The sequence below is a fragment of the Acidimicrobiia bacterium genome, from assembly GCA_040881685.1.
GTDB lineage: Bacteria > Actinomycetota > Acidimicrobiia > IMCC26256 > PALSA-555 > SHVJ01.
The window spans coordinates 118,450-175,193 of sequence record JBBECS010000054.1 but is presented as its reverse complement, the minus strand read 5'-3'; the positions used below and the strand labels follow the sequence as shown (position 1 = coordinate 175,193).

General features: G+C 68.3%; 55 protein-coding genes (2 of these 55 only partly in view). 25 read left to right on the top strand and 30 right to left on the bottom strand.

Annotated features, from left to right (window positions below; genetic code table 11):
• The 7 genes in view from WEE69_15515 to WEE69_15485 are tightly spaced (at most 21 nt apart) and all read right to left on the bottom strand, a layout consistent with a single transcriptional unit that may run on beyond the window.
• Positions 1–991 carry the 5' portion of an ABC transporter substrate-binding protein gene (locus WEE69_15515; GenBank protein ID MEX1146711.1) on the bottom strand. The gene continues 368 nt to the left of window position 1, outside the view, so only the first 991 of its 1,359 coding nucleotides appear in the window; it begins with the start codon at positions 989–991; the stop codon falls past the left edge of the window.
• 10 nt (positions 992–1,001) lie between these two features.
• Positions 1,002–2,567: a sulfatase-like hydrolase/transferase gene (locus tag WEE69_15510; GenBank protein MEX1146710.1), complete on the bottom strand. Its 1,566-nt coding sequence runs from the start codon at positions 2,565–2,567 to the stop codon at positions 1,002–1,004.
• A 21-nt stretch (positions 2,568–2,588) separates the two neighbouring features.
• Positions 2,589–3,401 carry an enoyl-CoA hydratase/isomerase family protein gene (locus WEE69_15505; protein MEX1146709.1) on the bottom strand — a complete coding sequence of 271 codons (813 nt, stop codon included), beginning with the start codon at positions 3,399–3,401 and terminating at the stop codon, positions 2,589–2,591.
• Complete coding sequence (locus tag WEE69_15500; GenBank protein ID MEX1146708.1) at positions 3,398–4,189, bottom strand: enoyl-CoA hydratase/isomerase family protein; 792 nt, start codon at positions 4,187–4,189, stop codon at positions 3,398–3,400. The genes WEE69_15505 and WEE69_15500 overlap by 4 nt, the downstream gene beginning before the upstream one ends.
• Positions 4,186–5,448, bottom strand: coding sequence for an acyl-CoA dehydrogenase family protein (locus WEE69_15495; GenBank protein ID MEX1146707.1), 1,263 nt, complete (start codon positions 5,446–5,448; stop codon positions 4,186–4,188). The genes WEE69_15500 and WEE69_15495 overlap by 4 nt, the downstream gene beginning before the upstream one ends.
• Entirely contained in the window at positions 5,445–6,260 is an 816-nt protein-coding gene (locus WEE69_15490; GenBank protein MEX1146706.1) for an enoyl-CoA hydratase-related protein, read from the bottom strand. The genes WEE69_15495 and WEE69_15490 overlap by 4 nt, the downstream gene beginning before the upstream one ends.
• Positions 6,253–7,602, bottom strand: a complete 1,350-nt coding sequence (locus WEE69_15485; protein ID MEX1146705.1) for a MaoC family dehydratase N-terminal domain-containing protein — start codon at positions 7,600–7,602, stop codon at positions 6,253–6,255. The genes WEE69_15490 and WEE69_15485 overlap by 8 nt, the downstream gene beginning before the upstream one ends.
• A gap of 60 nt (positions 7,603–7,662) precedes the next feature.
• Here WEE69_15485 and WEE69_15480 point away from each other — a divergent pair, with 60 nt between their 5' ends.
• Complete coding sequence (locus tag WEE69_15480) at positions 7,663–8,949, top strand: amidohydrolase family protein (GenBank protein ID MEX1146704.1); 1,287 nt, start codon at positions 7,663–7,665, stop codon at positions 8,947–8,949.
• A 3-nt stretch (positions 8,950–8,952) separates the two neighbouring features.
• On the opposite strand, the gene WEE69_15475 is transcribed toward WEE69_15480, so the two are convergent.
• On the bottom strand, positions 8,953–9,846 hold the full coding sequence (locus WEE69_15475; protein ID MEX1146703.1) for a DUF6206 family protein: 894 nt from the start codon (positions 9,844–9,846) through the stop codon (positions 8,953–8,955).
• Positions 9,843–11,060, bottom strand: a complete 1,218-nt coding sequence (locus WEE69_15470) for an aminotransferase class III-fold pyridoxal phosphate-dependent enzyme (protein ID MEX1146702.1) — start codon at positions 11,058–11,060, stop codon at positions 9,843–9,845. Before WEE69_15470 ends, WEE69_15475 begins: the two co-directional genes overlap by 4 nt.
• A 50-nt stretch (positions 11,061–11,110) precedes the next feature.
• On the opposite strand from WEE69_15470, the gene WEE69_15465 reads away from it, so the two are divergent.
• Entirely contained in the window at positions 11,111–12,277 is a 1,167-nt protein-coding gene (locus WEE69_15465; GenBank protein ID MEX1146701.1) for a pyridoxal phosphate-dependent aminotransferase, read from the top strand.
• Complete coding sequence (locus tag WEE69_15460; GenBank protein MEX1146700.1) at positions 12,274–13,038, top strand: nitrilase-related carbon-nitrogen hydrolase; 765 nt, start codon at positions 12,274–12,276, stop codon at positions 13,036–13,038. Before WEE69_15465 ends, WEE69_15460 begins: the two co-directional genes overlap by 4 nt.
• Here the strand turns inward: WEE69_15460 and WEE69_15455 are convergent.
• Complete coding sequence (locus WEE69_15455; protein MEX1146699.1) at positions 13,035–13,889, bottom strand: TauD/TfdA family dioxygenase; 855 nt, start codon at positions 13,887–13,889, stop codon at positions 13,035–13,037. The two genes, WEE69_15460 and WEE69_15455, sit on opposite strands and share 4 nt — an antisense overlap.
• 36 nt (positions 13,890–13,925) lie before the next feature.
• On the opposite strand from WEE69_15455, the gene WEE69_15450 reads away from it, so the two are divergent.
• Together WEE69_15450 and WEE69_15445 are read left to right on the top strand one after the other, a co-directional pair.
• Positions 13,926–15,539, top strand: a complete 1,614-nt coding sequence (locus WEE69_15450; GenBank protein MEX1146698.1) for an acyl-CoA synthetase — start codon at positions 13,926–13,928, stop codon at positions 15,537–15,539.
• A 1-nt stretch (position 15,540) separates the two neighbouring features.
• Entirely contained in the window at positions 15,541–16,329 is a 789-nt protein-coding gene (locus WEE69_15445) for an SDR family oxidoreductase (protein ID MEX1146697.1), read from the top strand.
• A 115-nt stretch (positions 16,330–16,444) separates the two neighbouring features.
• Here the strand turns inward: WEE69_15445 and WEE69_15440 are convergent, their stop codons facing one another.
• Positions 16,445–17,764, bottom strand: a complete 1,320-nt coding sequence (locus WEE69_15440; protein MEX1146696.1) for an HD domain-containing phosphohydrolase — start codon at positions 17,762–17,764, stop codon at positions 16,445–16,447.
• 439 nt (positions 17,765–18,203) lie between these two features.
• Here WEE69_15440 and WEE69_15435 point away from each other — a divergent pair, with 439 nt between their 5' ends.
• From WEE69_15435 to WEE69_15410, 6 genes are read left to right on the top strand one after another with little or no spacing between them, the layout of a single operon-like run.
• Positions 18,204–19,601 carry a cytochrome ubiquinol oxidase subunit I gene (locus tag WEE69_15435; protein ID MEX1146695.1) on the top strand — a complete coding sequence of 466 codons (1,398 nt, stop codon included), beginning with the start codon at positions 18,204–18,206 and terminating at the stop codon, positions 19,599–19,601.
• Positions 19,598–20,635, top strand: a complete 1,038-nt coding sequence (locus WEE69_15430; protein MEX1146694.1) for a cytochrome d ubiquinol oxidase subunit II — start codon at positions 19,598–19,600, stop codon at positions 20,633–20,635. Before WEE69_15435 ends, WEE69_15430 begins: the two co-directional genes overlap by 4 nt.
• Before the next feature lie 42 nt (positions 20,636–20,677).
• Complete coding sequence (locus WEE69_15425; protein ID MEX1146693.1) at positions 20,678–21,877, top strand: amidohydrolase family protein; 1,200 nt, start codon at positions 20,678–20,680, stop codon at positions 21,875–21,877.
• Positions 21,874–22,989, top strand: a complete 1,116-nt coding sequence (locus WEE69_15420; GenBank protein ID MEX1146692.1) for a hypothetical protein — start codon at positions 21,874–21,876, stop codon at positions 22,987–22,989. The genes WEE69_15425 and WEE69_15420 overlap by 4 nt, the downstream gene beginning before the upstream one ends.
• A gap of 13 nt (positions 22,990–23,002) precedes the next feature.
• A complete protein-coding gene (locus tag WEE69_15415; protein MEX1146691.1) occupies positions 23,003–24,220 on the top strand; it encodes an aminotransferase class V-fold PLP-dependent enzyme in 1,218 nt (405 codons plus the stop codon).
• Between the two features lie 43 nt (positions 24,221–24,263).
• Positions 24,264–25,106 carry an alpha/beta hydrolase gene (locus WEE69_15410; protein MEX1146690.1) on the top strand — a complete coding sequence of 281 codons (843 nt, stop codon included), beginning with the start codon at positions 24,264–24,266 and terminating at the stop codon, positions 25,104–25,106.
• Here WEE69_15410 and WEE69_15405 read toward each other — a convergent pair.
• On the bottom strand, positions 25,096–25,662 hold the full coding sequence (locus WEE69_15405; protein ID MEX1146689.1) for a hypothetical protein: 567 nt from the start codon (positions 25,660–25,662) through the stop codon (positions 25,096–25,098). The genes WEE69_15410 and WEE69_15405 overlap by 11 nt on opposite strands.
• Positions 25,663–25,722: 60 nt before the next feature.
• Here WEE69_15405 and WEE69_15400 point away from each other — a divergent pair, with 60 nt between their 5' ends.
• The 5 genes from WEE69_15400 to WEE69_15380 all read left to right on the top strand — a co-directional run bounded on the left by WEE69_15400 (position 25,723) and on the right by WEE69_15380 (position 30,962).
• Positions 25,723–27,681, top strand: a complete 1,959-nt coding sequence (locus tag WEE69_15400) for an acyltransferase family protein (GenBank protein ID MEX1146688.1) — start codon at positions 25,723–25,725, stop codon at positions 27,679–27,681.
• 65 nt (positions 27,682–27,746) lie between these two features.
• Positions 27,747–28,289, top strand: coding sequence for a hypothetical protein (locus WEE69_15395; protein ID MEX1146687.1), 543 nt, complete (start codon positions 27,747–27,749; stop codon positions 28,287–28,289).
• Positions 28,290–28,306: 17 nt separating this feature from the next.
• Positions 28,307–28,915, top strand: coding sequence for a glycerol-3-phosphate acyltransferase (locus WEE69_15390; protein ID MEX1146686.1), 609 nt, complete (start codon positions 28,307–28,309; stop codon positions 28,913–28,915).
• Positions 28,912–30,138 (top strand): MFS transporter, encoded by a 1,227-nt coding sequence (locus tag WEE69_15385; GenBank protein ID MEX1146685.1) that lies wholly within the window; start codon positions 28,912–28,914, stop codon positions 30,136–30,138. The genes WEE69_15390 and WEE69_15385 overlap by 4 nt, the downstream gene beginning before the upstream one ends.
• A complete protein-coding gene (locus WEE69_15380; GenBank protein MEX1146684.1) occupies positions 30,135–30,962 on the top strand; it encodes a DegV family protein in 828 nt (275 codons plus the stop codon). The genes WEE69_15385 and WEE69_15380 overlap by 4 nt, the downstream gene beginning before the upstream one ends.
• A 21-nt stretch (positions 30,963–30,983) precedes the next feature.
• Here the strand turns inward: WEE69_15380 and WEE69_15375 are convergent, their stop codons facing one another.
• Positions 30,984–31,733, bottom strand: a complete 750-nt coding sequence (locus WEE69_15375) for a 3'(2'),5'-bisphosphate nucleotidase CysQ (GenBank protein ID MEX1146683.1) — start codon at positions 31,731–31,733, stop codon at positions 30,984–30,986.
• 85 nt (positions 31,734–31,818) lie between these two features.
• Here WEE69_15375 and WEE69_15370 point away from each other — a divergent pair, with 85 nt between their 5' ends.
• Positions 31,819–32,457, top strand: coding sequence for a hypothetical protein (locus tag WEE69_15370; protein ID MEX1146682.1), 639 nt, complete (start codon positions 31,819–31,821; stop codon positions 32,455–32,457).
• 13 nt (positions 32,458–32,470) lie between these two features.
• Here the strand turns inward: WEE69_15370 and WEE69_15365 are convergent, their stop codons facing one another.
• The 5 genes from WEE69_15365 to WEE69_15345 are packed head-to-tail and all read right to left on the bottom strand — an operon-like array spanning position 32,471 to position 35,696.
• Positions 32,471–33,526 (bottom strand): ABC transporter ATP-binding protein, encoded by a 1,056-nt coding sequence (locus tag WEE69_15365; protein MEX1146681.1) that lies wholly within the window; start codon positions 33,524–33,526, stop codon positions 32,471–32,473.
• Complete coding sequence (locus tag WEE69_15360; GenBank protein ID MEX1146680.1) at positions 33,523–34,326, bottom strand: ABC transporter permease; 804 nt, start codon at positions 34,324–34,326, stop codon at positions 33,523–33,525. Before WEE69_15360 ends, WEE69_15365 begins: the two co-directional genes overlap by 4 nt.
• Positions 34,323–35,087 (bottom strand): molybdate ABC transporter substrate-binding protein, encoded by a 765-nt coding sequence (modA, locus tag WEE69_15355; protein MEX1146679.1) that lies wholly within the window; start codon positions 35,085–35,087, stop codon positions 34,323–34,325. The genes WEE69_15360 and modA overlap by 4 nt, the downstream gene beginning before the upstream one ends.
• Before the next feature lie 5 nt (positions 35,088–35,092).
• On the bottom strand, positions 35,093–35,491 hold the full coding sequence (locus WEE69_15350; protein ID MEX1146678.1) for a helix-turn-helix transcriptional regulator: 399 nt from the start codon (positions 35,489–35,491) through the stop codon (positions 35,093–35,095).
• Between the two features lie 37 nt (positions 35,492–35,528).
• Entirely contained in the window at positions 35,529–35,696 is a 168-nt protein-coding gene (locus tag WEE69_15345) for a hypothetical protein (protein ID MEX1146677.1), read from the bottom strand.
• A gap of 179 nt (positions 35,697–35,875) precedes the next feature.
• On the opposite strand from WEE69_15345, the gene WEE69_15340 reads away from it, so the two are divergent.
• Positions 35,876–37,090 carry an acyl-CoA dehydrogenase family protein gene (locus WEE69_15340; protein ID MEX1146676.1) on the top strand — a complete coding sequence of 405 codons (1,215 nt, stop codon included), beginning with the start codon at positions 35,876–35,878 and terminating at the stop codon, positions 37,088–37,090.
• Between the two features lie 65 nt (positions 37,091–37,155).
• Here the strand turns inward: WEE69_15340 and WEE69_15335 are convergent, their stop codons facing one another.
• Positions 37,156–38,751 carry an Hsp70 family protein gene (locus WEE69_15335; GenBank protein MEX1146675.1) on the bottom strand — a complete coding sequence of 532 codons (1,596 nt, stop codon included), beginning with the start codon at positions 38,749–38,751 and terminating at the stop codon, positions 37,156–37,158.
• A 307-nt stretch (positions 38,752–39,058) separates the two neighbouring features.
• Between WEE69_15335 and WEE69_15330 the strand changes: the two genes are divergently transcribed.
• The 3 genes from WEE69_15330 (at position 39,059) to WEE69_15320 (ending at position 43,161) form a co-directional block, all read left to right on the top strand.
• Positions 39,059–39,646 carry a hypothetical protein gene (locus WEE69_15330; GenBank protein ID MEX1146674.1) on the top strand — a complete coding sequence of 196 codons (588 nt, stop codon included), beginning with the start codon at positions 39,059–39,061 and terminating at the stop codon, positions 39,644–39,646.
• A gap of 84 nt (positions 39,647–39,730) precedes the next feature.
• Positions 39,731–41,617 carry a dynamin family protein gene (locus tag WEE69_15325; protein ID MEX1146673.1) on the top strand — a complete coding sequence of 629 codons (1,887 nt, stop codon included), beginning with the start codon at positions 39,731–39,733 and terminating at the stop codon, positions 41,615–41,617.
• On the top strand, positions 41,614–43,161 hold the full coding sequence (locus WEE69_15320) for a dynamin family protein (GenBank protein MEX1146672.1): 1,548 nt from the start codon (positions 41,614–41,616) through the stop codon (positions 43,159–43,161). The genes WEE69_15325 and WEE69_15320 overlap by 4 nt, the downstream gene beginning before the upstream one ends.
• 20 nt (positions 43,162–43,181) lie before the next feature.
• On the opposite strand, the gene WEE69_15315 is transcribed toward WEE69_15320, so the two are convergent.
• The 5 genes from WEE69_15315 to WEE69_15295 form a co-directional block, all read right to left on the bottom strand.
• Entirely contained in the window at positions 43,182–43,787 is a 606-nt protein-coding gene (locus WEE69_15315) for a hypothetical protein (GenBank protein ID MEX1146671.1), read from the bottom strand.
• Between the two features lie 229 nt (positions 43,788–44,016).
• Complete coding sequence (locus tag WEE69_15310; protein ID MEX1146670.1) at positions 44,017–45,213, bottom strand: CoA transferase; 1,197 nt, start codon at positions 45,211–45,213, stop codon at positions 44,017–44,019.
• Positions 45,210–46,322 (bottom strand): NAD-dependent dehydratase, encoded by a 1,113-nt coding sequence (locus WEE69_15305; protein ID MEX1146669.1) that lies wholly within the window; start codon positions 46,320–46,322, stop codon positions 45,210–45,212. Before WEE69_15305 ends, WEE69_15310 begins: the two co-directional genes overlap by 4 nt.
• Positions 46,315–47,202 (bottom strand): SDR family oxidoreductase, encoded by an 888-nt coding sequence (locus tag WEE69_15300; protein ID MEX1146668.1) that lies wholly within the window; start codon positions 47,200–47,202, stop codon positions 46,315–46,317. Before WEE69_15300 ends, WEE69_15305 begins: the two co-directional genes overlap by 8 nt.
• A gap of 8 nt (positions 47,203–47,210) precedes the next feature.
• The gene (locus WEE69_15295; GenBank protein MEX1146667.1) at positions 47,211–47,990 is read right to left on the bottom strand and encodes an enoyl-CoA hydratase/isomerase family protein; all 780 of its coding nucleotides are present in this window, start codon (positions 47,988–47,990) and stop codon (positions 47,211–47,213) included.
• A 62-nt stretch (positions 47,991–48,052) separates the two neighbouring features.
• On the opposite strand from WEE69_15295, the gene WEE69_15290 reads away from it, so the two are divergent.
• The 4 genes from WEE69_15290 to WEE69_15275 all read left to right on the top strand — a co-directional run bounded on the left by WEE69_15290 (position 48,053) and on the right by WEE69_15275 (position 51,113).
• Positions 48,053–48,880 (top strand): enoyl-CoA hydratase-related protein, encoded by an 828-nt coding sequence (locus tag WEE69_15290; GenBank protein MEX1146666.1) that lies wholly within the window; start codon positions 48,053–48,055, stop codon positions 48,878–48,880.
• The gene (locus WEE69_15285; GenBank protein ID MEX1146665.1) at positions 48,880–49,650 is read left to right on the top strand and encodes an SDR family oxidoreductase; all 771 of its coding nucleotides are present in this window, start codon (positions 48,880–48,882) and stop codon (positions 49,648–49,650) included. The genes WEE69_15290 and WEE69_15285 overlap by 1 nt, the downstream gene beginning before the upstream one ends.
• Positions 49,651–49,713: 63 nt before the next feature.
• Positions 49,714–50,172: a hypothetical protein gene (locus tag WEE69_15280; protein MEX1146664.1), complete on the top strand. Its 459-nt coding sequence runs from the start codon at positions 49,714–49,716 to the stop codon at positions 50,170–50,172.
• A complete protein-coding gene (locus tag WEE69_15275; protein ID MEX1146663.1) occupies positions 50,169–51,113 on the top strand; it encodes an LLM class flavin-dependent oxidoreductase in 945 nt (314 codons plus the stop codon). The genes WEE69_15280 and WEE69_15275 overlap by 4 nt, the downstream gene beginning before the upstream one ends.
• Positions 51,114–51,120: 7 nt before the next feature.
• On the opposite strand, the gene WEE69_15270 is transcribed toward WEE69_15275, so the two are convergent.
• The 6 genes from WEE69_15270 to WEE69_15245 all read right to left on the bottom strand — a co-directional run.
• Complete coding sequence (locus tag WEE69_15270; GenBank protein MEX1146662.1) at positions 51,121–52,641, bottom strand: sulfatase-like hydrolase/transferase; 1,521 nt, start codon at positions 52,639–52,641, stop codon at positions 51,121–51,123.
• Between the two features lie 5 nt (positions 52,642–52,646).
• The gene (locus tag WEE69_15265) at positions 52,647–53,759 is read right to left on the bottom strand and encodes a Gfo/Idh/MocA family oxidoreductase (protein MEX1146661.1); all 1,113 of its coding nucleotides are present in this window, start codon (positions 53,757–53,759) and stop codon (positions 52,647–52,649) included.
• 14 nt (positions 53,760–53,773) lie between these two features.
• On the bottom strand, positions 53,774–54,373 hold the full coding sequence (locus WEE69_15260) for a TetR/AcrR family transcriptional regulator (protein ID MEX1146660.1): 600 nt from the start codon (positions 54,371–54,373) through the stop codon (positions 53,774–53,776).
• An 8-nt stretch (positions 54,374–54,381) separates the two neighbouring features.
• Positions 54,382–55,389, bottom strand: a complete 1,008-nt coding sequence (locus tag WEE69_15255; protein MEX1146659.1) for an aldo/keto reductase — start codon at positions 55,387–55,389, stop codon at positions 54,382–54,384.
• A gap of 102 nt (positions 55,390–55,491) precedes the next feature.
• On the bottom strand, positions 55,492–55,761 hold the full coding sequence (locus tag WEE69_15250) for a hypothetical protein (protein ID MEX1146658.1): 270 nt from the start codon (positions 55,759–55,761) through the stop codon (positions 55,492–55,494).
• A protein-coding gene (locus WEE69_15245; protein ID MEX1146657.1) for a glycosyltransferase family 4 protein crosses the window boundary here: on the bottom strand, positions 55,755–56,744 show its 3' portion. It continues 96 nt past the right edge of the window; 990 of the gene's 1,086 nt are visible here — the last part of the coding sequence; its start codon lies beyond the right edge, outside the window; its stop codon occupies positions 55,755–55,757. Before WEE69_15245 ends, WEE69_15250 begins: the two co-directional genes overlap by 7 nt.

Sequence of the window (56,744 nt, the reverse complement as noted above, 5' to 3'; positions counted from 1 at the left end):
CGTCCTCACCCAGTTGGTCGACGCCGTGCCAGCCCTCGAGCCCGGCGGCCCACTCGTTGGAGTTCGAATAGAACATGAACGCGGTGTCCATGATGCGCGGCGGATCCCAGCCGAGCTCTTTGAACGCCTTGGCGTAGTGGATCGTGGAGTACCCGTATCCGACGTGGGCGACCGCTTCGGTGCCGAGATCGCGCATCTCGGCGAGCGACTCCTTCATGTTCTTCGGGTTGAAGTCGAGCACCACTTCCTTGGTGATCTCGAGCCCGAGCCGGAGCGCCGTACGCCGGAAGTAGTCGGCGTACATGTCGCTCGCCGATCCCTCTTCCCACAGGAAGCCGACCTTCTTGTAACCCTGGTCGAAGAGCCAGTTGGCGCACATCACCGACTCCGTCGGGATGTCACCGTTGGCCACGGTGAACACGAACTCACCGAACGCTCGAGTCGTTCCCGTCCACAGCAGCACCGGAACGCCGGCCGCGTTCGCGTACGGCATGAGCGTCTCGGAGTTGTCGGCGATGAACGGCCCGATGACGACGACGCACCCTTCGTCGACCAGCCGTTGGTACCCGTTGATGAGCTTCCGGAAGTTCTCGCGCGGCAGGCCGCGCGCGTCGACCGTGAACAGCTCGATCGGCCGGTTGAAGATCCCCTCGTTGAGCGAGTCCTCGATCGCCAGGATGTACGGGTCGATGCAGTCGGCCAGGAGCTGGCCGAGATCCATGTCGATGAGGAACCCGATGCGGACGGGCTCGAACGGGTCGCCCTGGGTCTGCACGCCTGCGGTCGGCGGGTAGATGACGATGCGCTCGACCGCCTTCTCGCCGACGCGCCCGCCACCCTCGTACCACTGGCTTCCCCGCCACGAGCCGAGCTCCGCGGTGTCGACACCCGACACGACCGTGCTGACCGCGCGGTCGGGGAGGGCGACGCCGGGATCGACCGGCGCCGGGAACATCCGCTCGGCGTACTTCGATGGCCCGTCGTCGCTCATCGGTGTCTCCCTACTTCTCGAAGTAGGCGGAGTGCTCCATCATCCCGGCAGAGTGCGTGCTCCCGTCGCCGACACCCTCGGGGCGCGTGTGCGTGTATGCGCCACGTTCGAGATCGAGCAACGCGTCGAAGCGCTCGCGCGCATCCGAGGGGTGCGCTCGGTCGACGGCGAGGTTCACCAGCTCGCCCGGGTCTTCCTGGAGGTCGTACAGCTCGTGCTCCAGGTCGACGAAGTCGGCGTCAGGCCCGAAGCGCATGCCCTTCTGCCATGGGATCGTGCGCCCCATGCTGTCGACGCCGCCGCCGACGCCGTAGTAGCGGACGTACTTGTAGCGACCGTCGAAGCAACCCCTCAGCGCGAAGCGCAGCCCCACGCACGACATGTGCCAGGCCTGCTCTTGTGCGAAGAGCACGTGGTCGCGCACAGACTCGGCCTCGCCCACGAGCAGCGGTGTGAGGTCGGTGCCCGACATCGTCGAGGTCGTGGCACCGTCAACGCCGGCGAGTGAGGTGATCAGCGACGGGATGTCCGCGCTCGATGTGAGCGACTCGGTGGACGAACCCGGCGCGGCGATCCCGGGGGCGCGCACGTAGCAGGGCACATGCATGATCTCCTCGTATGCGAACGGCCCCTTGCCGCGCAGTCCGTGCGAGCCTGCTTGCTCGCCGTGGTCGCTCGTGAAGATGACCGCGGTGTCGTCGGCGTTCCCCGTCGCGTCGAGGGCATCGAGGATTCGGCTGATGTGCCCGTCGGACAGCGTGTGGAGATGGAAGTAGTAGTCGAGCGCGCGCCGCCACCTGCGTTCGTCGTCGGGCTCGAGGAACCCGAACATCGTGTGGTTGTCCTCCCAGCGCCACTGCTTGTGCACGGCCGGCTTGGCGTTGAGGTCGTCGTCGAAGTTCGCCGGCAGGTCGAAGAGCTCCTCGTACTCGCCCTCGAACGTGGGGATCGAGCCCCGGCCCGGCACCGCCTCGCCGATCATCGATGCGTACGCCTCGGTGCGCTCGCGGTTCGCAGCTTGGTAGTCGGGCTGGTCGGCCGGGTACCAGCAGATGTCGTGCGGATTCACCAGCCCGATCACGAGCAACCACGGCTCGGTGCTGGTGCCGTGCTCGCGCAGCCAGCCTTCGGCGTTCGTGGTGATGATCTCGTCGTAGTACGTGCCCGTGCCCGCGAGCCCAGTCCACGCCCAGTCTTCGCCGCTCCAGTCGGAGAAGCCGTAGCGCTCCATGTCGGGGTTCCCGTACGAGAGGTGCCACTTCCCGACGTAGCCGGTGTAGTAGCCCGCGTCGCGCAGCATGTGGCCGATCGTCCGGGTCGCGGTGTGCAAGTCAGGTTGCGCAGGGTCCACGAACACGTTGTCGGTTACGCCGTGCTCAGGCACGTACTGGCCGGTCAGCAACGTGGCGCGCGACGGCGAGCACGGCGACGAGTGGGTGTAGTGGTTGCGTAGCTCCATGCCCTCGTTCATCAGGCGGCCACGACCGGGGAGGCGGGCCTGGAGCTCGTCGGGGATCCAGCTGCGCGCTCGTTCCTGGTCGCTCATGATCAGCACAACGTTCGGCTTGCTACGCACGGGCATCCTCCTTCGGGGAGGTCAATCCTCGTTCGTCGAGTCGAGGGGCTCCCAGTGCGGTTCGCGCTTCTCGGCGAACGCGCGCGGGCCTTCCTCCTGGTCGGGATGACCCCACATCGACACTAAATGCTTGGCGCCGGCGCGACACGCATCCGTGAGCCCCGCTTCGAGCGCGCCCCAGAGAGCCTTCTTCGTGGCGGCCATGGCGGCGGGGGAGTTGCGAGCGATGGTCTCGGCGAGCTCCTGTGCTCGCTCCCGGAGGCGATCGGGTGGATCGACGATCTCGCTGATCATCCCGAGCTCGTACGCCCGGTGCACGTCCATGCGCTCGTAACGTCCGACGAAGGCCATGCGCATGACCGCCTCGACCGGCATCTTGCGGATCAAGCCGATGGCTTCGATCGCGACGACCTGTCCCACGGACACGTGGGGGTCGAAGAACTGCGCGTCCGCCGCCGCGATCACGATGTCGGCCTCGGCCACCCAGTGGAACCCGCCACCGCAGCAGATCCCGTTCACCGCGGTGATGACCGGCTTCCAAACGTGCTGGTGCCACGCAGTGAAGTGAAGGTCCCAGTTCTCCACGGATTCTTGGTACCGCTGCATGCCGACGCCGTCGGACGCGATCTCGGCCACGTCGACGCCGGTCTGGAACGCCCGTCCTTCGCCGGTGTGCACGATCACCCGGACCTCGGGGTCACGGTCGAGCTCGAGCCAAGCGTCGGCGAACTCGTCGCGCATCTTGGCGTTCATGGCATTGAGCTGGTCGGGTCGGTTGTTGATCAGCCAGCCGACGGGGCCGTGGCGCTCGACGATCAGGTGGTCGTACGTCATGTCCATGCTGCCTCGCGCTTCTCGGCGAACGCGCGCGGGCCCTCTTCCTGATCGGGGTGACCCCACATCGCGATGAGCTCCTGCGCACCGGCGCGACATGCGTCGGTGAGTCCGGCTTCGAGTGCCCCCCACAGGGCCCGCTTCGTAGCGGCCATGGCGGTGGGGGAGTTACGGGCGACCTTCTCCGCGAGCTCTTGCGCCTGCGCTCGCAGGTCCTCGGGCGGGTCGACGACTTGGCTAATGATCCCGAGCTGGTGCGCACGCGCGGCGTCGATGCGCTCGCGGCGGCCGACGAGCGCCATGCGCATGATCGGCTCCATCGGCGACTTGCGGGCCAGCGCGATGCCTTCGTACGCGACGACCTGGCCGATCGAGACGTGCGGGTCGACGAACGTGGCGTTCGAGGCCGCGATCACGATGTCGGCGTCGGCGACGAAGTGCAGGCCCCCACCGGCACACACGCCGTTGACGGCGGCGATCACCGGCTTCCACACTTGGCAGTGCCACGCGGTGAAGCGCAGCTCGGCGTCGCGGGTGCGGCGCGAGTGCTCGCGCAGCGCGTCGCGGTCCTTGGCCACCTGGGTGACGTCGACGCCGGTCTGGAACGCCCGTCCCTCGCCCGTGTTCACGATCACGCGCACATCCGGGTCGGCGTCGAGCTCGCGCCACGCACGTTCGAGCTCGTCGAACATCATGGCGTCCATGGCGTTGCCGGCGTCGGGCCGATCGAACACCAACCAACCCACTGCTCCTTGGCGCTCGACGCGCAGCCTCGTGTAGTCGGTCACGACCGCGGCACCTCACCCCATGGGGAGTCCTTCCACGGGTCGGGCTCGCGGGGGAGGCCGAGCACTCGCTCGCCGACGATGTTGCGGTTGACCTCGCTGGTGCCGCCCTCGATGGTGTTGGCGCGGCTGCGGAGCATGCCGTGCACCTCGTGCGGCAACGACGAGTCGTAGTCGGCGGCGTCGCTCTCCCATGCCATGGCGTCGACGCCGAGGAGGTCGGTTGCGAGCACCTGCAGCCGCTGGTTCACCTCACCACTGTGGATCTTGCCCACGCTGCTGCCAGGACCGGGCCGTCGGCCCGCGGCCAGCCCGGCGCGCACGCGCTGGTTCGTCCAACCGCGGATGCGCTCCTCCGAGTAGAGCGCGGCCAAGCGCTGACGGATCACGGGCTCCGACGTTCGTCCGCGCTTCACCGCGAGGTCGACCGCGTGCTCCACGCCCAGGCCACCGATCCGGTCGACCCCGCCCGATCCTGCACCGGCGACCATCTGTCGTTCCGAGGAGAGCGTGGCGTTGGCAACGCGCCAACCGTCACCGACGTCGCCGACGCGTTGGGCGTCCGGCACGCGTGCGTCGTCGAGGAACACCTCGTTGAAGTCGGCTTCACCGGTGATGTGTCGCAGCGGCCGGATGTCGACTCCGGGTTGATCGAGCTCGAGCAAGAAGTACGTGATGCCCTTTCGCTTGGAGACGGTCGCGTCGGTGCGGGCGAGCAGCACCGCGAACTCGGATTCGTGCGCCCACGTGGTCCACACCTTCTGGCCGGTGACCAGCCACTCATCGCCGTCCTGCGTCGCGCGCGTGGCCAGTGATGCCAGGTCGGAGCCCGCGCCCGGCTCGCTGAAAAGCTGGCACCACCGCTCCTCGTTGCGCACGATCGGCGGGAGGAACCGAACGCGCTGCTCGTCGGTGCCGTGCGCGAACAACGCCGGCGCACAGAGGTTGAGGCCGAGAGGGTTGAGCCGTCCGAGGTTGTAGGGCGCGAGCTCACGGTCGATCGCGCGAGCGACGTCGAGCGATACGCCGAGACCCCCGTACTCCTGGGGCCAGGTGGGCACGACAAGCCCGGAACCACCGAACACCGGGTACCAAGCGGCGTACTCCTCGCGTGTGCGCACCGCCCGGATGGCTGCGCTGCCGCCCCGCTCACCTGCTTCGCGCCAGGCGACGGGTACGTGGTCCTGCACCCAACCGTGCACCGCCGCGATCGCATCGTCGGTGCTCGTGGACGCGTCGATCGAGAGTGCGGCGATGCTCATCGCCCCGAGAAGCGGGGATCGCGCTTCTCGACCATCGCAGTGATGCCTTCCTTGAAGTCGTCGGCGCGCGACGACAGCTCCATCGCGAAGCCTTCGTCGGCGAGGTGCTCGTCGAAGACCCTTGCCGTGCCGCGGTGCACCAGCCACTTGGTCAGCCCCAGCGCGACGGTCGGTCCCGCACACATCTGGGTGACGACGTCGTCGGCGACGGCATCGACGTCGGCTGACGCGACCGAGCGGTAGACGAGTCCCCAGTCGGCGGCCTCCGCCCCGGAGAGCTCGCGGCCGAGCATGAGGATCTCCTTGGCGCGCGCGACGCCCACGAGGCGCGGGATGAGCCAGGTGCCACCACTGTCAGGCGTGAAGCCGCGCTTGGAGAACGGCTCCCAGATCCGGGCGTCGTCCGCCACCACACAGAAGTCGACCGCGAGTGCGAGGTGCAGTCCGAGTCCGGCTGCCCACCCGCGGACTGCACAGACCACCGGGACCTGCGTATCGAGCACGAGCGGGATGAGTCGATGGGCCTGACCGGGGAGCCGACGCTGGATCGCGCCCACGCGCGGACGAGCGTCGCCGGCGCCTTCGCGGGCGGCGAGGTCGAAGCCGGAGCAGAAGTCGTCGCCTGCGCCCGCGATGCGGATGCAGCGCACCGACTCGTCGTTCTGCGCGGCTTCGAGGTATCCGATCAGCGCCGCGGCCATCGTGTCGTCGATGGCGTTGCGTCGCTTCGGCCGATCCAGCGTGACGCGCAGCACGCCGTCGGTGAGCTCGGCGCCAACCCCCGGGACCGGCTCGTACACGGTGTCACTCACGTCTTGCCCGCTCTCGGCCCTGCGGGCCGGGCCGCTCGGGCCCGGACTCGCTGCGGTCCGGGATACCCGGCCCGCGATCGCTCGTCTCGTCGAACCTCGCTGCGATCGCGGTCAGTGTGCCTTCGAGGTCGGCTGCGCCGCCTGGAGGGTCGGGGAGTCGCACCGGACCATGCTCGCGGCTCGGGAGCAGCACCGTGGCGTGGCCGGGCGTGGTCTGCTCCCCACGCTGGTTCTCGGCCTCGAGGTCGAGGTCGACCGCCGGACGATCACCTTCCGCCAGGTACTTGCGCGTGACGCGACCGCGCAGCCATTGCGTGTCACCCACATAGTTGAACTTGCGGAACTCACAATCGAGACGCCAGAGCCACGCGTCGTCGCCCATCCAATCCGTGCACAGGTGGATGAGCCAGGTCTCGCGCATCCGGCCGTAGTCGAACGTCGTCGGGTTGCCTGCCCGGCGCGCAAACTCGGGATCCCAGTGCACGCGCTGCATCACGTCGGGGATGCCCAGGTCGTCGCGATGGTAGAAGCGCGGGATTCGCTGGCGGTTCTCCCATGCGAGCCGTAGGGGCTTCACGCCGTAGAGGCCCATCCCCATGCCGACGTGCCAGCACACCATGTCGGTGACCGTCAGCGGACCCTTGACGAGTGGGCCGACTTCGTCGCCTTCGCTCACGTCGTCCCACCAACGTGGCTCGGCGCCGCGCGGAGCCTCGCGCGCGTACTGCTCCTCGATCGGCGCGAGGGACTGCTCGTCGTACGGCTCGATGACCGGTGGCGCTTCCTTCTTGCGCTCCCGCGCCTGCTCGCGCTCGGTGCGGATCATGTTCTTGTACTGCCCGGAGAGGATCGTGCCGTTGTCGGTGCGGAACACCTGGGCGGTCCACTCGTGCACGGCCCGCCCGGCGAACTCAGACTCCTTGTCGAGCGCTCCCACCAGCGCGTTGCGTCGCCACACGCGCTGTCCCGCCCGCAGTGGAGCCCACCATTCGCGCACGCTGGACGCGTAGTACGCGTGCACGCCACGGAGCGGGTCGCCCTTCATGAGCTCGGCCTGGCCGGCGGGGACCTCCGCGACCTCGTCCTCACCGATCAACGTGTCGCCGCCGACCATGGGAGGAGGGGCGATCGGCTCGTGCCAGCGCGTCTGCGCGGCGTACTCGGGATCCCACCAGAGCGGGTTGTCGTCGCCGTACGCCTCGGCGACGTGGCGGAACGAGTCGAGCCCGGGTGCGAGGTAGTGAGGCGGCTGCGGATGAGGTTCGGGGACGCCGATCCGCGCGCGCAGCCGGGCGATGCCTTCGTCGGTGATGCGGCCGGTGGTCTCCGCGGTTGCTGGCACTGATTCCCCCGTAGCTGTCCGCACCTTTGAACGAGGTTCGGTCGCCAGTACCCTAATTCGGTGCGCGCCGACGATCTCGTCCTCATCTCGGTCGACGACCACATCTGTGAACCGGCCGACATGTTCGATGCGCACGTTCCGGCGAAGTACCGAGATCACGCGCCGCGCGTGGTGGACGAGGCCGATGGCTCGCAGCAGTGGTACTACGGCGACGTCCGCGGCAGGAACCTTGGGTTGAACGCGGTCGCGGGCAAGCCGCCCGAGATGTTCAACGTGAACCCGAACCGCTACGAAGACATGCGGCCGGGCTGCTACGACGTGCACGAGCGTGTGCGTGACATGTCGGCTGGCGGCCAGCTCGCGGGGCTCAACTTCCCGAACTGGACCGGCTTCTCGGGTCAGGTGCTGAACCTCGGGCCCGACCGTGACCTGAACCTCGTGATGATCCGCGCGTACAACGACTGGCATGTCGACGAGTGGTGCGGTGCGCACCCCGAACGGTTCATCCCCTGCGGCATCGTGCCGCTCTTCGACGCCGAGGAAGGTGCCAAGGAGGTGCGCCGGCTCGCGGCGAAGGGGTGCCACGCGATCACGTTCTCCGAGAATCCCGCCGGGCTCGGCATGCCGAGCATCCACACCGACGCGTGGGACCCACTCTTCGCCGCGTGCAGCGACGAGGGGACGGTGCTCTGCTGCCACGTGGGGTCGTCGTCGAAGAGCGCGTCGACGACACCCGACGCGCCTGCGCCCGTGCCGATGAGCCTGTCGTCGGCGATGACCATCTACACGCTCGGCGATCTGCTCTGGGCCGACTTCTGGAACCGGTTTCCGGCATTGCGCTTCGCACTCACCGAAGGCGACATCGGGTGGATCCCGTACTTCCTCCAGCGGGCCGAGCACACCTTCGATCGCCACAACGCGTGGATGCACCACGAGCCGGCGCAGGGTCTGCGCCCGAGCGAGCTCTTCCGCGAGCGGATCCTGTGCTGCTTCATCAACGACGCAGTCGGTCTTGAGCTGCTCGGCCACTTCAACGTGGACAACGTGTGCTGGGAGTCGGACTACCCCCACTCCGACAGCACCTGGCCGAACGCGCCAGAGTGCGTCGAAGCGCTCGTTTCCGATCTACCGGTCGAGACGGTCAACAAGATCACGCACGAGAACGCGATGCGGCACTACCAGTTCGATCCGTTCTCGATCCGGCCCCGCGAGCAGTGCACGGTCGCGGCGCTGCGCGCCGAGGCGACCGATGTCGACACCGTGACGCACGTTGGCCGACTTGCCGACGCCAGCGACGTCGCCGCATGGAAAGCCATGACCGGCGCCGCTGCGCGCGCCAGCAAGTAGCGCTCAGAGTCGCCGCTCGATGCGGCCGGGGAGCAGGTACCGGTAGTGCCGACGACGCACCCGTTGCTGCCAGTTCCGGTCCGCGCGCCGCGCTGTCTGCAACAGGCTCCAGACCCGCATATCGCGTCGGTAGTACCGACGCGCCTCGTCGGTCGTCAGCGGTCGATCGGGACGGAGCCGCTCGTTGGCAACGGTCACGACGGTCGGTACCCAGCTGCCGAGCCGCTCCTTGAAGAGGTTCGCCGCGAGATCGAGCGCGATCGCACGCGCGTCGAAGAACTGGTCGAGGATGGACCGAACGAGAAACTTCCGCACGAATGGGCGCAGCGCGGCCGGTAGCGAGGCGACGATGAGCTCAGTGTCGAGCAGGTCGCGGTCGAGCTCGTCCCGCAGCAAGGGTGTCGTGAGGTCGAAGTACACGAGCTCACCGTCGACCTGAGCCCAGTTGGACAGCTGTGCATCGAGTCCAACCCTCGGCGATGACGCGGCGGCGACGCGGTCGATCACGGAGCCGATGAGCTCCCGTCCGTCCGCCTCTGGTGCTCGCCGCAGCACCTCCGGTGCGAGCGCGTCTGCGGGCAGCACCGGTTGGATGACGTACGCCGTGAGGCGGCCGTCGACCGACGGCACGGCGTCGATCCGACTGTCGAGCACCGTGATCCCGGCTCGCTGGAGCGCGGTGACGTAGGCGTCGAACGAGGAGCGAAACGCCTCGAAGCGCTCGATGCGATCGAAGCCAGGCATGCGCTTGCACGCCCAAGGCCCATGCGCATCGGGCCACGCGAGCACCGACGTGATCTCGCCGTACCCGAGCACGTGGAGCGCGCTCTGGTCACGCGTGTCGAGCGCGTGCTCCACCGTCCGCTCGAGCGGGGCGAGGTCGACCAGCGTCGTCATCCCAACGCGCCTACAAGGAGTTCGGCGAGCTCGTCGACCTGGGCATCGTCGAGGATCAAGGGCGGGAGCATCTGGAGCACCGACGTGTCGTTGTTGGCGAAGACGGCGAACACACCCGCGTCGATGCATGCCTTCGCCGCGAGCACGCCGGCTGCCTCGTCAGGCCACTTCAAGCCGATGAACAGACCGCGGCGGCGCACATCACAAGGAAGCGGCGCGAGCTCCTTCTCGAGCCGCAACCCGACGTGCTCGACACGCTCGAGGAACCCGGGTTGCTCGATCACGTCGAGCACAGCGAGCGCCACAACGCATCCAAGATCTGATCCCCCGTACGACGACACGTGCACGAACGGCTCATCGTCGTAGAAGCGGTGCACAGCGGGGCTCATGAGCGTGGCCGCGATCGGGTACAGGCCGCCGCCGAGTCCCTTGCCCGTGACGACGATGTCGGGCTGCACCTCGTCGTGCTCGAAGCACCACATGCGCCCCGAGCGCCCGAGGCCGGTTTGCACCTCGTCCAGCGCGAAGAGCGCACCGCGGTCATGGCAGAGCTGCTGCACCGCGGCCAGATACCCGTCGTCCGGCAGTGGCATCCCCAGCGTGGCCGGCACGGTCTCGAGCAGCACGATCGCCGTGGCGCTGCCGATCGCCGCGTCCATTGCGGCGACGTCGTTCCACGGCACGTGGACGAACCCCGGCAGCTCGAGGTGATACGGCTCGTGGTAGCGCGCATCTGCCGCGCTCGCGGCGAGACCGGTGTGCCCGTGGTACGAGCCGTGCGCAGACACAACGGTGCGTCGACCGCTCACGGCGACCGCGGTCTTGATAGCCACCTCGACGGCTTCGGAACCCGACGGCGAGAAGACCGTGCCAATGAGTCGGTCGTCAGTCGTCGCGCTGAGTCGCTGCGCCAACGCGGCCTTCCACCCCGAGACGAGATGGTGGTTGCCGACATCGACGTCCTCGAGCGCGTCGCGCAACGCCGCGACGATCGCGGGATTGCGGTGACCGAGGTTGAAGACGCCGCCGTTGCAGTGGCAGTTGTAGAACCGACGCCCGTCATACGCGTCCCAGAAGAACGGACCTTCGCGTCGGCCCAGGACGAGATCGATGCCGAGCTCCTCGAACGTCTCCACCTTGCCCCGCGAGATGTGGTCGGCGAACGCACGGAGCGTCTCGTCACGGTTGGCAAAGGGTTGCTGCGGTTGGCTCACGCGCTCCCTCTCGGCCCAGTCTCGGGGGGAAAGTCTCTAGGCTCGGACCGGTGGCTGACGCCGATCGTTACCTCACGTCACGGCTCCATGGCTTCGGCACGACCATCTTCGCGGAGATGTCGGCACTCGCGGAACGCACCGCCGCGATCAACCTCGGGCAAGGCTTTCCCGACACCGATGGACCCGCCGCAGTGGCCGAGGCGGCCATCGCCGCGATCCGCGACGGCCACAACCAGTACCCACCTGGGGCCGGAATCCCGGCGCTCCGCGAGGCGATTGCCATACACCAGCAGCGGTTCTACGGCCTCGCCTACGACCCCGACACCGAGATCCTCGTCACGACCGGTGCGACCGAGGGGATCGCGGCCAGCCTGCTCGCGTTGTGCAACGACGGCGACGAAGTGGTGACGTTCGAGCCCTACTACGACTCGTATGCGGCCTGCATCGCGATGGCGGGCGCGCATCGCCGAGTGGTGACCCTGCGAACTCCCGACTACCGGTTCGATCCGGACGCGCTGCGCGCCGCGATCACCGACAAGACACGACTCTTGTTGCTCAACTCCCCGCACAATCCAACCGGCAAGGTGTTCGACCGCGAGGAGCTCGAGCTGATCGCCGAGCTGTGCGTGGAACACGATCTGATCGCGGTCACCGACGAGGTCTACGAGCACCTCGTGTTCGATGGCGAACACATACCGCTCGCGTCGCTTCCGGGCATGCGCGAGCGGACGGTCACGATCTCCTCGGCCGGCAAGACGTTCTCCTTCACCGGTTGGAAGATCGGTTGGGTGTGTGCCCCGCCCGGACTCGTTGCGGCGGTACGGATGGTCAAGCAGTACCTGACGTATGTCAGCGGCGCCCCGTTCCAACATGCGATCGCCGGTGCGCTGCTGCTCGACGACGGCTATTACTCGGCATTCAGGGACGACCTCATGATCAAGCGGGACCTGATCTGCTCCGGTCTCCGTGATGTCGGGTTCGACGTGTTCGAACCCGCGGGCACGTACTTCGTGACGGTTGACATCCGACCATTCGGTGAAGGTGACGGAGCCGCGTTCTGCCGTTCACTCGCCGACCGATGTGGTGTGGTCGGTGTGCCGAACGTGGTCTTCTACGACGATGTCGATGCGGGTCGATCACTCGTGCGGTTCGCATTCTGCAAGCGCCTCGAGGTGCTCGACGCGGCCGTCAGCCGGCTCAAGGCGCTGAAGAAATGAAAGTCGCGGGGATTCAGCACGACATCGTGTGGGAGGACCCGCCCGCGACCTTCGCGGTACTCGAGCCGGCGATCGCCGAGGCCGCCGACGCCGGGGCGCGGCTCGTGGTGCTCACCGAGATGTTCTCGACCGGGTTCTCGATGGACACCGAGAAGATCGCAGAGCCGGTCGACGGCCCGAGCACTCGGTTTCTCGTCGAGCAGGCCCAGCGGCACGGCGTGTGGGTGTGCGGCTCGCTGCCCGAGCGCCCCGCTGGTCAGACCCTGCCGTTCAACCGCCTGGTGCTCGCCGCCCCGGACGGCACCACTCATCGCTACGCCAAGATCCACCCGTTCAGCTACGCCCGTGAGCAGGAGCGGTTCGCGGCGGGGAGTGAACACGTCACCGTCGACGTGGACGGCGCCCGGTGCAGCTTGTTCGTCTGTTACGACCTGCGTTTTGCCGACGAGTTCTGGGCGCTCGCGCACGATACGGATTGCTACATCGTGGTCGCGAACTGGCCCGAGAGCCGACGAGCGCACTGGCGCGCGCTCCTCGTGGCGCGCGCGATCGAGAATCAGGCCTACGTGGTCGGCGTCAACCGCGTCGGTGAGGGCGGTGGCCTCGATTACGTCGGCGACAGCCGGATCGTCGATCCGCTCGGCGAGGTCCTGGCTGAGGCGACGGGCACGGAGGCAGTCCTCGTCGCCGACGTCGACCCGGCGCGAGTCACCGACGTGCGCAAGAAGTTCCCGTTCCTCACTGACCGCCGTGGCAGCTAGTAAGACCCGCTCAGCCCCATCTCGCCGGCGGCGGATGCCGACATGGTGGTCGGCTGCCAGTGTGACCACCGCGGCGCGTCACCCTTGGGGAGATCGCCCAGCACGGTGACGCGTTGGATCACGCGTGACTCGTCGTAGTCGTTCACCGCGTAGTGCTGCGTGCAGCGGTTGTCCCAGATGCCGACGCCGCCCGGTTCCCATCGGTATCGGCACTGGAACTGAGGCTGCTCGGAGAAGGCAAGGAGAAAGTCCAGCAGCGCGTCGCTCTCGCCGCGCCGGAGCTGCGGGAAGTGGGACGTGAACTGGCGGTTGACGTAGAGGGACGGACGACCGGTCACCGGGTGCACGCGCACGGCGGGGTGCTCCGACTGCTGCTCGGGGTGCCCGAACACGGCGGCGGTGTGCACCGCGGTCAGACCACCGAGCAGGTCGCGGACCGGCTCCGACAGTCCTTCGAGCACGCGGTACTGGTTCGAGAACAGCGTGTCTCCGCCGCGGCTCGGGCACTTCACCATGTGCAGGATCGAACACAGGGGCGGTGAATCGCTGAACGTGACGTCGGTATGCCAGACGTCGGCGCGAGCACCGGCGTCGCCGTCGAGCACGACGATCTCCTGGTGCTCGTCGCTCAGCTTCTGGAGGAACGGGTGGATCTCGATCTCCCCGAACCGCCGGCCGAGGGCCGTGTGGCCGTGGGGCGTGAGGTGCTGATCGGGGAGGAACACCACGAGGTGGTCGATGAGCGCCTGCTCGAGCGCGGCGAAGCCGGCGTCGTCGAGCCGCTCGAGGTCGAGCCCGCGCACCTCGGCGCCCAACGCACCCGACACCGGCGTGATCGTCACACCAGACATCCCAACTGTTCTAGTCGGTAGCCTCTCGGCTCACACATGTCGTCGTACAACCTGTCCGAGCTGTTCGAGCGCGTCGCCGACGCCGTCCCGGAGCGGACCGCGCTCGTTGCGCACGACCGGCGCCTTACCTACGCCCAGCTCGAGGAACGTGCCAACCGATTGGCGCACCACCTCGCTGACGCCGGCATCGGTCGCGGCGACCACGTCGGGCTCCAGCTGCTGAACGGCACGGAGTACATGGAAGGCATGCTCGCCTGCTACAAGCTACGCGCCGTTCCGGTGAACGTGAACTACCGATACGTGGAGCGCGAGCTCGAGCACCTGTTCAGCGACGCCGACCTCGTCGGCTTGGTGTTCCATCGGCGCTTCGGGCCCGCGGTCGTCGGCGTCGTTCCGAAGCTCGACAAGCTCCGGCACCTCATCGTGGTCGAGGACGACAGCGGTGAACCGATCCCCGACGGTGCCGTGGACTACGAGGCCGCGCTGGCGGCGTCATCGCCCAGCCGCACGTTCGCAGGGCGGGCGAACGACGACCTGTACCTCTGCTACACGGGCGGCACCACCGGCATGCCGAAGGGCGTGATGTGGACGCACGAAGACATCTTCTTCGGTGCGCTCGGTGGCGGCGACCCGACCCGCACCTCGCCGATCACCGAACCCGAGGAGATCGTGGAGCGCATCCCGGAGATGCCCGCGGTGCAGCTCGTGACTCCTCCGCTCATGCACGTGAGCGGGCACTGGTCCACATTGTCCACGCTCTTCGCCGGGGGTCAGGCGGTCTACGGCGCGCCCGGCCCGTGGGAGCCGGCGGCCACGCTCGACCTCATCCAAAAGGAACGGGCGAACTTCGTCACCTTGGTCGGCGACGCGATGGTGCGGCCGGTCATCGACCTCGTGCGCGCGAACCCGGACCGTTGGGACCTCTCCTCACTGTTCGTGCTCGCGTCGGGCGGGGCGCTGTGCTCCTCCACCACGAAGGAGCTCGCGCGCGAGGCCCTGCCCACCGTGATGATCATCGACGGGTACGGCTCCACCGAGACGGGCGTCGTCGGCAACGAGCGCCGCGAGCCGGGTGGCGACGCGCCGTCTGCCGCCCACTTCGCGGTTGACGACCGCACCGCCGTGCTCGACGACGACCTCAAGTCGGTCTCGCCGGGGTCGGGCGTGGTCGGGCGCCTGGCGCGCCGAGGCCGCCTCCCGATGGGCTACTACAACGACCCCGAGAAGACCGCGGCCACGTTCGTCGAGGTCGACGGAGAGCGCTGGGCGATGTCGGGCGACTTCGCCCACGTCGAAGCCGACGGTTCGATCGTCCTGCACGGCCGCGGCTCGCTCGCGATCAACACCGGTGGAGAGAAGGTCTTTCCCGAAGAAGTCGAGGCCACCCTGCTCGCGCACCCCGCAGTGCAGGACACGCTCGTGGTGGGTGTACCCGACGCGCGGTGGGGGGAACGTGTGGTGGCGGTGGTGTCGCGGCGCGATGGGGGAGAGCTCACACTCGATGGGATCCAGGCGCATTGCCGGAAGGAGCTCGCGGGCTACAAGGTGCCGCGCGAGCTCGTGTTGGTGAAGCAGATCCAGCGCGGGCCCAACGGCAAGGCCGACTACCGCTGGGCCAAGGAGCAGGCCCTCGCCGCCCAAGAGGACTGACGTGAGCGACAGCCTCGGCACTCCCGCCACCGGCGTGGTCGTCACCGGTGGCGCGTCGGGGATCGGCAAGGCGTGCGCGCTCGCGCTGGGGGCGGTCGGGCGACCCGTCGCGGTATGGGATGTCGACGAGGCGGGCGCTGCCGCGACGGCGGCTGAGTGTGCGGCAATCGGGGTGACGAGCCACGCGGCGCACGTCGACGTGAGCGAACGGGCACAGATCGACGCTGCGGTCGCGCCAACTCTCGCGGCGCTCGGCTCAGTGGGCGGACTCGTGCACGCCGCAGGGATGGTACGGCCCGCGCTCGATGACGTGATCGACGCCGACACCTGGGACTTCGTGCTGGATGTCAACCTGCGCGCGCACGGACTGATCGTTTCGGCGCTGCTCCCCGCGCTGCGTCAGGCCAACCCGGGTTCGGCCGTCGTGGGCATCGCGTCGATCGAGGGGCTCATCGGTCACGGCGGCATCCCGTCGTACGTCGCCTCGAAGCACGGGCTCATCGGTCTGACGCGGTCGCTCGCGCACCGGCTCGGGCTCGAGGGCATCCGGGCGAACGCAGTGTGTCCGGGGTACATCAGCACGCCCATGCTCGAACCTGCGATCCCGTCACCCGAAGCCAGAGCCCAACTGGAGTCCACGGTGCCGCTCGGTCGATTGGGCGCGGCCGAGGAGGTCGGGCGCGTGGTCCGGTTCCTGCTCTCCGAAGAGGCGTCCTACATCAACGGGGCCGCGATCGTGGTGGACGGCGGCGTCACCGCCGTCGGTGGCCAGAAGTTCGGCGGCGGCTGAGCGCGCATACGGATGCTGGCGAGCGCGGCGCCGCAGTGACCGGAGGGAGCGGAGGCGCTCGCCAGGGAGCGAACGCCCGCGGGCCGGGTATCCCGGCCCGCAGTGAGCGATCGAATCAAGCAGGTTCGGGCGCGAGGTCGCCGAGCCCTGCTGAGCCGGCACCGGCGAGCGGTGGCTCTACCCCGAACCGTCGAGCGGCCGCACTCGATTCCACACCCGCGCCGTAGCGCTCACCAACGCGCTCGAGTGCGGTGATGAGGCTCTCCACGCACTGGCGGTCGAACTGGATCCCCGCGTTGGCGCGCAGCTCGGCGACCGCGTCGTCGTGCGACATCGCCTTGCGGTAGGCCCGGGTCGACGTCATCGCGTCGAAGGCGTCGGCCACGTGCACGATGCGACCTTCGAGTGAGGCGTCGAGCCCGTAGTCGGTGACCGCATTGGTGTTCGAGGCGAGCAGGTCGATCCCTGCGAGTAGGTCGACTGAGATGACCTCGTGATGCCGGACACGGGCGTACTCGCTCGCCGTCAGGCGACCGGGCTTGTTCAGGAGCTGGTTCGGGATGATGAGCTTCCCGAGGTCGTGCATGAGCGCGGCTTCGCGGAGGCGACGGAGGCGGCCCGACGACTGCCCGAACTCAGAACCGATGTAACACGCGAACGTCGCGACGCGCCGCACGTGGCCGGCGGTGTAGGGGTCCTTGGCCTCGAGGCACTCGATGAGCACGTCGAGGGTTGCTTCGCGCGCCTCCTGCATCGCGAGATACGCCGCGTACGCCTGGCGCGCCACCAGGATGGGAAGCACGAACAGTACGGGGACCCACAGGCCGTGATGGTCGTACAGACGACCGAGGAACACGCCGACGGTGGCGAAGACGATGATCTGGAGGTCGGCGACACCCCAGAGCGTGGGAACCAACGAAGCGAACGTCATCCGATGCCGGAAGTGGAGCCCGATGCCGACGATCGACACGTTGACCGCGCAGTACGCGAGACCGGCCGCGATCGCGCCGAGCAGGCTCGGGACGATTCGCGTCGTGGTCCCCGCGACGACTTGATAGGCGGCCGCGGCCGAGAGGGTTGAAAGCCCGAAGTTGCCGGCGTTGAAGAACATGAGCAGCCATTGCCCACGGCGCAGGTGCGGGAAGTAGAGGCCGCCGGCGAGTCCCACGAGCAGCGGGCCCAGAAGTGGAGCGCTGTGACGGAACACGAACACCGCTGCCAGCGCAACGACGACCGAGCCCGAGAGCGCGGCTCCATTGGGGTGGCGGACGACCATGTGCTCGGCGAACACGCACAACGCCACCAACACGGCGAGCTCCGTGACGGGAACCGGCGGCCCCCCGGATGCGAGCGCGAGGGCAGGCGCCATTGCCAGGCCCCCTACGAGGGCACACCACAAGCCGAACGGGCGTTGCCCGTCGGTCCCGACGCCCATGCCGTCGAAATGTTCGCAGGTTCGGCGCAGTCTTGCCAGATTCCAGCACGCAGGATCCCGGGGCGATCCCCCGGCCCTATCCCTCGATTCCTTGCCCTACTTGATGCTCCAGCCAGCTCCGCCCGACAGCATCACTGCTGCGAGGCCGGAGAGCAGAGCGCCCAGACGGACGATCACGCGCTTCGTCATAGAGATCACCTCCCCTCGAAGTGGGCTGAGCGCGGCCGCGAGACGCTGCGGCCTGCCCGCATGAGATGTGTCGCGTCGAACGGGGGGATGGAACCCCCCGCCCTCCGGGAGCTCCGGGATCCTGCGGCTAGTGCCGAGCGTGGTCCGGTCCCTTCCTTGTCACCGTCCCCCGCCGGGCGTAGTTGATCCCGCGTTCAGCGGTCGTGCAACCCCGCTGCGTGAAGGGTCTCCCCCGTAGGCTCACGTGCCGATGGACGTGCTCGCGGCGCTCAGCTCGGAGCCATCGCAGCTCTTGCCGGCGCGCACGCAGATGGCGTTCACGCTCGGGTTCCACATCCTGCTCGTACCGATGGGCGTCGCGTTCACGTTCATCACGCTGCTCGTGCATTTCCGCGGTTTGCGCCGCGGCGACGAGGTCGCGCTGCGCCTCGCGCAGCGCTGGTCGAAGGTCGCGGCCGTCCTCTTCGCGGTTGGCGCGGTCAGTGGCACGGTCCTCACCTTCGAGATGGGGCTGCTCTGGCCGCGTTTGATGGGACGGTTCGGAGACGCGTACGGCATCCCGTTCGCGATCGAAGGACTCTTCTTCTTCCTGGAAGCGATCTTTCTTGCCGTCTACATCTACGGGTGGAAGCGCTTGCCACCCTGGCCGCACTTCCTCACGGGCATCCCAGTTGTGTTGTCCGGCATCGGCGGAACACTGGCCGTCGTCGCCGCGAACGCGTGGATGAACCAGCCGGCCGGCTTCACGCTTCGAGACGGCAAAGTCGTCGACGTCGATCCGTGGCGCGTCATCTTCAACGACGCGTTCTGGCACGAGAGCGTCCACATGCTGCTCGCCGCATACCTGGTTGCGGGATTCGTGGTCGCCAGCGTCTACGCGTTCGCGATGTTGCGTGGTCGTCGCGATCGGCATCATCGACTGGGCTTCCTCGTGCCGTTCAGCGTCGCGGCTGTCGTGATGCCGTTCCAGATCGTGGTCGGTGACCTCGCCGCGCGCGAGGTCTTCCACCAGCAGCCGGTGAAATTCGCGGCGCAAGAGCTCGTGTTCGAGACACAGCGCCATGCGCCCGAGGTGATCGGCGGCATCCTCGTGGATGGTGAGGTTCGCTATGGGATCAAGATCCCCGGACTCGCGTCATGGCTCGCTGACTACAGCACCGATACGAAGATCATCGGCTTGGAGTCGGTCGCGCCGCGTGACCGGCCGCCGGCGAGCATCGTCCATCTCGCCTTCGACGTGATGGTGGGGATCGCCACCGCGCTACTCGCCCTCGCGGCGTGGTTCGCGTTCTCGTGGTGGCGACGCCGCGACCTCCCGCGGTCACGGTGGTTCCTGCGCAGCGCCGCGGCTGCAGGTGTGCTCTCGATGGTGGCCATGGAGGCCGGCTGGGTGGTGACGGAGGTCGGCCGCCAACCCTGGGTGGTGCAGGGCCTGCTCCGAACCGAGGACGCGGTGACTCGAGCCGACGGCGTGTGGGTGAGTCTCATCGTTGTCGTGCTCCTGTACACGGCCGTCGGGACGGCGGCGGTGCTCGTGCTCCGCTCGATGGCGCGCCGCTGGCGCGCGGCAGACGCCGATGAGCCACCGGTGCCCTACGGACCTCCTCCTGAACTCGCGCCCGCGGGGTCGAGTGGTAGGAACGCATGACTGACGTCGTCGCGGTCATCTTGTGGATCGGGGTCACGTTCTACGCGGTCTTCGGGGGCGCAGACTTCGGAGCCGGGTTCTGGGATCTCGTGGCCGGGGGGAGCGAGCGCGGCCGGCGCCCGCGCGCGCTCATCGACGCCGCCTTGGCACCGGTGTGGGAGGCCAACCACGTGTGGCTGATCTTCAGCCTCGTCGTGCTGTGGACCTCGTTCACCGATGCGTTCTCGTCCCTCATGTCCACCTTGTTCGTTCCGCTGACCGTCGCCGCGTTCGGGATCGTGCTGCGCGGGTCGGGCTTCGCGTTCCTGCACGTCTCGACGCGGCTCGGAGCGCGACGCGCGTACGGCGCCGTCTTCGCCGTGTCGTCTCTCGTCACGCCGTTCTTCCTTGGCGCCGTCGCCGGCGGGATCGCGTCGGGTCGTGTGCCCGTAGGCAACGCTCGGGGCGACCTCGTGTCGAGCTGGGTCAACCCCACCTCCATCCTCGGCGGCGTGCTCGCCGTGGTCACGTGCGCGTACCTCGCCGCCACGTTCCTGGTCGCCGAGGCCCGGCGGCGCCAGGACGCGGATCTCGAGCGGTACTTCCGAGTGCGCGCCATTGGCGCGGGTGCGGTCGCGGGTGCGGTCGCGCTCGCAGGCATCGCCATCCTCGACTCCGACTCGCCTCACCTGTTCAACCGGCTGACCCACCAGGCGCTGCCGCTCGTCGTACTCTCCGCCCTCTGTGGGGTGTCGGCACTCGTCGCACTCGTGCGGCGCACACCATCGGTTGCGCGCGTGCTCGCGGTCGGCGCGGTGGCCACCGTGGTCGGTGGATGGGGCGTCGCGCAGTACCCGCACCTCCTCGGGACGCACCTGACGCTCGACGCGGCGTCCGCCCCGGACGCGACGCTCACCGCCGTCCTCGCGGTGTTCGGCGTGGCGGTGCTGACCTGTCTGCCGGCGCTCGTTCTGCTGTATGTGCTCGACCAGCGCGGTCGGCTCGGCCCCACCGCCAACCCCCCTTCTGGAGCCCCACAGCGACCGAAGCAGTAGCCCCTGGATCTCCAGAACGGGGGGTGCCGTAGATTCTTGGGTATGACGACGACCGCCGAGCCCCGCCCGGACCTCTTCCTTCCTGAGCCCGAACCCCGCGAGGTGAAGTACACGATCATCTCGGTGGACGACCACCTCGTGGAGCCACGCCACATGTTCGAGGGCCGGCTGCCGAAGGCGCTCCAGGAGCGCGCGCCGCGCATCATCGAGGACGAGAGCGGTCACGAGGTCTGGGAGTTCGAGGGCGCTCGCCATTTCCAGGTGGGTCAGAACGCGGTGGCGGGGCGACGGCCCGAGACGGTGAAGATCGAGCCGTTCCGCTTCGACCAGATGCGGCGGGGCTGTTGGGACATCGACGCCCGAGTCCGCGACATGGACATCAACGGCGTGTGGGCGTCCCTGAACTTCCCGTCGATGATCACGGGATTCTGTGGCCGCGTGTATTCGCAGGCGCAGGACCCGGAGCTCGGGCTTGCGGTCACGCGTGCGTGGAACGACTGGATGTACGAGGAGTGGTGGCAGCCGTACCCCGACCGCACGATCCCGATGGGAATCACCTGGCTCTCCGATCCCGAGATCGGCGCTGAGGAGATCCGTCGCAACGCCGCACGCGGGTTCCGAGCGGTCACGCTGCCCGAACGCCCGCACCGCATCGACTTCCCGGCGATCTTCAGCGACTACTGGGAGCCGATCATCGCCGCGTGCGCGGAGACCGAGACGGTCATCTGCCTGCACGTGGGCTCGTCAGGCATGCCCGACTTCCCGGCGGGTTGCCCGCCTCTCCAGCTCGGTGCGACCTTGTTCGGCCAACTCTCGCTCACGGCGTGCGCGGAGTGGGTGTGGTCGGCGTGGGGGGCGCGCTACCCGACGCTGAAGATCGCGATGTCGGAAGGTGGCATCGGCTGGGTCGGCATGCTTATCGACCGACTCGACAACATCGTCGACCGCTCGGGTTATGGCCTCGACGGCTTCGGCGGGATGCGTCCGGCCGAGGTGCTCCGGCGCAACTTCTGGTTCTGTACCATCGACGACCCGTCGACGATCGCGACGCGCTACGCGATCGGCGTCGACCACATCATGTTCGAGACCGACTACCCGCACGGCGACGGTACGTGGCCCGACTCGCAGGCTGTCGTCGAGCGCTTCTGGGGCGACCTTCCCGTCGACGAGCTGCGCAAGATGCTCCACCAGAACGCGGCGCAGCTGTTCCAGCATCCGTTGCCGGAGCGCTGTCTGCCGTGACCGGTCCATTCTCGGACCCGTCCGCCGACGTCGACACGTCGAAGCCCGAATACGAAGAGGTCCATGCGGTCTCGCGCGGGATGGCAACGGCGGTCGCGCCCGATGGCGGGCTCACCGATGTGCAGGTGTCTTTGCTACGGGCGGTGACGAAGGCGGTCACCGAAGTCGACATCGACTACCGGTCGCTCGAGCCACTCGATGCCGCCGAGCTCGGCAAGGTGCTGGCGCGCCGCGGGCACCAGTACCGCCAGCGGATCGTGCACCACATGGTCCTCGCCGAGATGGTGCTCACGCCGATCCCGGAGGACGTCGCGCGTCGCGTCGCCGAATGTGCCGAGGTGCTGGGGATCGCCGACGACTTCGTCGGGATCGCGCGCAAGTATGCGAGGGGCGCACTCGGCCTTGCCTGGAACGACCTTCGTCGCAGCGGCTTCGCCGAGCACTTCGACGAGACGTCGATGGAGACGTTGCATTCCAAGGCCGCGCTCGAAGACCCGTGGGAGGAAGGCCCGCCCGAGCCCGACCTCGAGCTTCGATGGCGCCAGCTCGCCGAACTCCCGGAGGGAAGCCTCGGCCGATGCGTCTCCGACATGTACCGGGAGCGCGGCTTCTTCCTCCCTGGGACGCGCAGTGCGGCCTCGGCGTACCTCGCGCAGCACGACTTCGTGCATGTACTCGCCGACTACGGCACGACCATGGAGGGCGAGCTCGAGGTGTTCGCGTTCCTCGGCCGCGCCGATCCCGACCCGAAGGGCTTCGCGTGGCTCGCCACCATGATCGGGCTCTTCGAGACGGGCTACGTGGACCGGCAAGGATTCTTCCGCGTGGATGTCCGTGATCGGCTCCTCGACAACCCGGGCGTCGATGTTCGCCTGGCCGATGCCATCCGCCGTGGCAAGGCAGTGGCGGAGAAGCTGGGCCGCGACCTGTTCACGGTCGACTACCACTCGGTGGCCGAGCACCCGGTCAGCTTGCTCGCCGAGCTGCTCGAGATCCCGGAGAAGTCGCCCGAAGCGATCGCGGCCGGCTCGGTCGGGCCGTTCGAACCCGCGGGAATCACGGAGTACCAGCGCGAGGCTGGACGGCTCGCCGCGCAGCACGTCAGCAGCTGATGCACACCAGCTGATGCAGGACGGGGGCACCCCAGCGGACGACGTGCTCGCCGAGCTCGACCGACGCCGTGCAGTCGAACCGGACGTCCTCGGCGCTCGGCTCTTCGGCCTCGTGTATCCCTCGGGCCGCGACGACCTCGAGCAGCTGTTCCTCGAGGTCCAACGTCGATACCTGTTCCACAACGCGCTCAACCCCTTCAAGTTCCCCGAAGTCGCCGCGCTCGAAGCCGAGGTTGTGCAGATGACCGGCGACCTCCTGCACGCACCCGAGCCCGGTGGCGGGACGATGACCTCGGGTGGCACCGAGTCGATCCTCATGTCGATGCTCGTCAATCGCGAGCGCGCGCGTGCGCGCGGCGTCGAGCGTCCTCAAATCCTTGCCCCGCACTCGGCGCATCCGGCCTACGCGAAGGCGGCCCACTACTTCGGCATGGAGCTCGTCTCAGTCCCGCTGGATGACCAATGGCGTGTGGACGTGCGCGAGGCCGCGCGCCTCGTCGGACCGTCGACGGCGGTGCTGGTCGCGTCGGCGTTCTCGTATCCCCATGGGGTCATGGACCCGGTGGCGGACATTGCCGCGCTCGCGGCCGAGCACGGCGCGGGATGTCATGTGGATGGGTGCCTCGGCGGATTCGTGCTGCCCTTCCTCGAACGACTTGGCCGCGATGTGCCGCCGTGGGACTTCCGCGTCGAGGGTGTGACCGAGATCTCGGCCGATGTGCACAAGTTCGGATACGTGCCGAAGGGCGCGTCGGTGGTGCTGCACCGCGACCCCGACTGGTCCTCGCACCAGGTCTTCCTCTACGACCAGTGGCCGGCGGGTGTGTACGGATCGCCGGCGATCATGGGAGCACGACCCGCGGCCCCCATTGCCAGCGCATGGGCCGCGATGCGCTATCTCGGGGTCGACGGGTACACCGAGATCATGCGCGGGCTGATGACGACCGTGGAGAAGATCCGCACAGGACTCGAAGGCATCTCCGGAATCGAGATCGTCGGCGCGCCGATCGGGCCCGTGCTCGCGCTGGAGTCGAGCAGCCTCGACCTGTACGCGGTCGGCGACGTGATGGACGAACGGGGTTGGAATCTCAATCGCAACGTGGAGCCGCGCGGCCTGCACATGGTCCTGTCGCCCGCGCACGCCAACGTCGCCGATGCGCTGCTCTCCGACTTCGTCGACGCGGTCGCGAACCACGGCGAGTCCAAGGGAGTCGAGGCCCGCTATTCCTAAACCCGGGTTGCGTTGGCACCGTCGCCGCGTCGCCGGGCGGTCGGTGTCGTATCTCGAGGCTGGACGCGGGCGCACGGTCGTGTTCCTGCACGGATGGGGGCTCAGCCACCGGGCCTATCGGGGCGCGGTGAAGCGCCTCGCCGCGATGGGAGTGCGCGTGATCGCGCCGGCCATGCCCGGGTTCAGCGGGAGCGCCGGGTTGCCCGCCGAGGAATGCACGCTGCGCGGCTACGCGACGTGGCTGGTCGCGTTCCTCGACGAGCTGGGCGTCACCGAACCGGTGCTTCTCGTGGGGCATTCGTTCGGCGGCGGCGTGTCCATCGTGACCGCGCACGACCATCCCGATCGTGTCGGCGCCCTCGTACTCGTGAACTCGATCGGCGGAGCAGTGTGGGCAGACGACGGCGAGCTGGTTCGACCGATGACGGATCGGCCGATCTGGGATTGGGGTCTGCACCTCTCGCGTGATCTGCGCGGCGCGATCCAGCTCTCTCGGGTACTTCCGGTGGTGTTCACCGAGGCACTCCCGAACATCGTGCTCGACCCGCGTTCCTTCTGGCGCTCGGCGCGCCTTGCTCGCGACGCCGACCTCACCGATGAGCTCGGCGCGCTCCGCAAGCGCGGACTCCCCGTAGTGGTGGTGTGGTCGCCGCGAGATCGGGTGGTGACCGACGCGTCGATCGATGCATTGCGCGACGCGCTCGGCGATGCGCCGACGATCTCCGTCCCGGGTGGGCACAGCTGGCTGCTCGCCCGTCCCGACCACTTCGGGGAGGTGATGACCAACGTCGTGCAGGTGGCGGAGCGAGCCAAGTGGCTCGAGCCCGCGGGGCGTATCCGTCGCTGGTGGCGCCGCCGGCACGCGGCCGACGTGGTCAGTCGGTGAGCTGTTGGCAGGTTGCCTGTGCGTTGAATGCCTTCACGAGTGGCGCCACGTCGAGCGCGCTGGCCGCGTTCAGCGCGGCTTGCACGCTCTCGAGCCCGGCTTCCACTGCGTCCTGAGCCGTCCGTGATTGAGCCACGAACGCCACCGGATCGTCGGCTGGGAGCTGCTTCAGTGACTTGCGCGCGTTCGTCAGCGTCGATTGCACCTGCTTGAACTGCCCGACCACGATCGACTGCACGTCTGCCCCGCCTTCGACCGCCGGTGGTCCGGTCTTCTTCAGCTTGCCCACGAGCGCCTTCGTCGCGTTGACGGCCGAGCCGACCAGCTTCAGCAAGGCTTTCTTGCCCTGCGCCGGAGTCGTTGGCGGCGCCGCGGAGGCTTGCGCGCTCGCGCTCTCGATCTTGGTGAGCCAGCTGTCCAAGCTGCTGCACACGCTCTTGGCGTACGCCGCGGGCTTGGCCTTCGCGGGTGCGCTCGCGCTCACGACCGTGGGCGCCATCGCGAGGAGCGTCGCAGTGGCGACGGCGAAGGCCAGAGCCCGGGTGCCACGGCGCATCGGCCCAACGTACCCGCGCGACCTACACGGGCAGGAAGCGGGCGGTCAGACTTGACGCGCTTGGACACCCGCGCCCGCGCCGACGGGACGCCGGAGGCGCACGGGGACCCTTCCACTCCGAGCGCGCCGTCGATCCCGCATCAGCCCGCGCTCGACGGGCTCCGCGGGGTCGCGGTCATCGCGGTCCTCCTGTATCACGGCGGTGCCACGTGGATGCGCGGCGGCTTCCTCGGTGTCGACCTCTTCTTCGTGCTGAGTGGCTTCTTGATCACGACGTTGCTGCTCGCCGAGTGGGGCCGACATGGCCGAATCGACCTTCGGGGTTTCTGGATCCGCCGAGCGCGCCGCTTACTGCCGGCACTCGCGCTCGTGCTGTTGGGCATCGCCGTCTATGCGCTCGCAATCGCAAAGGCTTCGCAGCTCGAGCGAATACGAGACGACGGGCTGGCCGCCATCGGCTACGTCGCCAACTGGCGCTTCGTCCTGTCGGACCAAAGCTATTTCGAGCAGTTCGCGGCGCCGTCGCCGTTCCGGCACATGTGGTCGCTCGCGATCGAAGAGCAGTTCTACCTGTTATGGCCGTTCCTCGTGCTGGTGCTGCTCCGTTGGCGTCCACAGCTGCGGCTCGTCACGCGGGTGTTCGTGATCGGTGCAGTGGTCTCAGCGTTGCTGATGGCCGCGCTTTACAAATCCGGGTCGGACCCGTCACGTGTGTACTACGGCACCGATACCCGCGCGCAGGCGCTCCTCGCGGGGGCGGTGCTCGCGGCCGTTCTCCTGCGTCAGCGCACACGCCGCCGTCGCGCGCCGCGCGCCGCTCCGTGGGTGCGTGCGGGTCTCGCGGGATCCGTTGTTCTGCTCGTGATGCTCATTGTCACAAGAGACACGGCTGAATGGATGTACCGCGGTGGCTACCTCCTGGCGGCAGTCGCGTGCGCGCTGGTGATCGGTGCGGCAGTGCAGCCGCGGCGCAACCTCGTGCGGTCGGCGCTGTCACCGAAGCCGCTGCGCGCCGTCGGCAAGGTGTCGTACGGGCTCTACCTATGGCACTGGCCGGTGTACTTGACGTTGACCGAGGACCGCTCGGGTCTGCACGGGACGGCGCTGCTCATCTTGCGGATCGCGGTGAGCGCTGGGCTCGCGGCGGCTTCCTACTTCTTCGTGGAGATGCCGGTGCGCCGGGGTGACTGGCCGCAGCTCGCGCGGCGCGCGGTCGTCGTGGTGCCGGGCTTGGCCGCGGTGCTTGCGGCCGTGTTCCTCCTGGTTCCCGTCGTCCGGGGCACGCCGGACGAGATTGCGGTCGCATCGCCACCGGTGACGACCTTGCCAGGGACACCGGCACCCGTGCCCGCACGCGTCCTCGTCGTCGGCGACTCGGTGGCCAAGACCCTCGGCGACGGCTTCGACCGGGGTTCGCACGCAGCGGGAGTGGAGCTCTTCAACCGTGGGGAGCTCGCGTGCGGACTCGCGCAGCGCGCCGTGATCGAGCACGGCGGGCGCTCGGCACCGACGGAGACGACTTGCGACGACTGGCCCGCACAGTGGGAGGGATTTGTGTCCGAGACGGCGCCGGTCGTCTCGGTCGTGGTCTTCGATGTGTTCGTCGTCCAGGATCTCGAAGTCGACGGTGAGAGCCTGCCTTTCGGAAGCAAGAAGTCGGACCGCTATCTGCTCGCGCAGCTCGAACGCGGCGTTGACACCCTGCGCGCCCATGGCGGGAAGGTCGTGCTGCTCACCGCTCCGTACAACCACCGACCCGAGGTCGTGGGTCAACCGTCGAAATGGGACGAGGACGATCCAGCGCGCATCGATCATTGGAACGCGCTCCTGACGCGCTTCGTGCGACAGCGCGCGGATGCGGGCGTGACATTGGTAGATCTCAACGCATACGTGTCACCCGACGGCGTGTACACGAACACGTTGAACGGGGTCGAGTTGCGCTACGACGGCGTGCATTTCAACCCCGATGCGGCCGAGCTGATCTTCCAGTGGGTGCTACCCCAACTTCCCGCATCGTGAGTTCGAGTTCCCGTCGAGGGCGCCTCATTGGGCAGACTGGGCGTACCCGATCTCCGAGGAGGCCCGTGAACCGCGTGCTCCGAATCTCTCTGCTCGCGATCGTCGTCCTCGTCGCGCTGGTTGCCCAGACTGCGGCCCAGCCGAGCGCAGATGACGGCGTGGGCATCGGGTCGCTGGATCCCTCTTCGGGTGCGCCCGGCACGGAGATCCATTACACGGTCGTCGGCAGCCCGATCGCAGACTCGGAGTGTCGCGCGTCGAGCGCCTTCGCAACGGAGTTGCTCACGTCCGACGGTGTCCGACTCACGACCGGCGCCGACACGATCATCGTTCCCGACACTGCCGCACCAGGCACCGCCTTCGTTCGCTTGATCTGCTACGTATCTGACACGACGGGACGGCGCGTGATCAGGGGTGTGTGCACGAGCTTCGAGGTGGTCGCAGCCGGCACGACGGTCGCGCCGACGCCCAAGACGGCGACCGGAGGTACGACGCTGAACGAACCCTGCCCACCGGCGGGGCGCGTCGTCATGAGCGAATCGGTGATCGCGAGCCAAACCGCGCTCGGCGAGGCCTTCAACCAAGTCATCAAACCTCTCGGTGGGTAACCCGGCAGAATGACCGGATGATCGAGGGGGGAGTGCTGGCGCTCGCGTTCATCGCAGGCGCCATTCCTTTCTCGAACCTTGTGGCGCGCTGGGTCAAGGGTGTTGATCTGCGGGACACGCCGTACGGAACGGTGTCAGGCACGTCGATCTACCGCGTTGGCGGCTTCTGGCCACTCGCGGTGTCGGGCATCCTCGACATGGCCAAGGGCGCGCTCGGTCCACTCGTTGCCGGCGACCGATGGTTGCTTGCTTCACTCGCGGGTGGCGTCGCTGTCGCCGGTCACAACTGGTCGCCCTTCCTGGGTGGGAAGGGCGGACGCGGTGTCGCTCCGGCGCTCGGTGCCCTGGCGGTCAATGCGTGGCCCGGCATGGTCGTGCTCCTCGGAAGCCTCGTGCTCGGGAAAGCGGTGCGCGAGACCGGCCTCGGTGGCTTCTTCGGCGAGGTACTGCTCGCCCCGGTGCTTGCCATCACGAACAGCGCGTTCGGCGCGGCGGCCGGTGGGGCCGTCGCGGTGCCGATGCTGGCGAAACGCGTGGTCGCCAACGCGCCGCCCCCCACCCCCGGCTTCGAGCCCTATGCGCGCCGGTTGCTGTTCGACCGCGATCCCGACACACCCACCAGGTGACCGTCACTTCGCTGGTGCGCCGCGGTGGGTTCCGTGACCTCCTCATCGGCCAGCTGGTCTCCAGCCTCGGTGACTGGATGGGCACGGTCGCGTTCATGGCACTCGCACTCGAGCTCACGGACTCACCAACGGCGGTTGGCGGGATCCTGACCCTGCGTCTTCTCCCGGCTGCGCTTGGCGGCCCGCTCGCGGCGCGGGCCGTGTCCCGGTGGGACCGACGTCGGACCATGCTGGCCATGGATGCGTCGCGTGCGGTGATCATCGCCACCGTCCCCCTCGTGCGCGAGATCTGGTGGGTCTATCTGTGTGCAGTGCTGCTCGAGGTCGCCAGCCTCGTGTTCCTGCCGGCGCGCGACGCGTCGATCCCTGATCTGGTGGAGTCCGCGGATGACCTTCCGCTCGCCAACGGTCTCGTGCTCGGCTCGTCGTACGGTTCCATCCCGCTCGGGGCGGCGTTGTTCGCGGCGTGCGCCGCGCTGCCGTTCGTCGATCTCTTCGATCGCCCGCTTGCGCTCGTGTTCTGGATCGACGCCGTCACCTTCCTGGTCTCGTTCGCCTTCGTCTCTCGCCTGCACATGTTGCGAGCACCAATCGGTGGTCGTCCGACCTCGGAGGATGCGCGGTTCATCGAGGCGTTTCGGATCCCTCTTGTACGCGCCGTCATGCCCGCGGCGGCGGCCGTCGCGCTCGGGCTCGGCGCCCTGTTCTCGCTCGGGATCGTGTTCGTCCGCGACGTTCTCGATGCGTCTGACACCGAGTTCGGAGTGCTCATCGCGTTGTTCGGTGTCGGCGCCGGTGCCGGCCTCGGTCTGCTCCACGTGCGTCGGGCGCGTGACTCGATCCAAGAGGCGCGCCTCGGCGTCGCCGCGATCGGCCTGATCGTCGCGGTCTTCAGCCTGGCGTCGTCGATCAGCCTCGCGTTCGCGGGCGCGCTGGTGTTCGGGGCCGCAGCCGCGTTCACGCTCGCGTCGGGCATGGGAGCGATCCAGTCGTCGATCGACGGCCACCAGCGCGTGCTCGCGTTCGCGGCCTTCCACGTGGTCATCCGGCTCGGGCTCGGCGTCGCCGCGATCGCGGCCGGTCTTGCCGGCGATCTGCTCGGAGACGCGCATCTGCTGGGAAGCCTCGAACCGGCCCGAGTCGTGCTGCTCGGGTCGGGCCTCCTCGTGCTGCTGGCGTCCTTGTTGGTTCGCGTCACCGCGGAGAACGTGGTGCGGTCGTGACCGTCGCCATCGTCACCGACAGCGCTGCCGCGCTGCCGCCCGACCTCGCACGCGAGCAGGGGATCGCGGTCGTGCCGATGTGGCTCACCGTTCGCGGCGTGCCCGAGCCGGAGGGCGGTCGTCCGCTCGACGAGCTCCTCCACGAATGCGACGTCACGACCTCAGCTCCAACTCCAGGAGAGTTCGAGACCGCGATCAAAGAGGCATGTGCTGGCAACGGCGGAGCCGTCGTGCTGACGATCGCGTCGTCGATGAGCGCGACGTATCACGCCGCGAGCGTCGCAGCACAGGCGGTCGACGGACCGGTGCGCGTCATCGACACGGCCACAGCTGGTGGCGCGGAGGCCCTCGTCGTCCTTGCGGCGGCCGAAGCCGCGCGCGGCGGCGCGTCGCTCGAGCACGTGGAGAACCGGGCGCGTGCGGTGATCGAACGGGTTCGACTCGTCGCCACCGTCCCCACCCTCGACCATCTCGTTCGCAGCGGCCGGGTCCCGGGTGTCGCGGGCTGGGCCGGGCGTCGTCTCGGGATCAACCCGCTCTTCGAGTTTCGCGGCGGCGCGGTCCGCCGGCTGCGCCCCGCGCTGAGTCGAGCGACGGCCCTCGATCGGATCGTCGCGCTCGTGCACCGCTCTCGACCCCCACGCTCTCGACTGCACGTCGCCGCGCTGCACGCGCTCGCCGTCGAGACGGCAAACGAGCTGCTGGCGCGGGTGTCGGAGCTCGAACACCCGACGACGGCGTTCGTGGGGGAGTTCGGACCGGTGATGGTCGTGCACACCGGTCCGGGGCTGGCCGGCGTCGCGTGGTGGTGGGAAGCCGAATAGTGGGATGCGGCGCCATAGGCGCTACTGCTCACCCGCAGCTGCCGCGACGATCGCCTCGGCGAGGTCGAGGCGACACACGATCAGATCGGGAAGCCAGGGGTCTCGTTGGTTGTACTCGAGCTGCGATCCATCGAGCCGTGACACGTGCAGGCCCGCGGCGGCGGCCACCGCCACCGGAGCAGCAGAGTCCCACTCGTATTGCCCGCCGGCATGTACATACGCGTCGACCTCGCCGGTGACGACGGCCATCGCCTTCGCGCCGGCGGAACCCATCGCAACGAGCTCTCCGTCGAGCGCGGCGGCAACCTTTCGGGCTGCAGTGGGCGGGCGCGTACGACTCACCACGACGCGTGGGGGTCGGTCGGTCGAGGCCGGGACGATTGGTGGCTCCGCGGTCGAAAGCACGCGCTGTCGCGCCGGGAGCGCAACTGCACCGACGCGCACACCGACGCCCCGCTCCCACAGCGCAACATGCACGGCCCAGTCGGAGCGTCCGGCTTCTGTGAACTCTCGCGTGCCATCGAGCGGGTCCACGATCCACACTCGATCCGCGTCGAGCCGACCCAGATCATCGGCGGACTCTTCCGAGAGCACTGCATCGTCGGGGTGCTCGGCGTGGAGCAGCTCGAGCAGCTGCCGGTTGGCAGCGAGATCGCCGGCGTCACCGAGCGCGTAGCGCCGCCATTCGTCGCGGTTGTCCTGGGCGCGCAATTCGAGCAACCGCGCGCCGGCGGTCGCGGCGTATCGAGCGGCGTCATCGTGGTCAGTCACGGCGCGGGCAGTATGCACGACCACTCCGGGTGGGTCGCGTCTCGGTGCCGAGATGCCGCTGTCGGCGTCCACTACCGTCCTCGCGATGTCGACCCAGGATCCAGACGCCACCCTCCCTGCGCGGGGTTTCGGCGCCGATGCCACCGCTCCGGTCACGCGTCCGGACATCCCGGCCGGAGGGGGCGGCGGGCAGCCTCCGGGCGGCGGTGGCGGGATGTGGGACGACGAAGGTGACGCTGATCGGCGGCGGCTGTGGTTCATCGCGGGCGGCGTGCTCGTGCTGGGCATCCTCGTCGGCACGGTGATCGCGCTCGCAGCCGGTGGTGGTGACAAGAAAAACGGGGGTTCCACCTCCACATCGAGCTCGTCTACGTCGACGAGCTCGTCCACGTCGACCAGCACGTCGTCGACGACGACTGCGGCCGGCCCTCGGATCCTCCAGTTCACCGCGAGCCCGTCGCCCGTGAACTGCCCCGACGGCGGCGGCGTCGTGAACGTGAACCTCGTGTGGGCCACGACGAACACGACGGGCGTGACGATCAGCATCGACGGCCCCGCGCCGTTCGGAAACTTCGGACCCACCGACAACAAGCAGTTCCCGTTCACCTGTCCGGCTGGTCAGCACACGTACCTGCTCACGGCCAACGGTCAGAACGGCCAGAAGGTGCAGGATCAGATCGTGATCCAGGGGATCCTCCCGCCGACCACGACCCCGTCGACCTAGAGCGCCGCGTTCGTCACGCGGGGTAGAGCGTCACCTCGGTTGCCTTCACGCTCACCCACACGGCGCTCCCTTCCGCGAGCCTGAGCTCGGCGAGGGCAGCCGAGGTCACTTCGGCGGTCATCGGCACCGGTGCGTCGACGTGCACTCGGGCCCGATCGCCTTCGGGATCGAGATGCCGGACAACTCCCTGCCACACGTTGCGCGGTGTGCCTTCGGGTCGGCGCTCGTGCAGTGCCACGGAACGCGGGTGCACAACCGCGAACGCGGGCCCCGTGAGCCGTTGCGCGCTGACGAGATGTGCCCCGCTCTCGAGGACGAGCCCGTCGGTTCCGGCGGTACCGCGGTAGAGGTTGAGGCCGGCCACGTCGGCGACGTAGCGAGTCCGGGGCTGCTCACGGACTTCGGTTGGGGTGCCTTCCTGCGTCACGCGCCCGTCCTCCAGCACCACGATGCGGTCGGCGAGCGCCATCGCCTCGACCGGGTCGTGCGTCACGACGAGCGCACCGCCGTCGAAGGTCTCGAGGTGCCGGGCGAGCTCGCGCCGGATCTCGGGTCGCGTGCTCACATCGAGCGCGGTCAAGGGTTCATCGAGAAGGAGCAACCTGGGCTCGGTGGCGAGCGCGCGAGCGAGTGCAACGCGCTGCGCTTGACCTCCGGAGAGTGTTCGCGGCCGCGCCGAAGCGAGATCGACGATGCCGAGCTGCTCGAGCCATTCGGCAGCGCGGCGCCGAGCGTCACGTGGCCGTACGCCGCGGGAGCGCACGCCGAATGCAACGTTCTCGAGCGCGCTCAGGTGTGGGAAGAGGAGCAGGTCCTGGAAGACGGTGCCGATTCGGCGCCGGTCGGGCGGGACCCATCGGTCGTCGGTCGGGTCGTCGAGAACGACATCGTCGAGCCTCACCTGCCCGCGGGTCACGGGGACAAGACCCATCAAGGTTCGCAGAATGGTTGTCTTGCCAGCCCCGTTCGGGCCGAGGAGCGCGACCGTCTCGCGGTCGGCGATGCGCAGCGCGATGTCGTGCAGCGTGAATCGGTCCAGGTCGACCCCGAGGGTCGCGGTGAGAGTCATGCGTGCAGCCACCGGTCGCGCAGCCCGACCAGCACCGCGATCGACACTCCGACGAGCACGAGGCTCAACGCGATCGAGCCATCGAGATCGCCGGCCTCGAACCGTCCGAAGATCGCGAGCGGCATCGTCTGCGTCGTACCGGGGAAGTTGCCGGCAAACGTGATCGTCGCCCCGAACTCTCCGATGGCGCGGGCCCAGCTCAGCACGGCGCCCGCCGCGACCGCGGGCGCGATCATCGGGAGCGTCACCCGGCGGAACACGGTCATCCGGCGGGCCCCGAGCACCGCCCCCGCCTCCTCGTAGCGAATGTCGGCACTTCGGAGCGCACCCTCCACGGCAACGACGAGGAATGGCATCGCGACGAAGGTCTCGGCGACGATCACACCGCCGGTCGAGAAGGGCAAGCGCAGTCCGAACCATGCGTCCAAGTGCTGACCGACGAAGCCGTTCCGTCCGAAGGCGAGGAAGAGTGCGACGCCTCCCACCACCGGCGGCAGCACCATCGGCAAGGTGACGAGGGCGCGCGCGAGGCGCCGGCCGGGAAACTCGGCTCGGGCCAGCACCCACGCTAGCGGTACGCCGAACAGCAGTGATAGCGCCGTCGCAGCGAGCGAGCAGACCAGCGACAGCCGGAGCGCGTCGACCGTGGTGTCAGCGGTGAGATCGCCCCAGACGTCACTCCACGGCGCGCGCTCCAGCATCCCGATGAGCGGGAGCGCGAAGAACGCGATGGCGACGGCGGCAACGACACCGACGAAGACAGGGGGGCCGCGGCGCGCCCGCCTCGTCCCAACGCTCATGGTTCGAGGAAGCCGAACCTGCGCAGGATCCTCTGGCCAGCCTTGGACTGCACGTAGATGATGAACGCTTTCCCGCCCCGTTCGTTTGGCGAGTTGACGATCGGTGAGATCGGGTACAGCGCGTTCACGTTGTCGCGATCGGGGATCTTCACTCCGTCGACATCGCCGCTCGCGGCTTCGACATCGGTCACGTACACGACCGCCGCGTCCGCCTCGCCGAGCGAGACCTTCGCCAACGTGTCCTTGGCGCTGGCACCGGTCGGTACCTGCGGGACGGTGAGCCCCGCGTTCTCGTATGCCTGCATCGCGTACTTCCCGCACGGCACTTCCGGTGCGCACAACACGAGCGTCACGCGACCGTCGAGGGTGTCAGCGAGCGTCTTGATCTTCTTCGGGTTCCCTAGGGCAACGGCGATCGCGAGGCGGTTCCGCGCGAACACGGGCACGTCACCGCCGCGCCCACCGCCCTCGGGGACCTGCCCGCCGGCCACGAGCCTGTCCATCGTGCGAACGTCGGCGGACGCGAACACATCAGCAGGGGCGCCCTGCTCGATCTGCGTCGCGAGCGTCGATGACGAGCTGAAGTTGAAGGTGATGTCCGCGTCCGGGTTCTTGCGCTCGAACTTCTCGCCGATGGCGGCGAAGGCCTCCGTGAGCGATGACGCAGCGAACACGTTCAGCGGTCCGCCGACCGGTTTGATGCGCTCACCGGCCGAGGCAGGGGTTGCGATCGCGGCGACGAGCGCGACCGCAAGGAACATGCGTCTCAAGGTCCTGGCACCTCAACCACGACGTTTGTGGCCTTCACCGCGGCGACGGCGAGCATGCCGGGCTCGAGCCCGAGGTCGTCCACCGCCTCCGCCGTCATCAGCGAGACCAGGCGGTGTGGACCGGCCTGGATCTCGACCTGGGCGGCAACGTTGTCCTTCACGACGCGGGTGACGATCCCGCTGAAGCGGTTGCGGGCCGACTGCGCCACGATCGACCCCGCCTCGGGGGTGGTCGTCTGCGCGGCGACGAACCTCGCCAGGGACACGCCGTCGACGATCCGTTGTCCGCCCTCCGTGCGCTGGGTCTCGAGCTCGCCATCGTCGGCCAGCCGCCGCACGGTGTCGGCGCTGACGCCCAGCAGCTGCGCCGCTTCGCCGATGCGAAACCCGCTCATGCAAGGAAAATAGCACGAATCCTTGCAATTGCGGGCGTTAGGGGATTGCGGCCTCGCGACGGCGAGGTTCGGGGATCGGGGTTGGCTCGAGCCAGCGGCCGCCGGAGCGGGCGGCGAGGTCGGCGAACGTGGTGGCGTCGAGGATGGCGATCGTGGCATCGCGCACGTCGGCCCACGTTTCGCGGAGCGCACAGCCCACTTCCATGACGCACGGCTCCGGCTCGTGCCGGGTGGCGCACGAGATCGGGGCGAGTGGCCCCGGAGAGCACCTTGGCCTGAGGCCTCCGCGGGCCGGATTGGTGATTCCGAGGCGCGACTCGGGTAAGGTGGTTACCGGTCAGTAACTTACAGGCGACCGGGCCCCCCGGCGCCGAGGAGGCACCCATGGCCGAGTTCAGCCTCGACCTCAACGAAGATCAGCTCCAGGTCCAGAAATGGGTCCACGACTTCGCCGAAGACGTCGTGCGCCCCGCCGCCAGCGAGTGGGACGAGCGGGAAGAGACCCCCTGGCCGATCATCGAGGAGGCCGCCAAGGTCGGCCTCTACTCGCTCGACTTCTTCGCCCAGTGCGCAGCCGACCCCGCGGGACTGATGCTCGCGCTCGCGAGCGAGGAGCTGGCGTGGGGCGATGCCGGCATCACGCTCGCGGTCCTCGGGAGCACGCTCGCCGTGAGCGGCATCCTGGCCAGCGGCACGCCGGAACAGCACGGCGAGTGGCTGCCGCAGTGCTTCGGCACGCCCGAAAAGATTCAACTCGGCGCGTTCGCCGTCAGCGAGCCCGACGCCGGCAGCGACGTGTCGAGCCTGCGGACGCGCGCCGTGTACGACGAGAAGTCCGACGAGTGGGTGCTCGACGGCACCAAGACCTGGATCACGAATGGCGGCATCGCCGACGTGCACGTGATCGTCGCCGCGGTCGACCCGGAGCTCAAGGGCCGCGGTCACGCTGCCTTTGTCGTGGGTCCGGACACGCCCGGCATCAACCAGGGGCAGAAGTTCAAGAAGCACGGCATCCGCGCGAGTCACACCGCCGAGGTGATCCTGGACGACTGTCGTATCCCTGGCGCCAACCTGCTCGGTGGCAAGGACAAGCTCGACCTGCGCCTCGCGCGCGCTCGCGAGGGCGCCAAGACCAAGACGCAGGCCGCGATGAGCACGTTCGAGGCAACGCGACCGCTCGTTGGCGCGCAGGCCATCGGCATCGCCCGCGCGGCATTCGAGTACTCGCTCGAATACGCCAAGGAGCGCAAGGCGTTCGGACGCCCGATCATCGAGAACCAAGGCATCGCCTTCAAGCTCTCCGACATGAAGACCGAGATCGACGCGGCTCGCCTGCTCGTGTGGCGGGCATGTTGGATGGCAGGCGCCAAGAAGCCGTTCGAGTCGGGTGAGGGCTCGATGAGCAAGCTCAAGGCGGGCGAGGTTGCGGTCAAGGTCACCGAGGAGGCGATCCAGATCCTCGGTGGCTATGGCTACACGCGCGAGTACCCCGTCGAGCGCTGGCACCGCGATGCGAAGATCTACACGATCTTCGAGGGCACCTCCGAGATCCAGCGGCTGGTCATCGCCCGAGCGATCTCAGGTATGCACATCGACTGACGCCGAAGGCTCAGCTCGTGGGGTTTCGCTGCGGGGAACAGCCAACGTGCCAAGGACAGGTTCGGCTACGGCGGCTCGGTCGTCGTCGTCGTCGAGCTCGTCGTCGTGGACGAGCTGGTGGTCGTGTTCTGCGGCCGCGTCTGGACGGGGCGGGGCGCTGTGGTGGTGGTCGTGCTCGACGAGCTCGTCGTCGTCTCGTCCGTCGGGTCGCTGCTACCGCCGGAGGAAGCGACCACTGCCGCGCCACCCACGAGGAGCCCGACGCACAGCGCGGCCGCGCCGGCGAGCAGGGCCTTGCGGCGAACGCCGTCGCCATTGTTCCCATTGCCGCCGCTCCGCCCTTGGCCGCGGCGGGGCGGCTCGTAGCCACCACCACCACCACCGGCTCCGAACTGCTCCCCCGAACCTGGTGGCGCTGCGCCGCCCGGGCCCACGTGCGTGGCGGCCGCGGTCGGTTCGCCCGAACTGGCGGCGGCACCGCCCGCATCGGCCGCGGCGGCCGCCGCACCCACACCGACGGCTGCGGCAGCCGAACCGATGACGACTTTCGGCGTGTCGGGCGCAGCCCCGGCCCTGCCGCCCGGCGCCGCGGCCGCGGCAGCCTGTGCTGCACCGAGCGCGATCGACGCGCCGAGCGCGATCGAGTGCTTGGGATGCACGTCCACGTTGACCGGGCGGCCGAGGGCCTCCGTGACCATCTGGGCCACCAGCGGGATGCGCGACGAGCCGCCCACGAGGAGCACGGCCTTCACAGCAGTGGCCTCGACTCCCGCGCTCGCGAGCGATCGCCCGAGCGCGTCGATCGTCGACGCGATCTGGGGACGCACCATGTCCTCGAACTCGCCCCGGGTCAGCCGGACCTGAGTCTGGGCGTTCGGCAAGAGCACCGGGATCGACGCGTCGGTGTCGGACGACAACGCCTCCTTGGCATCGACACACTCGTCCCGCAGGCGCGCGACTGCGGCCATCGCGGTCTCGTCGTCCTCGTCGAGGCCGGTGAGCGCATCGCCGATCGACCGCTGCACGTGGGCGAAGACGGCGGCGTCGAAATCGATGCCGCCGAGGCGCTCGATGCCCTCCGGCGTGCCCAGGGTCTCCCAGCCGTCCGCGGTCTTGCGGAGCACCGCGGCGTCGAAGGTCCCGCCTCCGAGGTCGTAGACGGCGATCACGTCGCCGACCTCGACCCGCTCGGTCGTGGAGTAGTGGATGGCCGCGCACTCAGGCTCGGTGACCTTGATCGCGTGGTCGAGGTTCGCTTGGCGAATGGCGTTGTCGAGCAGCTCGCGCTTGTAGGGACCCCAGTTCGCGGGATAGCTGACCGCTACCTCGTCCGGCGCGCCACCTTCGGTCTTTGCGACCTCGTCGACGACCCAGCGCAGCATGGCACTCATCAGTGCCTCGGCCGAATACGGCGAGCCACCGAGGAAGATCGGGGTGGTGTCGCCGACACGGCGCTTGAACTCGCGCGCGACGCGCTCGGGTTCGCTCGCGGCCCGGCGCTCGGCGGCCTCGCCGACGAGGACGGTGTCGTCATGCAGGTACATGACGGAGGGGATGGCCGCGGTGCGACTTCCCAGCGTCGCCATCTCGGCCCTGCCGTCGCGGTAGGTCGCGGCTGCCGTGTACGTGGTGCCGAGGTCGACACCGAGCGCGTACCCCACAGCCCCTCGTCTCGTCCGGTCGCCCCGCGGGCGGCGCAACTCCGAAGGTCGCGGACGTTAGGCGACGGGGGACCTGCTTGTCTCGGGGAGGCCCCGATTCGCGGATCCCGCGGCGGAGGGGATCGGGACCGCGTCGCCGGGGGGCACCGTTCACCGAGTGCTTCCCTCTCCCCCCCTCGACGCGCGCCGGTCGCGTCCCGTATCGTCGGCACGAAACATGAGGGGGATCCCCGATTCGCCGAGGCGGGGGACGTCCACACTGCGTCGTAGCCCCGAGAGTCGGGGCCGCGACCTCAAGGAGGGAACCATGCCCATCACGCAGGTCGACATCAACGACGCTGAGAAGCTCCTCGATGAGCTCCTTGGCAACCAGCAAGCCGCCGCGGACTACAGCAGGGCTCCCGAGCAGTGGCTCCAGGAGCACGGCTACGCGAACGTCAACCCCGAGGCCGTCGCCCAGTGCGGCGCCAACTACGCGGGTGGCGCGGCGGGCGGCGTGGCGTCGGCGTCGGCGTCAGCGTCAGCGTCAGCTGGTGTCGCCGGTGTTGCGGCGCAGCTGAACCCGATCGTCTACAACACCTACATCGAGGACAACTCGATCACCAACAACCTGCAGGCCGAAGGCAACATCGACTTCGACCAGGACGTGCAGCAGGTACACGGTGACGGGAACGTCCTGGCCGGGGACGACATCAGCGGCGATGTCCAGACCGGCGACGGCGTCCAGACCGGCGGCGGCGACATCACCGACTCGAACGTGGCCACCGGGGACGACAACCAGCAGGCCATCGACGAGAGCGAGAACATCGACGTCGACGTCGACCTCGGTCGTCCGCCGCTCCTTCGGGCCGAGGTTGCGAACGGTCCGGAGGAGGCAGACCCGGACTTCAACTAGTCCGACGACTCGAAACACGACGACGCCCCAGGCGAACGCCTGGGGCCTCGTCGCGTCCGCTCGAATATCCGCGAGGATGGGGCCGTGACGACCGGGGAACCGATGGCAGGGGGCGCGGCGGCCGAGCCGAGCGAGTCGAGCGAGGCGGTCGACGCGACCCTCGCCGCGATCCACCTCGTGACGAAGGCGGTCACGGCCTACGGACGGGAGGACCTGGCGGCGCGGATCGCCGCCGCCCGCCAGCGCCTCGAGGACCCAGCGTTCCGGGTGCTCGTGGTCGGCGAGTTCAAGCAGGGCAAGAGCTCGCTGGTCAACGCGCTCCTGAACACAAGCGTGTGCCCGGTCGACGACGACATCGCCACCTCGGCCCCCACCGCGGTCGGCTTCGCGGATCCGCCGACCGCGCGGGTGCTGTACAGCCCCATGAGCGAGGACCCCGACGCCGAGCCCGATGTCGAGGAGATCCCTGTCGACCGGATCCGCGAGTACGTGACCGAGGCCGCGAACCCCGCGAACGAGCGGCGGGTGCAATGGGTTGAGGTGGGAGTTCCGTCGCCCATGCTCGAAGACGGGCTCGTCTTCGTCGACACGCCGGGCGTCGGCGGTCTCGGGTCGGTCCACGGCGCGATCACCGCCGCCGCGCTGCCCACCGCCGACGGGGTCCTCTTCCTCTCCGACGCGTCCCAGGAGTTCTCCGAGCCCGAGATGACCTTCTTGAAGCAGGCCATCTCGCTCTGCCCGAACGTCTGCTGCGTCGTGACGAAGATCGACTTCTACCCGGCGTGGCGCAAGATCGTGGACCTCGATCAGGGGCACCTCGCCGAGGCCAAGATCGCCACGTCGATCATCTCGGTATCGTCGACCCTGCGGACCCAGGCGCTCGAGCTCGGCGATCCCGAGCTGGACGAGGAGTCGGGCTTCCCGCAGCTGATCGAGACGCTGCGCGCCGAGATCGTGGGCGACGGCGAGCGCCGCGGCGTGGCCGGCGTGTGCGCCGAGCTGCTCACGGTGACGGATCAGCTCCAGGCGCAGTTCAACACCGAAGAGGCCGCGCTCAAAGCACCCGAGGATGCCGGGCCGCTCCGGGAGGGTCTCGAGCGGGCGAACCAGCGGGCCGAGCAGTTGCACAGCCAGGCGGCGCGGTGGGCGGTGACGCTCGCGGACGGGATCGGCGACCTCACCTCCGACGTCGACCACGATCTGCGGGGTCGGCTCCGGCAGATCACGAAGGAGGCCGACGAGGTCATCGACAACGACGACCCGGTCGAGATCTGGGCCGAGTTCGAGCCCTGGCTCTACCGTCGCTCCGCGGAGGACGTCGTGAACAACTTCCGTTTCCTCCAGACCCGGGCCGAGGAGCTGAGCGCCCAGGTCGCCGAGCACTTCGCGCTCGACAGCGAGGCGGCGGTGTACCACCCCGATCTCGGGGGGGCCGGGGCATCGCTTCGCCGGGAGAGCACCGAGGCGCACGTCGACTTCTCGACGATGGGGAAGGGTCAGAAGGCGATGACCGGCGTTCGGGGCGGCTACATGGGCGTCTTGATGTTCGGCGCCCTGGGCAGCATGGTCGGACTCGCGATCGGCGCGCTCCCTGTGGCGGCCGGTCTCATGATGGGGCGCAAGGCGCTGCGCGACGAAGAAACACGCCAGATCACCATGCGCCGTCAGAACGCCAAGAACGCGATCCGGAAGTACCTCGACGAGGCGTCGTTCCTCTCCGGCAAGGAGAGCCGTGACACCCTCCGGCGGGTGCAGCGTCAGCTGCGCGACCACTACACCACACGCGCCGATGAGCTCCAGCGATCGGTGAACGAGTCGAAGCAGGCAGCCGCGCAGGCGGTGCAGGCCGACCAGCAGACGCGGACGAAGCGTCTCAAGGACGTGCAGGCCGAGATCCAACGGATCGCGATGCTGCGCAAGCAGATCGTCGAGTCGCGTGACCTCGCCCTGGCTTCCGCTCCGACGTCGTGACCGGCGCCGAGCGGCGTGAACGGTCGGCGCCGGAGGAGACGTCGCTTGCGACGTCGACCAAGACAGGCGGCGGAGGAGCCGGTCTCCTCGAGCGGGTCCGGGCGTTCCTCGACGACGCGGCCGGCGTCTACGCAGGTCGCGGCGCCTCGGCCGAGTACCTGGAGGAGCAGCGCAAGCGCCTCGACGAGCCACTCCGCGTCGCTATCGCGGGACGTGTGAAGGCGGGCAAGTCGACCCTCCTCAACGCGCTCGTCGGCGAGCCACTCGCACCGACCGACGAGGGCGAGTGCACGCAGATCGTGACTTGGTACCACGACGGGGTGACCTACAGAGTCACGCTCCACCCCCGCGACGGCGAGCCGCGCTCGCTGAAGTTCCACCGGGTCGACGACGGACTCGACGTTGACCTTGACGGCGTCGCGCCCGATGCCGTCGAACGGCTCGACGTCGAGTGGCCATCGTCAGCGCTGCGAACGATCACGCTGATCGATACGCCGGGGATCGCCGCGCTCTCGGGCGCGCCATCAGCGCGCACCGCGGACTTCCTCACGCCCGGCGACCACCGCGAGACGGCGGCCGACGCCGTCCTCTACCTCATGAAGCACCTCCACGCGACCGACGTCGACTTCCTCTCTACCTTCCACGACGAGGAGGTGTCCCAGGCCACGCCGGTGAACGCGATCGCCGTGCTCTCGCGGGCCGACGAGATCGGCGGCGGACGGCTCGATTCGCTCGAGTCGGCGGCGCGGATCGCCGCTCGCTACGCACGCGACGAGAAGGTACGCCGACTCGCGCAGACGGTGCTCCCCGTGGCCGGCTTGCTCGCCCAGACCGGGGAGACGCTGCGCGAGGCCGAGTACCAGGCGATCGCGACGCTCGCGAAGGCCCCCGCCGCCGATGTGGACCGGCTGCTCGTGTCGGCCGACCGATTCGCCAACGCCGACGCGCACGTCGGTCTCACCACGATGGAGCGCCAGGCGCTGCTCGAACGGCTGGGCCTGTTCGGCGTGCGCCTTGCCATCGCCCTCGTCCGTGACAGCACGGCACCCAACGCGGACGCGCTGGCCAAGGAGCTAGTGGCGCGCAGCGGTCTGCCCGCGCTCCGGAGGGTGCTGCTCGCGCAGTTCACCGAGCGGCGCGATCTGCTCAAGGCCCGCTCCGGGATCCTCGCGGTCGAGACGCTCGCCCTCTCTGAGCCGGTGCCAGGGAGCGAGGAGCTGCTGTCGACCGCGGAACAGCTCACCGCGGGGGCGCACGAGCTCGCCGAGCTGCGCCTCCTCACCCTGCTCCGTAGTGGCGCCGTTGACGCGAAGCCCGACGAACTCGCGCCTATGGAGCGCCTCGCCGGTGGCGACGGGGCGGCCGTCAACGCTCGCCTCGGCCTTCCGGCCGACGCCGACGCCGCGGCGATTCGGGCCGCCGCGTCGGAGCAGCTCGCCAGGTGGCAGAAGCGCGCCGAGAGCCCGATGGCGAGTCGCGAAACGACGGCCGCCGCCCGTCTCCTCGTCCGCACGTGCGAGGCGATCCTGGCGTTCACCCGCTAGGAGCGAGCGCGGCTGTCAACTCAGTCGTTGCCCTTGCCCGCGAGCGCGCTCGCGAGCGTCGTGAGGGCGTCGGCGGGCGGCTCAGGGATCGCGTCGCCGTCGGGGAGGAACGCGATCGTGATCCGATCGCCGTCCTCAGGTGCGAAGTCGGCGGGGTTGCCGTCCTTCTCGGTGCCGTTGACCATCCAACGGACGCTGGCGACCTGGCCGTCCGGACAGGTGCCGCCGTTCGTGACGTCGGTGTTCGACCAGCCGTTCACAAGGTTGATGCGGTCCTCCGAGAGCTCCCAGCCACCTTCCTCGAAGAACTTCCCGACGGTGGCGTCGATCCCTGTTTCATCGTCGGCTTCCGGGTGGATGTGCATGAGGCCGTCGTTGTGGGAGTGGATGCCGGCTGACTCCTCCGATCCGGCACGCGTGAGGAACGTCGGCGCGTTGTCCTCGAACTCGCCACAGATGTTGACGCCGAGCGCGGCGTGGATGTGGTCGCCGATCGCCGGGGTCGTGTCGCCGAAGATGCCGACCGCCAGCTGGAGCAGGCCGAACGCGACGATCACGGCGATGACCACGAAGAAGAGGTAGGTGCCGACCGTGCGCTGGCCCGGCTTCTTGCGCCGCTTCTTCAAGGCGCGCGACGGCGGCGGGGAGGGTTGCGCTCCCGGCCCCGGAGGGCCCGGCGAGCGGCGGGGCGGCGGCTGGGGCACGGCGCGCAGGCTAGTTGTCGCAGACTTGGAGTGTCCCTGCACCGATCCCTACAACTGGGTGGACTCCCTGGACGATGCAGCACTCGGCGGACGCCACACGGTTCTCCGTGACGGCATTGCACGCCGTGGACGCGGCTCGGGTTGACCTCGCTCAGCTGACGACACCGTCGGCGCGGAGCGCGTCGATCTGATCGCCCAACCCGAGCTCGCGCAGGATCTCATCGGTGTGCTGACCCAGGTCGGGAGCAGGTGAGCCGTGACTCGCGGGCGTGGATGCGAATTGGGCTGGATGGCGAGGCTGACGTACGAGACCCACGGTGGGGTGCTCAGACTCCACGAGCAGCCCGATCGCTTTGACGTGGGGATCCGCGGCGAGCTCCTCGGGACGCACGACCACACCGCACGGAACCCGCTCGGCTTCCAGTCGCGCCATCGCCTCGGCCGTCGACATCTTCGCGGCCGCGTCGTAGCAACGCTCGACGAGCGCGTTCGTGAGCTCGCGATGTTGGATGCGCTGCCCGATCGTGGCGACCCGCGGATCGTCGAATCCGTCGACGTCGAATCCGCGACACATGCCGGCGAAGTCGGCATCAGAGGTGGGAGTGCAGATGCCCCATCCGTCGGTGAACTGCAACGGTCGGAAGGTCGACACGAAGCTCGACGGCTGCGACCCGTCGGCCATCATCAGCACTTCGTTGCCGGCGGCATCGACCCAAAGGAAGGACACCACCGCATCGAGCATCGAAAGATGGAGGTGTTGACCGCCGGCGCCGCGTTCGCGGGCGAGCAGTGCAGCGGTGATCGCTTGCGCGGCGTAGAGCGCGGTGACCTTGTCTGCTGCGGTCTGGCGGAGGAACTGGGGCTCACCAGTGGCCGGGTCAGCCTGGTTGCCCGCGAAGCCTCCGTATGCCTGGATCACCGTGTCGTACGCGCTCTTGGATGCATAGGGCCCTTCGGGTCCGAAGCCTGACAGCGACGCGTAGACGACATCGGGGTTCTCCGACCGCAGATCGTCGTACCCGACGCCCAGACGCTCGACGACGCCAGGTCGGAAGTTCTGCACGACGACATCGACATCCCGAGCGAGCGCGCGGACAATGTCGCGTCCCTGGTCGGTGTGGACATCGACGGAGATCGATCGCTTCCCGCGGTTGCACATGAGGAACAGCGCACTCATGCCGTTCACCGACACCCCGACCCAGCGACCGATGTCACCGATGCCCGGTCGTTCGACCTTGACCACGTCAGCACCCTGGTCGGCGAGGAGGGTCACGGCATACGGGCCAGTCGCCGCGATCGAGAGATCGAGGACGCGCACGCCAGAAAGCGGGCCCGTGCTGACCGTCATGCGTCGAACTCCGGGTTCGATCGCGGTCGACCTCCGGGCCCGCTGTACGCGAGCCCGTAGCCGGGCTCCGGGTCGAAGTGGGCGGCAGCTCCGATCTCGGTGCGAGCTCGGCACCAAGCGTCGACAAGTCGGTCCTCGGCGTCGTAGTCGAAGGGGTCGGTGAGCACCTGCTCCTCTATCCCGCCGGGCGTGGGTGGGTGGTCGGCGAGCCAGCGCGCCGTGCGAGCGATGGCCTCTCGAGCGGGCATGACGTCGCGGTAGCCGAGCACGCTGCGCACCCGGGTGAGGTCGAGCACGCGGTGTGTGGGCAGCGGCTGCGCGAGGAGTGGGCGGGCAGGCACCGCGAGGTCGAACGGCATCGACACGATGTCGAACCGGTGACCGAGTGCCACCGCGACGAGCTCGATCACTTGTCGCACGGTCAGCACTTCCTCGTCGCCGACGTTGAAGACCAGGCCAGCGGCCGCGTCGGGTGCGCCGATTGCGAGGAGCACCGCGTGCGCGAGGTTCTCCGTGTAGCCGTGGTGATGGAGCGTGAGTCCGTCGTCGGCAACCACGATGGAATCGCGTCCGTCGAGGATGCGTCGCACGATGCACCACTCGCGGGGTACGAGCTGGTACGGGCCGTACACGTACGGGTAGCGGAAGTGCGCCGCGTTCGGGTGCTGCTCGAACACTGCGTCCTCGGTGCGAACGATGCGAAAGCCCTTCTCATCCTCACCCGGCTCTCCGACGGTCGGCGCGTCCTCGGCTACCGGCACGGGCAACCCAGCCGGGTTGTGCAGCCACGGGTTCATCCAGCCCCGGTACGCAGGCACGCCGCCGACCGACACGAACTGCCCGGTGCGTCCGGCCAGGAGTCGAGCGACCGAGCGCAGTCGTCCGTACATCGCGACGACCACATCGAACGTCAGCTGGCCGAGCCCTTCGGTGAGCGACGCGTCGTCGTATGGATCGAAGTGGAGGTGGTCGACGGCAGCGGGTGTCTCATCACGCTCGTGCTCACCGCGATGCAGGATCGTGACGTCGTAGCCCCGCTGCACCAACCCGCGAACGATCGGCATGCCGGTCGGGCCGGTCCCGCCGACGACGAGCGCGCGTTTAGCCATCAGCCGCGAACGGACCCTTGCCCATCTGCTCGCGCACGGTGACGACCTCCGGGTTCGTGAGGCTGCGCCGCTGCCAGTTGGCCCCGTCGACCACCAGCGTGTGACCCGAGATGAAACGGCCGTAGGGCGAGGCCAGAAACGTTGCCGCCCATCCGAGCTCTTGACGCTGGCCGACTCGCATCGCGGGCTGGCATGCGTCCTTGTCGCTCGTGCGCTCGAGGTTGCCCTTGATGTCGGCGGTCATGTCCTCGTGCGGGAAGAGTCCTGGGACGAGCCCGTTCACCTGGATGCCGTACGGGCCCCATTCGACTGCCAACGACTCCGTGAGGTTCTTCACGCCCGCCTTGGCTGCGGCCGAGTGCACGAACCCGGGGCCGCCCGTCCACGCGTACGACGCACCCACGTTGATGATCGATCCCGGCGTCCCCGCGACGAGATGACGACGCGCGAACTCTCTGGCACAGAAGAACGTGCCGTTCAGCGTGATGTCCACCACCGTCCGCCACGCGTTCGGCGACATGTCCTCCGCCGGCACCGGGAAGTTGGCCGCGGCGTTGTTGATCAGCACGCCTGGGAGGTCGAAGGCGCTCTCGGCCGCGTCGAATGCGGCGGTGACGCTCTCGGCGTCACGGATGTCGCAGATCACGGTGGCCACCTTCGTTCCGAGCGCCTCGATCGCGACCCGTCCAGCATCGAGGTGCTCGTCCTTCCGGCTCGCGATGACGATCGACGCGCCCAACCGGGCGAACTCCGAGGCGATCGCTTTGCCCAACCCGGTGCCGCCGCCGGTCACGAACACGCAGGCGCCGTCGAACGTGCCGGGCTTCAGTGCGGTCTCGCCAACTGGCGGTGGTGCGGGCAATCCGATGGGATCGGTCATGTGCGGGTTCAGCTCCCCGTGTACCCGGGCGCACGGTCCTCATCGCGGGCCGCGCGCATCTCGGCGACGTCGTCACTCTTGTTGATGAAGGTCTGGTAGATCATCTCGTCGGCCATCGACGTTCGGATCTGTGGCACTGCGAGGTGCCGGATCACCTCGCGAGCCATCTTGATCGTGACCGCAGGTGCCGCAGCGATCTGCTCCGCGATCTCGCGCGTCACTGCATCGAGCTCCGCCGCGGGGACGACGCGGCTGACGATGCCGTGCGCAAGCGCTTCGTCGGCGGTGAGGACCCGACCGGTGAGGACCATGTCGCTCACCACGCCATGACCGCACATCTCGTACAGCACCGCGACGCCACCTGTGTCGGGGATGACGCCGTAGGTCGTCTCGGGCAGCCGGAACTTGGCATCTTCCGAGGCGATGCGAAGGTCGCAGAGCAGCGCGCGCTGGAACGAGCCACCCATCACCCAGCCCTTGCAGGCCACGATCACCGGCGCGTCGAGTTCCCAGAGCTGTTGGATGCCCCGGTGACCGCGGCGCATGAGCTCGTGGTGCGAGAGCTCGACCGTGAGGTTGCCGATCGAGCCCACGTCGCGGCCTGAGGAGAACGACTTTCCTTCACCTCGCCAGATAACGGCGCGCACCTCTGGGTGCTCTTTGATCTCCCCGAGGATGTCGAAGAGCCTCAGATCCATCTCGTCGTCGAAGGCGTTGTGCTTGTCGGGGTTGTCGTTCGTGATCGTCGCGATCAGCCCGTCGATGCTCAGATGGAGGCGGTCGGTCACGGCGCAGAGGCTACCGACAGCGCCGCAGGTACCCTGCCCTCCTTGGCCCAGCGGGAGAGTCTGTGGGTTACGAGGACATTCGCTTCGAGGTGAGCGACGGCGTGGCGGTGATCACGCTCGATCGGCCCGCGGTCCGTAACGCCTTCACCGGGCGCATGGGCACGGAGCTCGGCGACGCCTATCGCCGGTGCGATGCCGATGACGACGTGCGCGCGGTCGTGCTCACCGGCACGCCGCCTGCGTTCTGCGCCGGGGCCGATATGTCAAGCGGCGCCGACACCTTCACCGGCGGGGTCGCCCGAGATGTGCAGAGCGCCGACTTCAGTGCGGCCGGCGTCGACCCGCCGGCATTCGCGATCCGCAAGCCGGTGATCGCCGCGGTGAACGGCCACGCCATCGGCATCGGCCTCACGTTGGCACTGCAGTGCGATCTCCGGTTCATCGCCGCAGACGGGAAGTACGGCATCGTGCAGGCACGGCGCGGGATGCTCGGTGACGCGTACTCGCACTGGACGCTGCCGCGCATCGCCGGCCTTGCGAACGCCGCTGACATCCTGCTGACGGGACGCATGTTCGACGGGCACGAAGCACACGCGATGGGCCTCGCCAGTCGCTGCCTGCCAGCAGACGAGGTGCTGCCGACGGCGTTGGAGGTCGCGAACGACATCGCGGTCAACGCGGCACCCGTCTCGGTCGCCATGAGCAAGCGACTGCTGTGGGACGCGCTCGGGCGGACCCCGCAAGAGGTGGAACGGCTCGAGAGCGCGCTGCACCTGCATCTCATGGACGGGCCCGACGTGCGCGAAGGACCGGTGGCGTTCCTGGAAGGACGAGCGCCGAACTGGCGTCAGCGCGTGTCGACCGACTTCCCCGCCTGGCCGCAGATCTGATGGACCGAGACGCACTGCGCGCGCTCTTCGACCTCACGGACCGGGTGGCGGTCGTCACCGGCGGGACCCGTGGCATTGGACGCGCGATCGCTGAGGGCTTCGCGGCCGCGGGCGCGAACGTCGTCGTCGCGAGCCGCAAGGCCGATGCTTGCGCCGAGACCGAGGCTCACCTCATTGCGCTCGGGGGTGAAGCCCTGGGTGTCCCGACCCATCTCGGCGATCTCGACGCGGTGGCAGCACTCGTGGGGCGGACCATGGACCGGTTCAGCCGACTCGACATCGTCGTCAACAACGCGGCGACACCCCTGACGATGCCGATCGGTCAGCTCACGCCGGAGGCTTGGCAGAAGTCGTTCGACGTCAACCTGCGCGGCCCGGTGTTCCTCGTGCAGGACGCGCTTCCGCACCTCGAAGCCAGCCCGTGCGCGGCAATCGTCAACGTGATCTCGGCGGGTGCGTTCTTGTTCTCGCCGAACGTCTCGATGTATGCCGCCGCAAAGGCAGCGTTGATGTCCTTCACGCGCGCGATGGCCGCCGACTTCGCGCCGCGAGGAATACGAGTGAACGCCCTCGCGCCGGGAAGCGTCGATACCGACATGATGCGCAAGACCGCGCCTGAGGCGCAGGCGAGCATGGCCGCGGCGAGTCACCAAGCGCGAGCCGCATCGACGGACGAGATGGTCGGCCCTGCGCTCTTCCTCGCTTCGGACGCAGCCAGCTTCGTGACCGGTCAGGTACTCATCGCCGACGGTGGGCTCGTGCCGCACTGAGCGGGTTCGTGACAGGCTGCGCGCAGGAATCCTGACTGCAGAGAACGGGCAAGGAGGCGTGACATGGCCGGCGGTCCGCGGATCAAGCACCTGGACGACTTGCAGTGGCAGGAGGTGCGACGCCAACAGCACGGTGACCGCACCGTGTCGGTGTTCGAGAAGTGGCCGGAGTTCTCCGACCGCTACCTCACCGTCTATGCAAAGTACGAACCAGGAATGATGGTGCACGCTCACGGTCACAACAGCGATCACATCGTCTTCGTGATCGAAGGCGACATCATGTGCGGCGAGGTTCACTGCACAGCGGGCACGCACATCGCACTCGACCACGGCGACACGTTCGGGCCGTTCATCGCGGGGCCCGAGGGGGCCCTTCTGTTCGAAGTGATGATGGGCGACCCGCGTTCCTTCGCCGCCGACCCCGAGGGCTGGGAGCGACTCCTCACCGAGCGCGGCGTGCAGCAGCTGCCGAACCCGCCCATCGACCTGCCTGACTGGCTCGAGGACACGCGCACCGGATGACGCCGTTCGCGCGGGGCTCGGTGTCGCTCCGCCTGTATCCGCACAACGAGCTGCCCGCGTCGGCGATCGTCGAGGAGCTGCGCGCGCAAGCCGCGCTCGCATCCGAGCACGGCTTCGACGGGGTGATGACGAGCGAGCACCACGCGGGCTTCCATGGCTATCTCCCGAACCCGCTCCAGGCCGCGGGATGGTGTCTCGAGGCGATGGCGACGGGCTGGGCCGCGCCGTCACCGCTGCTCCTCCCGCTGCGGCCGCCCGCGCTGGTCGCAGAAGAAGTCTCATGGTTGGCGGCGCGCTTTCCGGGCCGCGTCGGCATCGGTGTCGCGTCAGGCGCGTTGCAGGATGACTTCGAGGTCATGGGACTCACGATGCACCGACTCGCCGAGCGCTTCACCGACGGGCTCGAGGCCCTCGTCGGCATGTTGTCAGGAAGCAACCCGGGTGCGCTGGCCGACGACCCGGCGATCAAGGCCTGCGCCGAACATCCGATCCCGGTCATCAGCGCGGCCATGGGCTTCACCGCGGTGCGACGCGCCGCCGCGCTCGACGTCGGGATCCTGTTCGACTCGCTGTCGCTCGCGGAGCGGTGCCGGGAGCTCACCGACGCCTACCGCGAAGCTGGCGGCGGCGGTCCGGTGATCATGATCCGGCGGGCCTGGCTCGGTGAGCCGCCGCAGGAGAAGGTGGACCAGCAGCTCGATGTGTACCGCGGGTACTCGTCACGCGCCGCGCAGCTGCACTGGGGAGGGAACGAGCTGATCGGCTCGACGGATCCTGCGGCAGTCGCCAGCGGTCTTGCGGACGTTGCTGGCCGTGCTGGCGCCGATGCGTTGAACCTCCGGGTGCACGTGCCGGGCGTCTCAACCGAAGTGGTCCGTGAGCAGATCGCCGTGCTCGGTGACGCCGTGCTTCCCCCGCTGCGCTCCGCGCTCGCGTCGTAGCCAGAGGTCAGCGCCGTGCAAACGCGTTCTTCGGCGGATACTGACCGAACGTCGCGAGGTGCGCTCTGATCCCGCTGGTGAATGAGTCGATATAGGCGAGCTTGCGAACCAGGTAGCTGCGCGACTCTTTCGGATCGAGATAGAGGTTGTAGAGACGGCCGTACGGATACCGCTGAGACACGCCTTCGAATCCGCCCTGGCTGTGGACGTCGGTGTCGTCGTCGGAGATCGACGCGAGCATCAGCTTGTACTCGCCCACGCGGATCGCCGAGAACTGGTTGAGCAGCCAGTAGTACTGATACTTGCGGTTCGAGCGGCCGTCGGTCGTCAGCAGGAACGATGTCTGATCGACGCCGTCGATGAATCGGTCGGTGGGAACCGCAGTGTCGGCGTCGGCGAGCGCAAGCGCAGTAGGGAAGAGATCGGTGAATGCGAACAAGCCGTCCGACGCACGGCCGGCCTCGATCATCCCCGGCCATGCGAACACGCCGGGCACCCGCACGCCGCCTTCCCAGGTTGATCCCTTGGCGCACCGGAACGGTGTGTAGGCCGCGTCGGGCCAGGTCTCCATGTTCGGACCGTTGTCCGATGACACGAACACGAGCGTGTGCTCGAGCTGCCCCGTCTCCCGGAGCTCACCCACGAGCCTGCCCACGATGTCGTCGAGCTCGACGAGGGTGTCCTTGTAGGGGTGCTTCGCAGGTGATGATCCGAGGTACTTCTCGAGCGGGTAGTTGTCGAAGTGCGCACCGCGGGTGCAGTGGTAGAGGAACCACGGTTGCTGGTTGCCCGATCTCTGCCGGATGAAGTCGATCGAGTACCCCGCCCACTTGTCGTCGAGGGTCGAGAGCACCGGAATCGTCACTTCCTCGACGTCTTCGGTATCGCCGTCCTTTGTCGCGTGGACGAAGCAGCGGTTGAACGGCTGGTTCTCGATCCAGCGCGTGCGCTCGTCGGAGTAGACGATCTCGGGAAAGAAGTTCGGGTCGCGCCATTCGCTGTACATGTCCGAGACCGACAGGAAGCCGTAGAAGTCGTCGAACCCAACGTGCTGAGGCTGGGAGTCGCGGTTCTCACCCATGTGCCACTTGCCGACGGCCTGCGTCGCATATCCCGCCGCACTGAGGAGTTGCGGGAGCGTCACCTCACCCGCGAGTCCGCCCGGTTCGCCGTACATCGGCGGGCGGAGCAACCCGTGTCGCATCGGCAGTCGCCCCGTCATCAGCGACGCGCGTGACGGGCTGCAGGAGGGCTCGGAGTAGCAGGACGTGAGGAGCAGTCCGTCCCGCGCCAGTCGATCGATGTTCGGCGTGGGCGCTCCGACCGCGATTCCACCGCCGTAACAACCGAAGTCGCCCCAGCCGACGTCGTCGAAGAGGATCACGAGCACGTTGGGTCGACGGTCGTGCATGCGTACGTAGTCGTCGAGGCGTTGGCGGGCCCCGGCGTTCTGATCGTCGTGGACGAACATCGGTTCTCGATGTTCCGCTATCGGCATGGTCGCGGTGGCGATGGGATCGAAGGTCATGCGCGTCAGGCCTTCGACGGGTAGATCGGCCACCACGGCGGCGACACCGCGGTCTCGATCGTGCTCGGATCAACTGGACGTCGCTCATTCGAGGCTTGATAGACGGCGAATGCGAGCTGGAGCGTCTGGATGGCGAGCTCGCCGTCCATGTCGGGCTGCGTCCCGGCAAGCAACGAGTCGACGAAGTGCTTTGACGCGCCAGCCATGCTGCTGGTCCAACTTGCATCGATGTCACCGAACGACGTGGTCGTGCCGTCAGCCCGATAGAGCATCACCGGCGGGAGGTCGAGCATCTGGCCGGTGTAGCGAGTCACCCAGATGAAGCCGTCCGAGCCCTGGATCTCGAAGAACTCGTCGGCGCCGAAGAACTCGCTGCGCAGGAACATGTTCGGCGCGTACGTGACCTCCATGAGACCGAGGAGGTCGTCGCGTTCGTACTCCCAGAGTGCGGCGGTCGGCGCTTCGAAGAAAAGCGGCCCTTGGCGCACGACGGCCTGCACGCTGCGCACGTTCTCGCCGGCGAGCCAGAGCGCTGCTGCGTACTTGTGCCACACGTCGTCGAACAGGTGTCCGCCGGGGCTCAGCTCGTTGAACCGCCAGATGTAGCCCTCGACCTCGAGCGTGTCCCCAAACTTCGAGTTGGTCTTGCCGCCGACGAGGGTCTTGACCCTGATCATGTTGGGTGTGCCGATCGCGCCTTCGGCAATGAGTTCGCGCGCCTTCATCAGTGGTGGGTAGTGCAAAGCGCACTCGCTGACTCGGAACACGACGCCGGCGTCGTCGGCCGCGGCGATCATCTCGCGTGCCTCGGTGACCGAGTTCGCGATGGGCTTCTGACACGAGATGTGCTTACCGGCTCTTGCCGCGGCCACGACGTGGTCGCGATGCATGTGCGTGGGCGTGAGGATCTCGACGGCGTCGATCTCGTCGTCGCCCAACAGCGCGTCGAGGCTCGTGTAGACCTTCGGAACGTCCCACTCCGCGGCCACACGAAGCGCCTTTTCCTCGCGCGGTTCGCAGAGCGCGACCACGTCGCAGTCAGGATGGTCGAGGTAACCCTGTGCGTTGAGCGGCGCGATGTTGCCGATTCCCACCAATCCGAGCCGGACTCGATCCATGGCGGGGACAGTACTCAGGGTCGGGCAGCCGGCTCCTCGGCGCGAACGCCGCGCAAACCGAACCAGACCAGCTCGCTGACCCAGCGCGCGAGGAGAACTGGATCGGATCCGTTGTCGGTGAGCGCGTCGCGACTGGTCGCCTCGGCGATCCCGATCAAGGCGTGAGCGAGGACACGGCGGTGCTCGGTTGTGCCCTCGATCTCGATGAGCTGACTGATCGCGTCGGCGGACTCATCGAGCACCCGCTCCACGATCTCCGTGAACTCCGGGTCGTTCCTGGCTGACGCGCCAAACAGCACGCGGAACGCGGCTTCATTGCCGGTCACAAAGCGAAAGTACGCGGCGAAGCCCTCCTCGACCCGTTCGCGACCAGTGTGCGCGGCGGCGGTTGCCACGGCGAGCTCGCGCCGCAGCTGGTGGCCGACGTCCACGAGGAGCTCGACGAAGAGCGCCCGCTTGGACGGGAAATGCTGATACAGCACGGGCTTCGTCACGCCGGCCGCGGCCGCGACGTCGTCCATGGATGTCGCGTGAAAGCCGCGCTCGGCAAACTCCACGCACGCAACATCCAGGAGCTGGCGTCGACGCTGTTCTGCCGGGAGACGGGTGGACACCGGGCGACTCAAGCGCTCGACTTGAGGGGCATCTCGTAGCGGTCAGCGTGGTCGAAGTTGCGCGTCCAGAGATCGTGGAGCGCAGCGCTTTCGTCGGCCGCGAGCGGGAGGTCCGATGCCGCCGCGTACTCCCGTACTTCGTCCGGGGTCACGCACGTGGGGAGCACGGTTGCGAACGCGGGATTCGCCAAGATCCCTGCGATCGCGGCTTGCCCGATCGTGCGGCCGGTTTCCTGCCACAAGAATGCGATCGTCTCGGCTTTCTCGAAGTTGTCGAGCATGTTGTCGCGGTTGCGGTGCGAACGATGGTCGTCCTTGGCGAACTCGGTATCGGGTGTGACCTTGCCCGACAACGTGTCGGACGCGTGCGGCACGCGAGAGATGAGCGAAACGCGACCTTCGGCCACGTTGGGATCTGCCGCAAACGTCAGGCCAGGTTCCTGCTCCAGCACGTTGAACACGGTCTGGAGCGTCGCAATCGGCCGGTTCCGAACCGAAGTCAGGCCCTCTTCGACCCAGCCGATCGCGGGACCGAGCGCCACGCCCCGTGCCCGCACCTTGCCCTCCGAGACCATGCGTTCGAGCTCTTCCCAGAGTGAGTCTTCGAGGATCGGCTCGATGCGCGCGTTGTGGAGCTGGTACAGGTCGATGTAGTCGGTTCCGAGGCGTCGAAGTGAGTCCTCGAGCTGACGGCGAATCGATTCCGGCTGCCAGTCATGCGGTCGTTCGGACTGTCCGGGGAACTTTCGAGCCGCGTCGATGTCGTAGCCGCACTTCGTGGTGAGCACGAGCTCGTTGCGATGTGATTTCAGAACGTCGGCGAGCAACGTCTCGCCCACGCCGTCGGATCCGTATACCGGCGCTGTGTCGATGAAGGTGATACCGGCGTCAAGAGCGGCGTGGAGCATGCCTTGCTGGTCGTCGACCTTGCCCCACCAGTCGCTCGCGAGTGTCCACGTGCCGAACCCGATCTCGGAGACCTCGAGCTCCGACTCACCGAAGCGGCGGTAGCGCATGACTCGTCTCCTCGTGGCGCAGAGGGAAGGTGTGCGGGTGGTCGCGACGTTTTGCCCGCTGGCCACCACCGTAGATGGTCGTCCTTCGCAGCGGCGAACCGCTCACCGCGGGTGCGTCGGACCTTGACGCTCTTCATGCTCGGCCGCACGCACGCCGTAGCCCAGCACGATGGGGATCGGCAGGATCACGATCGCAGCAGCCAACCCGACGATCGAGACCGCCACAGACCAATCGGGGAAGTCAGACGAGGCTCCGATGGCGAACGCCACGATCGCGACCAGCAGCGCGCTGTATCCCACACGCTTCGCGATCTTGACCACGAGCGCAATGCGGGCCCGCTGGTCGTGGACTGGATCTGGCTGACTCACCACGTGTCCCAACCTACCGATGCGATCGCGGCGTGGAGCCGGGACGGAAGGTCGTTGAGGTCGAAGTGCGCGCGCAGGCACGTTCGGTTGGCATCCGCGATTCGAGTGTCCGGTGTTCGCAGGATGTCGGCGAGGTTCGCGGGGTCCTCGATCGACATCACATGAAGACCGAGGCCCGTGAGCTCGTCGAGCACCGGGTAGTGGGAAACGGCAACAGGCTTCCCAGCAATGGTTGCCTCGATGACCGGGTTGCCGAAGCCTTCCCAGCTCGACGGGAACACCACGACATCCGCGGCCGCGTACGCATCCTCGGGTCGCCGGGCCCGGCCTTCGATCACCGGGACGCTCGCCTTGCTCACGAGCTCTCCGAGCTCAGCATCGAAGCCATCTTCCGCTGGCCCGGTCAGCCAGTAGCGAACGACGGTGCCCGGAAAGTGCTCCTGAAGGGAGGCGGCAAAGGCGATCCCTCGGCCCACTTCCTTCCTCGGGATCGCACGAGTGGGCTGGAGGACGACGACGTCATCGGGTGCAAACCCGAGCGACGAACGCGTCTCGGCGCGGTCGCCCGCAGGTGGATCGAGGTCGAACGCGTTTCGGACGAGCTGTGCCTCGATCCCGCGCTGCGCCAGCTCGCGTTGCGCGAGCTCGTTGATCGTGACGTGGAGCGAGTCCGGTCGTCTGGGTGGAAACTCAACCAGATGCGCGAGGTGCGGTCGCTCCCAGGGGAGATCGTGGTGGTGAAAGGCGACTCGACCATCGTGATCGGCAAGCACCTGCGCGGCCGCGGCTGACGCGATCGGGTTGAGTGGCAGCGAGCAGAGGTTCTCGACCACCACCAGGTCGGCGCCAGCGAGACAGGCCGCGAGGGCGTCTGGCTCGAGTGGGGCGCCGGCGGCTGGCTCGATCGCGAGGAATGGGAGCCAGGTGTCGTCGGGTCTGAGCCCGTCTGCGAGCTCACCCGCGACACGGCGCGTGCTGAACCCCAG

What these genes read in the sequence shown, in the direction of transcription:
- WEE69_15285 (MEX1146665.1), top strand. Translation starts at nt 48,880, where the DNA reads ATGGACCGAGACGCACTGCGCGCGCTCTTCGACCTCACGGACCGGGTG.
- WEE69_15280 (MEX1146664.1), top strand. Translation starts at nt 49,714, where the DNA reads ATGGCCGGCGGTCCGCGGATCAAGCACCTGGACGACTTGCAGTGGCAG.
- WEE69_15415 (MEX1146691.1), top strand. Translation starts at nt 23,003, where the DNA reads ATGCAGGACGGGGGCACCCCAGCGGACGACGTGCTCGCCGAGCTCGAC.
- WEE69_15475 (MEX1146703.1), bottom strand. Translation starts at nt 9,846, where the DNA reads ATGACGACGCTGGTCGACCTCGCCCCGCTCGAGCGGACGGTGGAGCAC.
- WEE69_15305 (MEX1146669.1), bottom strand. Translation starts at nt 46,322, where the DNA reads ATGGCTAAACGCGCGCTCGTCGTCGGCGGGACCGGCCCGACCGGCATG.
- WEE69_15365 (MEX1146681.1), bottom strand. Translation starts at nt 33,526, where the DNA reads ATGACTCTCACCGCGACCCTCGGGGTCGACCTGGACCGATTCACGCTG.
- WEE69_15330 (MEX1146674.1), top strand. Translation starts at nt 39,059, where the DNA reads ATGCCCATCACGCAGGTCGACATCAACGACGCTGAGAAGCTCCTCGAT.
- WEE69_15405 (MEX1146689.1), bottom strand. Translation starts at nt 25,662, where the DNA reads ATGCGCCGTGGCACCCGGGCTCTGGCCTTCGCCGTCGCCACTGCGACG.
- WEE69_15370 (MEX1146682.1), top strand. Translation starts at nt 31,819, where the DNA reads ATGTCGACCCAGGATCCAGACGCCACCCTCCCTGCGCGGGGTTTCGGC.
- WEE69_15425 (MEX1146693.1), top strand. Translation starts at nt 20,678, where the DNA reads ATGACGACGACCGCCGAGCCCCGCCCGGACCTCTTCCTTCCTGAGCCC.
- WEE69_15270 (MEX1146662.1), bottom strand. Translation starts at nt 52,641, where the DNA reads ATGACCTTCGATCCCATCGCCACCGCGACCATGCCGATAGCGGAACAT.
- WEE69_15255 (MEX1146659.1), bottom strand. Translation starts at nt 55,389, where the DNA reads ATGCGCTACCGCCGCTTCGGTGAGTCGGAGCTCGAGGTCTCCGAGATC.
- WEE69_15440 (MEX1146696.1), bottom strand. Translation starts at nt 17,764, where the DNA reads ATGGGCGTCGGGACCGACGGGCAACGCCCGTTCGGCTTGTGGTGTGCC.
- WEE69_15495 (MEX1146707.1), bottom strand. Translation starts at nt 5,448, where the DNA reads ATGAGCATCGCCGCACTCTCGATCGACGCGTCCACGAGCACCGACGAT.
- WEE69_15300 (MEX1146668.1), bottom strand. Translation starts at nt 47,202, where the DNA reads ATGACCGATCCCATCGGATTGCCCGCACCACCGCCAGTTGGCGAGACC.
- WEE69_15390 (MEX1146686.1), top strand. Translation starts at nt 28,307, where the DNA reads ATGATCGAGGGGGGAGTGCTGGCGCTCGCGTTCATCGCAGGCGCCATT.
- WEE69_15435 (MEX1146695.1), top strand. Translation starts at nt 18,204, where the DNA reads ATGGACGTGCTCGCGGCGCTCAGCTCGGAGCCATCGCAGCTCTTGCCG.
- modA (MEX1146679.1), bottom strand. Translation starts at nt 35,087, where the DNA reads ATGTTCCTTGCGGTCGCGCTCGTCGCCGCGATCGCAACCCCTGCCTCG.
- WEE69_15265 (MEX1146661.1), bottom strand. Translation starts at nt 53,759, where the DNA reads ATGGATCGAGTCCGGCTCGGATTGGTGGGAATCGGCAACATCGCGCCG.
- WEE69_15450 (MEX1146698.1), top strand. Translation starts at nt 13,926, where the DNA reads ATGTCGTCGTACAACCTGTCCGAGCTGTTCGAGCGCGTCGCCGACGCC.
- WEE69_15345 (MEX1146677.1), bottom strand. Translation starts at nt 35,696, where the DNA reads ATGGAAGTGGGCTGTGCGCTCCGCGAAACGTGGGCCGACGTGCGCGAT.
- WEE69_15460 (MEX1146700.1), top strand. Translation starts at nt 12,274, where the DNA reads ATGAAAGTCGCGGGGATTCAGCACGACATCGTGTGGGAGGACCCGCCC.
- WEE69_15350 (MEX1146678.1), bottom strand. Translation starts at nt 35,491, where the DNA reads ATGAGCGGGTTTCGCATCGGCGAAGCGGCGCAGCTGCTGGGCGTCAGC.
- WEE69_15505 (MEX1146709.1), bottom strand. Translation starts at nt 3,401, where the DNA reads ATGACGTACGACCACCTGATCGTCGAGCGCCACGGCCCCGTCGGCTGG.
- WEE69_15430 (MEX1146694.1), top strand. Translation starts at nt 19,598, where the DNA reads ATGACTGACGTCGTCGCGGTCATCTTGTGGATCGGGGTCACGTTCTAC.
- WEE69_15275 (MEX1146663.1), top strand. Translation starts at nt 50,169, where the DNA reads ATGACGCCGTTCGCGCGGGGCTCGGTGTCGCTCCGCCTGTATCCGCAC.
- WEE69_15310 (MEX1146670.1), bottom strand. Translation starts at nt 45,213, where the DNA reads ATGACGGTCAGCACGGGCCCGCTTTCTGGCGTGCGCGTCCTCGATCTC.
- WEE69_15455 (MEX1146699.1), bottom strand. Translation starts at nt 13,889, where the DNA reads ATGTCTGGTGTGACGATCACGCCGGTGTCGGGTGCGTTGGGCGCCGAG.
- WEE69_15360 (MEX1146680.1), bottom strand. Translation starts at nt 34,326, where the DNA reads ATGAGCGTTGGGACGAGGCGGGCGCGCCGCGGCCCCCCTGTCTTCGTC.
- WEE69_15340 (MEX1146676.1), top strand. Translation starts at nt 35,876, where the DNA reads ATGGCCGAGTTCAGCCTCGACCTCAACGAAGATCAGCTCCAGGTCCAG.